The sequence below is a fragment of the Bradyrhizobium sp. USDA 3364 genome, from assembly GCF_054056355.1.
This window is the reverse complement of sequence record NZ_JBSRYG010000002.1, coordinates 277,468-334,040: the sequence shown is the minus strand read 5'-3', so window position 1 is coordinate 334,040 and position 56,573 is coordinate 277,468. Positions and strand designations below refer to the sequence as shown.

Below are 56,573 nucleotides of genomic sequence, written 5' to 3'. Positions count from 1 at the left end.
CGGCTTCGCGACCATCGTGACCCAGATCGCGCTGGCCTGGCAGAGCGTGACCGGCGGCGGCATCGGCATTACCGGTCCGGAATTTCCGGCGCCGTTCAACACGCCGTGGGGCTTCTACGGGCTCTGTGTCGCTTTCGCTGTCTTGACGACCTGGATGAGCGCCAATGTCGCGCGCAGTCGGTTCGGCCGCGCCCTGATCGCGGTGCGCGACGCCGAGGTCGCGGCCGAAGCCAGCGGCATCTCCAAGCCGAAAATGCTGATCGCGATCTTCCTGTTTGCCGGTGCGCTGGCGGCGATCGCCGGCGGATTGTTCGCGACCCTGCAGACCTACATCACGCCCGACGCCTTCACCTTCGATCTCTCGGTGCTGTTCTTCATCGCGATCCTGATCGGCGGTCGCGGCTCGATCCTCGGGCCGATGCTCGGCACCATCATCCTGACCATCCTGCCCGAGATCGCCGCACCGCTCGCTTCATGGTCGACCTTCCTCTACGCGGTGCTGCTGCTTCTGATCGTGCTGGTGATGCCCGGCGGCATCGCAGCGCTGCTCGATTTCCGCAACCGCCGTCCGCTTGCCAGCAACCGCGCCATCGTGCCCCGGCCGGCCGCGCTCGCCGACATCGTGCGCCGGCGCGACGGCGGCAAGACGCTGCAGTTGCGCGGCATCGCGCTGAGCTTCGGCAACGTGAAGGCGATCGACGGCCTCGACCTCGACGTCGCGCCCGGCCAGATCCACGGCCTGATCGGGCCGAACGGCAGCGGCAAGACCACGACGCTGAACGTGATCTCGGGCTATTACGCAGCGAAGGCCGGCACCATGACGCTCGGCGACGAGGTCCTGGCCGCGGGCCAGCCGGTGAAGCGCGCCACCTGCGGCATCGCGCGCACCTTCCAGACCCCGCGCGTGATCGGCGAGGCCTCGGTGCTGGAGAACGTCATGATCGGCGGCTCGATCGAGGGCAGGGCGAATTTCGTCGAGGCGATGCTCGCATTGCCGCGCAACGGCGCGGACGAGCGCATGCTCGCCGCCAAGGCACGGGCGCTGCTCGGCGTCGTCGGGCTGGAGGCGCTCGCCGACGTGCGCGCCGATCGCCTGCAGCACAGCGAGCTGCGCTTCATCGAGATCGCACGCGCCCTGATGCTCGATCCGGATTTCCTGCTGCTCGACGAGCCCGCGGCGGGCCTTTCGAATGACGAGATCGATCGGCTTGCGACCCTGATCAAGGCGGTCTGCGGCCGCGGCACCGGCGTGCTGCTGGTCGAGCATCATGCCGATCTGATCTTCGATATCTGCCACCAGGTCACCGTGCTCAATCTCGGCCGCACGCTGGCGGCGGGAACGCCCGCGGAGATCCGCGTCCACAAGGAGGTCGTCAGTGCTTACCTCGGTGGCTGAACCTCTGCTCAAAGTGAGTGCGCTGGAGTCCGGCTACGGCAAGATCCGCGTGCTGCACGGCATCGACATGGCGATTGCCGCCGGCGAGGTGGTGGCTCTGCTCGGTCCCAACGGTGCCGGCAAGACCACGCTGCTGCGCGCGATGTCGGGACTGCTGCCCGTCAATGCCGGACAGGTCCGGTTCGGTGGACGCGACATGACCAACGCCACGCCGCGCGATGCCGCGCGCGCCGGGCTCGTGCACGTGATCGAGGGGCATCGCGTGTTCACACAGATCTCCGTGACAGACAATCTGCTGCTCGCCGGCTACGACCTGCCGCGTGCCGAACGCGCCGTGCGCGTCGAGGAAGCCTTGTCGTTCTTTCCCGAGATCGCCGAGAAGCGCCATGAGCGCGGCGGTGCGCTGTCGGGCGGACAGCAGCAGATGCTGACGGTGGCCCAGGGTCTGGTCCGCCGGCCGCTTCTGTTGATGCTCGACGAGCCGTCCGCAGGACTGTCGCCGGTGCTGGTCGACCGCGTGCTCAACGTGATCGGCCGGCTGCGCGAGCAGGGCACCTCGGTGCTGCTGGTCGAGCAGCTGCTGGAGAAGGCGCTGGCATGTGCCGATCGCGTCTACGCACTGGTGCAGGGCGCGATCGCGCTGGAGGCTCCGACCGGAGAAAGCGACCTCGCACACCGGCTCGAGCGCGCCTATTTCGGCCACGAAAGCCACGCGCTGGCGTAGGGCGCAGCAACTCGATCGTGGCCATGGTCGCGAATGCCACGCGTTGGACAGGCTTGAAAATTTGGCCGCCGATACAACCGCTATGGCGCGTCCAGGTTACCTCCGCCGCGTTTACCAATTTCCGCCGGTGTACCGGGAATGTTGGTTGGCTGCGGGGGAGTCGCGTCGGCGATCTCCCGCGCAAATTGAGGCGCTGCAGCGCTGGTGCCCGTGAGTCTGAAAATCGAGCCGCTCCTGTTGCCTCCGCCACGCACGCCGGAGAGCGCGTATGAGTCATCGCAGGGAAGCACGAAATCCGGGCCGCGGCGAAGCGGGAGCGGTCCGCTGCGCGCCGGCCCGGCCGAGGAATAGGGCGCCTTGCGTCCATTGGAGAGAATATACCCGCCGGCCACGTGTATCCCCGCGTCTTCGGCAGTCGCAATTCCGTTGAGCGTGCCGTCGCGGCGGACCAGTGATCCGCTCCTGTCGAACTCTCCCTCGCCGCGGATACAATTGGCTTCGGCCGATCGAGTTCGTTCCCAACTTGGGTCGACAAAGCAAGAAAGCTTGGCGCCCGGCGCGACTCCCATATTGGGGTCAGTGCGCGCCACAAAGGCGTGAAGCTCCGCCGCAGCGCGGATACCGGTAACCTTGATAGTCCAGTCCCCATGCTCGGCTGGGTCGATGTTCGGCGCGACGACGGTTGATTCGACCTGCAGCCGCCACATCGTATCACCGCCCCAAACGATTGGGATGTCGACCCCGGCAGGCGGAATTGGGCCGGAGGGACCGGAGGAAAGCGGGGACGACGGCGCATAGACAATGCCGCTGGGCGAGGTGAGCGTAACGACGACTCCGCCGGCATCGGCTGTCTTCATCCACACTTCGGCGAAGCACAACACGGAATTGTCGGGCGGAAGCCGCCAGGTCCATTCGATATGATCAGGTTGCGTGTTGTCTCGCGTAAAGGCGACGTGGCCGTCAATCAGATAGGAATTGCCCGCCGCCAACACGATTTCGAGCTGTGGCTTACCGTTGGCTCCATTGAATTCCGCGACCAATGCGGTGAGCGCCGCCTCGAGTTCCGATGTGCCATCGTGCGGGCCGGTGGTCGGACCGTAGCTAAGGTTGACGATGACGCGCTCGGTCCTGTTCGGTTCGGCATGCGAGAGGATGTACCGGATGCCGTCAAGGACGTAAGCCTTGAGCCAGACACCAGTCGCGTCCTCGATGCAGGATTCGGGGAATTGCACGAACACCACGTCGACGCTCGACGCAGGATCCTTGGCGGTGTGCCAATTCGGCGGATCGCGGCGGTCGCTTGCCGGGCCGATCCGTGACGAGGTCGGGACGCGACCAGCCAGTACATCCATCACATGTGCACCGTGTGACGACCGGCCCTTCAGGCTGGTGAAGCCAGCATCCGCGTAGCAGCCGTCCTCGTCGACGCTGCCGGACGGCGTCAAGTGCAACTGGATCCATTCGTCGAGGCCGACTTGTCGCATAGGGGTGCCGGGCGCCTCCGAGGCGCGCTGGAATTCGAGGCCGTAGTTGAAACCCTGCAGCGGCTTTCCGAACAGGGACTGGTTGCCGCCGACATCCTTGATCTGGACCGGTTGCCGGCCCTGGTTCTGGTCCCAGATGGCACGAATCCGAGTGGTGAGGCCGCCATTCGCGGTGTGCCTGAGAAACTGTGCGGCAGCGAACGGGCAGCCATCGTCAAGCATGCCAATCAGGAGAGGCCGTGCCGATCGCTTGCCTGGCCACATGCGACTGATGATGCTCCGTTTGGTGAATGCCGCCGCCCGCGACGGCTTCACCGGAAGCGACAGCTCCACTCGGGAGACGTACTCATCCCAGATCGACTGCCCGATCGCATTGAGGACCGCCGCCTTGTCGGTGCGAAGCGTCGCATATCGCGTGCTGTCGAGGGTCGGGCCGACCTCGACGTGGAGTCCTGCTCTCCTCATCTTTCTTCGGAACGCAACTGCCATGTCGGTTTGCTTGAATTCCGCGAGGAAGAACAGCCTGTGTTGTTTCTTCTCGTCGAAGAACTCGAAATTCCTGAAGTTCACCGAGAGCGCGTACCGGAGATACGGGCCAAAACATTTCGGTAGGTTGTATTGGGCCATGGAACATCCTCCGCTTCGGATTGCAGGGCGCTGCTTCGTCTACGGGAATCTGCCTGCCCACTCGTGACGCGCTGCGTCCCAGAGATGCTCCATCAGGTTTGATTTCACGATATTCGGCCCCACGGCCTCGGAATAGAATGCGCTGCCGTGGATGTTTTGGCTTGCACTGAACGGATTGAAATCCGTCTTCGGGGCGTTGTCGATTCCGGCGGCGAGGAATTTACGGCGCCGGAATCTGTGGCCTGATTTGCAACGCCCGACAAAGTATTCGCCAAGCGCAATACCCAGCAGCCGTCCTGCCATGCTGTCGACCGGGGAAGTGGACGCCAGCGATCACGCGGTTGGTCGTGATGCGTGCCGCCTGGCGCTCGAGCTGGTCGATCACCGTCTTGTGCCGCGGCTGCGCTGGATTGAGCCTCAGCAGCGCTTTCAGAACGTGGACCACCGCATAGACCTGCGTTGCATGCCCCATCGGGAAGGTGCCGTGGCCCGGGGTCGTGATCATCGGCTGCACTTCGGCGTTATATTCAACGGGGCGGTAACAGCCCATCGCATGCTTGAATCGCATTTCCACGTAGACGCAGAATTGCAGCACGAGGTTGATGAGTTCGAACGTGCGCCGGGTTCGGTCGGGATGCAGGTAGACGATCGACGACCAGAATGCGTATTGCGGATCGATCTGTGCCATGATCTCGGTGGCGCGCTCGGAGCGTAGTTCGGCCCAGCTCAGCACCAGCGGGATCTGTTTCTCGAAGGTCGTCCGCTTCGGACGTCCGACCTCCGCGATCACGGATGCGGAAGACAGCACCTGGAAAGCGTGACCGGACGGCGCTTTTCGAAGCGTTATCCCGTGCAACATCTCTCCGATCGCAATGTAGGCGCGAATCCACGGCTCCCAGCGTTCCAATTGATGCCTGTCATCGATCACCGGCAGGGGCGGTGCGTAGCAATGATGCTCAGGGACGATCGTACCTTCGCGCCCCAGGATCAGCGCATCGACCATAATTGAATTGGCATAGGCGTCGGCCATCGTTCCAAGGAACGATCCTCCGGCTCCGCCGGCTCCTCCGGCGCCGCCGGCCCCTCCAGCGCCGCCCGCCCCACCAGCGCCGCCTGCACCTCCCGCACCGCCTAGCTGAGCCATTGCCGCCTCCTTATGGATAAAGTCTGCTTTGGTGAAAATCAGCTCGTCGTTGGTAAACCTGCCATTTCCAGACAGCGTGCCCACTGCCTGCCTGTCTCAAGTTGCGCATTCGGGATGCGCGCGATGTATCGTTCGACGGTCAATGCCGGTTCAAGCCTGCGCATGCTGGCCAATGCGGCGCGCGCGTCATCCGTCCGTCCTTGTAAGACAAGCGCGATCGTGAGCACCCGCCAGGTGGAGGGGTGCATGCGGTTGTGGATCAGGGATGAACGGGCAAGCCGCTCGGCTTCTTCGTAGTGATGTGCGGAAAGTTCGGCGGTGGCGCCGAGCGACTCGAAGTAGTAGCGCTGCGGATCAAGCGGGGAGAGCTCCAATGCACGTCGCGTGGCCGCGACGGCAGCTTCGCCTTCACCATTGAAAGCGTTGACAGTGCCGCGATACAGCCAGCCGAGCGCATGGCTCGGGTTTGCGTCGACGGCCTGATCGCATCGCTTGCGGGCAGTATCGAGATCGTTCAGGAGATGGCAGTGGACGAATCCCTCGGTCGCCAGCGCAAGCGCGTCCGACGGGTCGCGATCCAGTGCAGCGTGGCTGGCGTTCAGGGCTTCGGTCGCTTCGCGCTTGCGATCCTCCGACCATCCGCGGGTAACGCGGAGGATATACCAGTTGGCAAGCCAGGCGCGCGGCGCCGCGATCCGGCTGTGCCGATCGATCAGTTCGTCGAGAATCTTGCGGGTGTGAAGAAACTCTTCCTTGCTGGAACGATGCATCAATCGGATGCTGCCGAGCAACAGCGAATAGCTTTCCAATGTCGGCAGCGGTTGGGTCAGAACGTGCTCGACTTCGGCGTCAAAGACCGACAGATGCACCGCGCTTGCAATGCGTTGGGCCAGTTCGCTTTCGGGCTGCAACAGGTCCGCAATGTCTCCTGTCATCCGATCGGTCCAAACCACTTGGTTGGTACGCGCGGCGGAAAGCTCCGCTGTCACCAGGATCCGGCCGTTGTCCGCGACATAACCACCGCTCAAGATATACGTCGCACCGAGATGGGCCGAAACCTCAGCGATGTCGCTTATCCGACCGCGAAATACGTTCGTGGACAAGCGCGAGATGACCTTCAAATTCGGTGACTTCGACAATCGCCAGATCACGCTGTCGGCAATAAGGTTGCCGATGTCGAAATGGGCGGGAGCGTTGTTGCGCGCATTGAAGGGGATGACGGCAATGGTCGGTTCCATGGGTGTCCCGTAGTCACGCCGAGCAATCAGGCTGGGATGCGGACTTGCTGGGCCAACACGATACGCGCGCACCGGATTGTCGAAGTGCTTGAGAATGCATTCGCCCAAATCTTCGCACAGCGCATCCACCCCGTGCGTAAGCTCGTCGCGCGCCGCGGCGCTGCCAATGGTTTCGCCCGGCTTCGCAAGGCCTGCCAGCGCGGCCGCCAATTGTTCGTGCGCGGACGCGCTGGCGATCGTCTCACCCGGGCCAGCGAGCGTCGCCAGCCGGGCTGCCAGGTTCACGCCCGTCCCGTAGATGTCGATGCCATCACTCCAAGCGATGGCGGAATTGACCCCTGCACGCAGGTGAAACCGACGGTCCTCGGGGATACCGGCATTCTGCGTGGCGAGTGTGCGGTGCATTTCGGCTGCTGCGGCCACGGCGTCCGGCACCGCCTCGAAGCGCGCCATCAATCCGTCGCCAAGGCTTTTCACCAGGACGCCGCGATAGCGGGGTAGGATTTGGGTGGTTACGATCTGAACAAAGTCGGTCCAACGACGTACACTGTCCGTCTCATGTTGGCGCATGAGCCGCACCGACTCCACAAGATCGACAAGCAGCACAACGGCTTCTTGTCGCACGAGTCCGCCGCCTGCGGTCCGAAGATCCGATTGCTCGTTCCGGACGGCCTGGCCTTCGGTCTTGTTCGCTCCATCATCACTCATAGGCGACCTGACTTCGCGATCCTGGCAATCATATCCCAGTCGGTACACAACCTTGAGCCAAGATTCCGAGCGAGCAGTGAAGGAACGCAACGTGCTGCATCCCGCGCGGTATCGAATGTCGCAAGGAAGCCGTCGCCGGTATTCTTGACGATCCTTCCGTTCTGCGCCGTGACGCCCGGGTCGAGGACTTCCGAGCGTAATCGCATCAGCCGGGTATGGGTGTTTTCCTCGTGCGCCTCCATCAAGCGCGTATATCCAACCACGTCCGCCGCGAGGATTGCCGCAAGCCGTCGTCGAACTTCCGGCGTCGATGGGGACATCATCATATTATTGATACTTCTGCAAAATTTTACTGATACGCGACTAAAATCCGGCACAAGCAACAGGACACCAATGCCGAAAGAATATCGTCATCAAGATCATAAAGGAAGGCTTCATCCCGAGGCGTGCCAAGCGAGCAGGCTGGTACAGCATAGTGTTTGCAATCTTTGAGCGAGTATTCGTGGATGCGCAATCGCGATACTCCCAACCGGTGGGACGGTGCGGGCCAAGCAGGCGTTCGCGCCTTGCGCATGCAACGCAAATGCGTCCCCTGACTTCCATGGCGGGATCATCTCGCGGCGAAAACTCGTCACCATTGATCTGCGTCAATGCGGAAAACGATGTTCTCGTTTCTTCCCGCCAATCAGGGGCGAGCTTGGCCGGGAGCGCGGCGTTACCGCTGGAGCGATCATCATCGTCGTATCCGGCGCTGCCAGTCATTCGATGGAGGGGGATCGGAATTCCCGCGGGCAACCGAAGGTCAGCTGAGATGGCGAAGGTGTTCGACATTGCGCGCGAGTTTGCCGCGCTAGGCCTGACTGTCTATGAATTGCTTCACACTATACGGACCGTTGATCGGCGAATTGGCGCGGTCTGGTGGAATACCCGCCCCTGAAACCACCTTGTCGGTCCATGGGGCTTGACCATCGGCGGTCGCGGGCTGAAACAAGTATTCGTCCTCTGACCCCGGCAGCGAAGACTCCCATGCGACTCCCCTTCTTCTACGGCTGGATCATCGTTGTGGTGACGTTCGTCACCATGGCGATCGGCGTCAACGCACGAACGGCGTTCTCGTTGTTCTATCCGCCGATCATCTCCGAATTCGGCTGGGAGCGCGGCGTCACGGCGGGCGCATTCTCGTTCGGCTTTGTCGCCTCGGCGATCGCGAGCCCGCTGATCGGCCGGCTGATGGACCGCGGCGGGCCGCGCGCGGTGATGGAGCTTGGCGTCCTCCTGATGGCATCGGGACTGCTGCTGGCGCCGCTGACCACGCAACCCTGGCATCTCTACCTCACGATCGGCGTGCTGGTCGGCTCCGGCAGCGTCTGCCTCGGCTATTCCGGCCAATCGCTGTTCGTGCCGAACTGGTTCATCCGCCGCCGCGGACTGGCGATCGGCCTCGCTTTCGCCGGCGTCGGCATCGGCTCGGTGACGCTGCTGCCATGGGTGCAGCACATGATCGAGCAGACCGGCTGGCGCACCGCCTGCACCGCGATGGGGATCGTGGTGCTGGTCGTGCTCGCGCCGATCAACCTGTTGCTGCATAAGCGGCCGGAGGACATCGGCCTGCAGCCGGACGGCGACGCCGCGCCGACGGCGGCGTCAGCCAAGCCGCCATCGAACATCGTCGATCCGGAATGGGCCGGCACCGACTGGACGCTGCCGCGCGCGCTGCGCACCGCGCGGTTCTGGTGGATCGCGATCGGTTATTTCTGCGGCCTGTACATCTGGTACGCCGTCCAGGTGCACCAGACCAAGTTCCTGCTCGACATCGGCTTCAACTCCAACGTCGGCGTCTGGGCGCTCGGCGTCGTCAGCCTGCTTGGCATTCCCGGCCAGATCTGGCTCGGGCATCTTTCCGACCGCATCGGCCGGGAATGGGTGTGGGCGATCTCGTGCTTCGGCTTCATGATCTGCTTTGCCGCGCTCGCCGCGCTGAAATACTGGCCTAGCATGGCGCTGATCTATCTGATGGTCTTCACCCAGGGCGCGCTCGGCTACGGCCTGACATCGGTGATGGGGCCGGTGGTGCTCGAGATCTTCCAGGGCAGGCATTACGGCAGCATTTTCGGCACCGTGATGCTGGCCGCGCTCGCCGGCGGCGCCGCGGGCCCCTGGATCACCGGTCAGCTCTACGATCTCTCGGGCAGCTATACCGGCGCGTTCCTGCTCGGTATCGCGGTCAGCCTGCTGTCGGCGCTCGCGATCTGGCAGGCCTCGCCGCGCAAGGTCCGCGCCGTCGCCGGACAGATGCACAAGATCGCCAGCGCCGCCTGACACGTCAGGTGGATGAAACTCCGATCGCCCGCTGCAGGTCGGTGATCGCGCGCAGGCAACTGTCGGCGGGCGTGGTCTCCGGATCGATCAGGCGGTGCAGGCGGAAACCGTCTTCCAGCGCCAGCACGATCGCGCCGGTCCACTCCGGATTGAGTCTGCCGTTGCGGCCGCCGTTCTTCTGCGCGGTCGCGACGATGTCGGAGATCAGCTTGCGCCGTGCGCGCAGGCGCTTGGCGAGTTCGGGGCGGCGCTTCTCGGCGCGCGCCACGAACAGGATCATCTCCATATGCAGGAGAGGCGAGCGGCCGAGCGGATCCTGCCGGCTGCGGTCCATCGTGCGCAGTGCCTCCAGAAAGTCGGCGAGGTCGCTGTGCTTGGCGAGCAAATCGAGATTGCGCTTGATCGATTGCTCGACGTGATCCTCGAGCATCCCGAAGATCAGCTCGTCCTTGCTCTTGAAGTTCGAATAGAACGCGCCGCGGGAAAAGCCCGCAGCGGCCGCGATCGCCTCGATGCTGGCGCCGCCGATTCCCTGCTCCTCGAACACCCGCGCCGCCGCCTCGAACAGCTTCTCGCAGGTGTCGTCTCGTGTCGGTCTGGTTCGAACTCTTGACATCGGCGCATTTTAGGGCACAATGCAACTCGATACAATAGTGTATCGAGTTGCAGATACCAGAATAGCCGCACCCATGATGGTGCGGCCTTGAGGACGACACCAAGGCGCGCCACGGTGCAAGCACCGGCGCAGCGAGCGAACGAGGTCACCATGAACGAGCAAGTTCAGCCGGCGAGCGGCGAGCCGCTTTTCAATCCACTCGCGCCCGAATTCATTCGCAATCCCTATCCGTATTATGAGCGGCTGCGCCGCCTCGACCCGATGCATGTCAATGCGCATGGCGCGTTCGTCGCCAGCCGACACGCGGAGGCCAGCCTCGTGCTGCGCGACAAGCGGTTCGGCAAGGATTACGTCGAGCGCACGATCCGCCGCTATGGCCCCAAGATCATGGACGAGCCGGTCATCCGCAGCATGAGCCACTGGATGCTGCAGCAGGACCCGCCGGACCACACCCGGCTGCGCGGCCTCGTCGTCAAGGCCTTCACCGCGCGCCGGGTCGAGGACATGCGCCCGCGCATCCAGCACGTCGTCGACGAGGCGCTCGACCGCATCATTCCGCAAGGGCGGATGGACCTGATCGAGGACTTCGCCTTCCGCCTGCCGGTGACGATCATCTGCGACATGCTAGGCATCCCCGAGGAGCATCGCGACGCCTTCTACAACGGCTCGCGCGACGGCGGCCGTCTGCTCGAGCCGGTGCCGCTGTCGGCCGAGGAGATCAAGCAGGGCAACGCCGGCAACGCGATGGCGGCGATGTATTTCCACCAGCTGTTCGAGCTGCGCCGCAAGCAGCCGGGCGACGACCTCACCACCCAGCTGGTGCAGGCCGAGGAGAACGGCCAGAAGCTGACCAACGAGGAATTGACCGCCAACATCATCCTGCTGTTCGGCGCCGGCCACGAGACGACCGTCAACCTGATCGGCAACGGCCTGCTCGCGCTGTTCCGCAGCCCGGACCAGCTCGCGCTGCTGAAGGCCAATCCCGGGCTGATCACCAATGCGATCGAGGAGTTCCTGCGCTATGATTCCTCGGTACAGCTGACCGGCCGCGTCGCGCTGGAAGACATCGAGGATCTCGGCGGCAAGCGCATCCCGAAGGGCGAGAGCGTGCTGTGTCTGCTCGGCTCGGCCAATCACGATCCGGCCGTGTATCCCGACCACCCGGAGAAGCTCGACATCCAGCGGCCGAACGTGAAGCCTTTGTCGTTCGGCGGCGGCATCCATTTCTGCCTCGGCGCCCAGCTGGCGCGGATCGAGGCCGAGATCGCGATCTCGACGCTGCTGCGCCGGATCCCCGACCTGCGCCTCGATGACGCGGAAAATCCGGAGTGGCGGCCGACCTTCGTGCTGCGCGGCCTGAAGCGGCTCCCCGCGAGCTGGTGACGTCCCGGATGGGCGGCAGGGCAGCGACCCCGCCGCTGCGGCCGGCGCGCACGCACGCTTGAACGGAAATCCACGCTCCAGTAGACGTCGCAGCGGTAAAGCCGCTGTGACTTCGCCATACTTGTCTCTATATTTGGGCTGCTCCGGCCAAGGGTTGGCAAACGGGTTCAGCATGAGGAGGCTGCCGCGGAGCGGGCTCAAAGGGAGACACCGTGCAGACGACGCTGCTCGGCCTGGCAATCGCCTTCATTCTTGCACTGATCGCCGCGCTGGTCGGTCCGTATTTCGTCGACTGGAACCAGTTCAGGCCGCAGTTCGAGGCGGAGGCGTCCAAGATCATCGGTGCGCCGGTTCGTGTCGCCGGCAATCTCGACGCGCGTCTGCTGCCTGCACCCTCGCTGCGGCTGAAAACGGTCACTGTCGGCGGCGCCAACGACATGGGCAAGGTCCGGGCCGCCAATCTCGACGTCGAGTTCAGCCTGAGCTCGTTGATGCGCGGCGAGGTGCGCGCGAACGAGCTCACCATCAATGGCCTGTCGCTCGATCTTGGGCTCGATCCGAAGGGCCGGATCGACTGGTTCCCGTCGAGCGGGACCTCCAACCTGGCTTCGCTGGCGATCGACCGCCTCAATCTGACCGGCCGCGTCGCGCTGCATGATGCCGCAAGCCACAGCACGCTCGAGCTGAACGACATTGCCTTCAGCGGCGATGTCCGCTCGCTGGCCGGCGCGATCCGCGGCGACGGCAATTTCATGTTCGAGGGCAACCGCTACCCGTTCCGGATCTCGTCGGGGCAGAGCGCCGATGGCAGCGGCACCCGCCTGCACTTCAACATCGATCCCGGACAGCGGCCGGTGTCAGCGGATATCGACGGCGTCCTGACCTTCGAGGCCCGCGCGCCGCGGTTCGAGGGAGCCGTGACGCTGGCGGGCACACCGGGCCAGCGCGGCGGCGGCGACATGCCGCCCTGGCGGATCGCAGCCAGGATCAAATCGGATTATTCGGCCGCTCGTCTCGACCAGATCGAGGTGAGCTATGGCGCCGAGGACCGCGCGCTGAAGCTCGCGGGCAATGGCGATCTCCGGTTCGGTGCGTCGCCGCTGGTGCGCGCCTCGCTCACGGCGCGGCAGCTCGACGGCGACAAGTTCGCGGCCAAGGAAAGCACCAAGGAAGGCAACAACGGCAATGTCGAGCCGGTCCGCGTGTTGCCGGCCATGCGCGCGGTCCTCTCGGGCCTGCCGCAGAGCCCGATTCTGGCGCAGGTCGAGCTGGCATCCGAGCAGATCATGCTCGGCGGCCGTCCGCTGCAGGACGTTTCGGCCGAGCTGCAATCGGACGCGAAATCATGGACGGTGCGCCGGCTGGAGTTTCGCGCGCCCGGATCGACGCGGGTCTCGATGAGCGGCGCCAGCGCGCAACCAGGCGTCGCGAACAGCTTCAAGACCGCGCTCAACATCGAATCGTCCGATCCCGATGCGTTGATGACCTGGCTGCAGGGACGCGGCGACATCGCCTATCGCAGCCAGAAGCCGCTGCGGCTGCGCGGCGACGTCACGGTGTCGCCATCAGGCTTTTCGATCGAGGCGATGAAGGCGGAGATCGAGGGCGGCACGGTCGAGGGCCGCGTCGCGGTCGTGCATCGCGAGGCGGCGAACGGCTCGAAGGTCGAGGCGCAGTTGAAGTCGGAGCGGCTCGATCTCGATGCGACCGCGGCGGTCATCCGCTCGCTGGCCGGCCCGCAGGTCGAATGGCCCGACGAGGCGCAGCTGTCGCTCGACGTCGGACGCGCGGTCACCTCGGGGCAGGAATTGCGTCCGTTGCTGGCGAAGATGACCTACGGTCCCAAGAGCATCGTGCTCGAGCGCGTGAAGATCGGCCAGCCCGACAATGTCACGCTGGACGGCAGCGGCAATTTCGACCGCGCCAACTCGACCGGCAAGCTCGCGGTCGACGCGACCGCGGCGTCGCTTGGCCGGCTGACCGCCGTCCTTCAGCCGTTCGCGCCGGCGCTCGCCGCGCGGCTCGGCGTGCTCCGCGCCGAAGCCGGTCCGGTTCGGACCAGGCTTGCGCTCGACCTCGGCAAGGGCAAGGCCGCTGATCGCGTCAACGCACGCGCGACGCTCGATCTCGATACGCCGCAGCTCAAGGGCAACACGGTGATCTCGGCGATGCCGCAGGCGGCTGCGATCCGCGCGCTGGACTTCGACGCGCTTCGCCGCAGCGAGGTGACGGCAGAGGCGAAATTCTCCGCCGGCGAGGGCAATGCGCTGCTGGCGCTGCTCGGGCTTGACCGTGCGGTCGCAGCCGGCGCGGGCCAGACGCAATTCGAGGGCACGGTGATCGGCGCGTGGCAGGCGCCGTTGCGGGTGAAGGCGCGGCTCTGGGGCGCCGGGCTCGATGCGGATGCCGAAGGCACAGCGGAGCTCTGGACCAAGGATGGCGCCGGCGAGAGCAAATCGAGCGTCAGCCTCCGCGTCCGCAGCGCCGACATCAGTCCGCTGCTCAATCTGAAATCATCCGATCCGGCTGCAAACATCCGCCTGTCGTCGCGGGTCTCTCTGGCGGGCGACAGACTGACCTTCGACGATCTCGACAGCATCGTCGCCGGTTCGCGGCTGCGCGGCCGCCTCGTGGTGACGCTGGCCGATCAGAAGAGTGTCGAGGGTGAGGTCGGTCTCGACCAGATCGCGCTGGCGCCGATTTTCGCCGCCGCGATCGGCGCGGCCGGGCACGATACGGCTGAGCCGCTCGGCCAGGGGCTCACCAGCGCCTGGCGCGGCAAGGTCACGTTCGAGGCGCTGCACGGCCTGCTGCCTGGGGGCGCCGAGCTGCAGCCGGTCAGAGGCACCATCAGGTCGGACGGGCAGGCGCTGACCTTCGACGCCATCAAGGGCAAGATCGGCGGGCGGCGAGGCGACCGCTTCGATCGATGCGCGACAGGGCGTCAATGGGCTTGCGCTGAACGCCAATGTGCAGTTGTCGGGCGTCGACGGTTCAGCCTTGCGCTATCGCAGTCTCGCGATGCCCAAGGGTCGTGCCTCGATGCAGATGACGTTGCTGACGCAAGGCCGCAGCGCCTCGGCGCTATCAGGCGCATTGTCCGGCAGCGGCACCGTGACGCTGGAAGGGCTGAACCTTCCGGGTCTCGACCCGCGCGCGTTCGACGTCGCGATCCGCGCCAGCGATTCCGGGCAGGCGACCGACGATACGCGGCTGAGACAGATCGTCGAACCGGCGCTGGCGGCCGGCACGCTGTCGGTCGCTTCGGCGCAAATTCCGTTCAACATCCGCGACGGCCGCATCCGGGTCGGCGCTACCACGCTCGCGGCCAACGGTGCCAACGCCATCGTGTCCGGCGGCTACGACATTCCAGCCGACCAGGCCGACATCCGCGCTGCACTGGCATCGACGCAGATCGGCACGGGCAGCAGCCGCCCGGAAATCCAGTTGCTCGCGGTGGGCACGCCCGACGGGTTGACGCGCAGCATCGACATTGCGGCGTTGTCGTCGTGGCTCGCAGTGCGCGCGATCGACCGGGAGACCAGGCGGCTCGATGCGATCGAGCGCGGCGAACCTGTCCCGCCGCCGACTCCTGCGGCCCTGCCGCCTCCGGCCGAGCCGGCGCCGGACGCGTCCAACCCGAATGCGGCGGCGACGCCTCCGGCCGACGTGTCGGCGCCCGGCCGCGATCCGCGCCGCGTGCCTGCGAAGCCGAAGATCGTGGCGCCGCGGCCGCCGATGGTCCCGCCGGTTGCCACCGCGCCCGCCGTTGCGCCGCCTGCGCCGGTTGCAAGCCCGCCGCAGCTGGCGCCGCTGCCGCCGCCGATCGAGGTCAAGCCGGTGCCTGGCGCGGCCAGGTCGAGGCCGCTGCGCCCGCCACTATCGCTGACGCCGCAGGTTGCCAATCCGCCGCCGCGGCCGGCGATGCAGAACTAGGTGGTGTGGACACTTATCGTGTCCATAGGACGATTGCAGCGAGAGTGACGACGGCTCGGTAATTTCGGGCTGTCTTTTCGAAGCGCGTTGCGACGCGGCGGAACTGCTTGAGTTTGCTGAAGCAGCATTCGACGAGATGCCGCTGGGCATAGAGATGCTTGTCGAGCGGATGCTTGAGTGCACGTGACGGGTTGTTGGGGATGACGGCGAGCGCGCCCTTGGCCGCGATGGCTTGGCGCAAGTGATCGGCGTCATAGGCCGTATCGGCCATGACCACCTCGGCGGGCAATCCCTCAATCAAGGTGGCGGCTTGCGGTGCATCGCCCTTCTGGCCCGCGGTGAGCGTGAACCGCACGGGGCATCCCAAACCTCGGACGGCCATATGTATCTTGGTGCTCAAGCCGCCGCGCGAGCGGCCGATCGCCTGATCTTCAGACCCCCTTTTTTCGCCCCGGCGGCGTGCTGATGCGCCCGGACGATGGTGGAATCGACGATCAGATATTCGAAGTCCGGATCATCGGACATCGCCTCGAAGATCCGCAACCAGACACCCTTGGTGCTCCATCGACTGAAGCGCCGGAACACGCTGTTCCAATCCCCAAACGCCTCCGGAAGATCACGCCAGGGAGAGCCGGTGCGAACGATCCAGAGCACCCCTTCCACGAACATCCGGTTGTCGCGTCCGGTCGAACCCTTCTGGTCAGGCCGGCCGATGATGAGCGGCGCCATGCGCTCCCAAGCCGCGTCGCTCAACACCAAACGATCCATCACACCCAAGGCCGCCTCCCAAAACAAGCCTTGAATCTGATTTGCCCTCAAAAGGGAATCCTTAGAGTCCACACCGCCTAGAGCATGATCCGGAAAAGTGGAAACCGGTTTTCCGAAAAGATCATGCTCAAACAAGGAGATGAGATCGTGATGCGATTCCCTGTAAACGCATCATGATCTAGAACTTCATCACGATTGGTGCTGGAGGATATTGATCAGCCGGCCGAAGGGATCGCGGACGTAGAAGCGCCGCACGCCCCACGGCTCGTCCGCCGGTCCGTATTCGATCGCGATGTGCGCTGCGTTGATCCGGCGCAGGGCCTCGTCGAGGTCGTCGACCTCGATCGAGAGATCAGGCACCGGCGTGCCCGATCCGCCTTCGGAAGCGAAGCTGATTTGAACCTGCATCGTTTCGGATGAGCCGTAAGTCGCAACCCAACCGAAATCCATCAGCGGCTCGAGGCCGAGGATGTCGCAATAGAACGACCTCGCTGCCGCGATATCGGATGCGGCAACGTTGGCGACGATGCGGTTGACCTTCATGCTGAAGTCCGCGCGACGAACGACCGTCTGCTTGATCGCGACGGCCGGAGAGGCCGTCAGGCCTGCTGGCGCGTGTCGACCTGTTGCGGCCTGACATCCGTCGGCACGGCCGGCGCGGCGCGCGAGCGGAAGTAGTCGAGCACGAAAAGCCGGATCGCGGAGGACAGATTGCCCTGCTGACGATTGCTGTCGATCTCGCCGACCAATTCCGACAGCGTCATGTTCCGCAGACCGGAAATCTCCTTCATGCCGTTCCAGAAGGCCTCTTCGAGACTGACGCTGGTCTTGTGCCCGGCGACGACGATCGAACGCTTAACGACGGGAGACTTCATGATGCGTCTCCACTTTCGATACGCTGCTGATCGAGGATGTGCTGATTGAGTTGCCGAGCATTGCGCTCGCCGAGAAATTCGTCACGCGCTCGCTCGGCTTTGGTGCGACCGAATAGCGCACGGTTGGTTTCAGCCTGCTTGGCTGCTTGTTCGCGCTCAGTGCGCTTCTTGAATCGTTTCAGGTTGACCACGTCGCCCATGCTCGTCGTCCTTATCGTCCCCAAAGCGGAATTGGTGATGCATCGTGACGAAAGCAAGAGCGATCGCGCTGCGCGCCCGGCTCGATACCCATTCCGAATCCCCGTTTGACGCTTGTGATAGCATCAAAGAATCCGTTTCGCTCTGCGAAAACTAGACGTCTGTACCATGCGCCAGCGCAGAGCTGATAGGCAACTCGCCTTAGTCTTTAGGCGTTATGATCCATAATTATATCACGCGCGCTGACCGTAATTATCCGGACATTGCGCGCGCATTGCTCAGCCCGGGTGTGTCATTTTGTCCGGCTGTACGAGGCGATCAAATTCATCGGCAGTCACGAATCCAAGCCGCAAAGCCTCTTCCTTCAGCGTCGTTCCGTGCGCGTGTGCCGTCTTCGCGACCTTGGCTGCATTGTCGTAACCGATCTTCGGCGCGAGCGCCGTGACCAGCATCAGCGAGCGCTGCATCAGTTCGTTGATGCGCTTTTCGTCGGCGCGTATTCCGACAACGCAATGCTCAGTAAATGAGCGGACAACGTCAGACAGCAACTGAATGGAATTTATCATACAATATGCCAACACGGGCTTGTACACGTTCAGCTCGAAATGGCCCTGGCTGCCGGCGACGGTGATCGTGGTCTGATTGCCGAACACCTGGCAGCAGACCATGGTCATGGCTTCGCACTGGGTCGGGTTCACCTTGCCCGGCATGATCGACGAGCCCGGCTCGTTCTCGGGCAGGATCAACTCGCCGAGGCCCGAGCGCGGCCCCGAGCCGAGGAAGCGGATGTCGTTGGCGATCTTGAACAGGCCGGTCGCCACCGAATTGATCGCGCCATGCACCAGCACATAGGCATCGTTGGACGCCAGCGCCTCGAACTTGTTCGCCGCGCTGGTGAACGGCAGCTTGGTGATCTCGGCGACATGCCTGGCGAAGCTGTTGGCGAATTCCGGCTTCGAGTTGAGGCCGGTGCCGACGGCGGTGCCGCCCTGCGCCAGCGGAAACAGCTCCTTCACCGCGACGCGCAGCCGCGCGATGCCGCTCTCGACCTGCGCGGCGTAGCCTGAGAATTCCTGGCCGAGCGTCAGTGGTGTCGCGTCCTGGGTATGCGTGCGTCCGATCTTCACGATCTTGGCGAACGCGTCCTGTTTCTGGTGCAACGCCTGATGCAGCTCGGTGAGGGCAGGGATCAGGTCGGCGATAATGCGGCTTGCGGCTGCGATATGCATCGCGGTCGGAAACGAGTCGTTCGACGACTGGCTCATGTTGACCTGGTCGTTCGGATGGATCGGCTGCTTGGCGCCGAGCTCGCCGCCGAGCATCTGGTTGGCGCGGTTGGCGATCACCTCGTTCACGTTCATATTGGTCTGCGTGCCCGAGCCGGTCTGAAACACGACCAGCGGAAAGTGATCGTCGAGCTTGCCGTCGATCACTTCTTTGGCCGCGTTGATGATGGCATCGGCGCGGCGTGCATCGAGCTGGCCGAGCTTGCGATTGGTCTCGGCGGCCGCGAGCTTGACGATGGCGAGTGCGTGGATGATCGCGATCGGCATCCGGTCGTGGCCGATCTTGAAGTTCTGCCGCGAGCGTTCGGTCTGCGCGCCCCAGTAGCGGTCGGCGGGGACGTCGATCGGACCGAAGCTGTCGGTCTCGCTGCGGGTGGCGGCGTTGGATGGTGTCGTCGATTGAGCCATCGATGCTCTCCGTTGCGTCATCAGCACGTGATCCGGCATGGCGCCGGGCTTTCCGGTGCGACAGCGCGAAGGCGTCCACGCGCAGGCACGTTCATGCAGAAGATAGTCCGGGATGACGATCTGTCATCCCGGTCCCGCAAGCATCCTACAAGGTGGCGCAGTGATCCGCGTTTAGATTATTTCTTGCGGAAGCGATCCAGCCGCACGACCTCGGCGCCTTCGCTGGGCTTCGCAGGCTCCTGCTCGGTCTCGGCCGTCGCGGGCTCGACCGTCTCGCGGGTGGCCGGTGCGGGCAGGGGAGAGGCCGGCGCCGTGGCGGGAGGGACGTCCTCGGACAGCGCATCCGAGACATCGAACCTGAGATCGAACGGCGCGGACGGATCGAGGAAGCGTGTCACCGCGGCAAACGGCACGGTCAGCCGTTCGGGAATCCCGCCGAACGACAGGCCGACCTCGAACCGGTCTTCCGTCACCACCAGATCCCAGAACTGGTGCTGCAGGATGATGGTCATCTCCTCCGGATATTGCGCGAGCAATCGCGGCGACAGCTTCACGCCGTCGCCATGCGACAGGAAGGTGATGTAGAAATGGTGCTCACCCGGCAGGCCATGTTCGGCGGCGTCGGACAACACCCGGCGCAGCACCCCGCGCAGCGCATCGCGCGCCAGCACGTCATATCGGATGTGATCGGTCGCCATGGTGATCCTGTCGCTTCGAAAATAGCCGGCAAGGCGCCGTCGGACCATCCGACTCGCCCTTTTGGGGTCCATGCTACCCCGCCGGGAGCCGGAAATCAGCAGGGCTCGCCGCAGATAATGCGGGCGGACGCCCCGGCCGGAGAGTGAAAATGAAGTGGAGGCTTCTGTTGCCAGGTGCCTCCGAACCCCGCCTAGCGGAGCTTAACCCGCTAGGACTTTAAGATGGTCTTTCAAACTGCGTTACGCAGCCTGAGCAACCGGAGCAAAGTTGTCGTTGGCAACTATTGCATTGGCCCGATGTCGGCGGAACCATACCGAGAAAAAACACGCCCTTTACGCCCTCGTCGATCCTATTTCGCCCCCGCCAAAAGCCACCATCGGTGGACCAGGATGGGTTTTGGTGGAGGCGCCGGGTACCGCCCCCGGGTCCGAATGGTTTATTGCGACGGTCATTTATTTCCATAGCCGGCGAACCGGCACCCCCAATATAGCGGCAAAGTCATAGAAAAACAGAGCCGATTCAGGCCCTTTCGGCTGTGAAAACACACCAATTTGGGGTTGGCCTCCGTCCCGGGCCCGTCTTAGATTTTGCCATGCCCCCGGAATCCCCGCCGGTTGCCGTCCCGGCGCCGGATGCCTCCGCACCATCTCCGCCCCGCCAGCCCGGCCTGCTCGAGCTGTTCCTGGCCTTTGCCAAGATGTCGCTGGCCGGCTTTGGCGGGGTCCTGGTCTGGGCCCCGGCGGTCGATCGTCGAGCAGCACCGCTGGATGACGGCGGAGGAGTTCAACGAGACCTTCGCGCTGTGCCATTTCCTGCCAGGTCCGAACATCGTCAACCTGTCGGTCGTGTTCGGCTCGCGCTTTCGCGGCATCGCCGGCGGGCTCGCCGCCTTCGCGGGGCTGGTCGGGCCGCCGATGGTGATCGCGACCGTTCTTGCCGCGCTCTATGCCCGCTACGGCGATATCGATGTGCTGCGCCGGACGCTTGCCGGCGTCGCCTGTGCCGCGGTCGGGCTGCTGTTCGCCGTCGTCTTCAAGATGATGATGCCGCTCCTGAGGCGGCGTGATGTCACAGGCCTCGTCATTCTGGCTGCGGTTTTCGTCGCGATCGGGCTGATCCGATGGCCGCTTCAGGTCGTGCTGCTGGTGGCGATCCCGCTCAGCCTCGCAATCACGATCCTGGCGCGCCGCATGGTGAAGGCATGAGTTCGGAGTCCAACCCGATCGCGGCGCTGATCTGGACCTTCGGCCTGATGTCGCTGTTTGCGGTCGGCGGGGCCAATTCGGCGATCCCCGAAATGCACCGCGCCGCTGTCGATGTGCATCACTGGCTGACCGACAAGCAGTTCGCCGACGTGTTCGCGATCTCGCAGCTGTCGCCCGGGCCGAACGTGCTGATCGTGACGTTGGTAGGCTATTCTGTCGCAGGCGTCGCCGGGGCGCTGGCCGCAACGGTTGCGATGTGCGGACCGACCGCGCTGCTTGCCTATTATGTGAGCCGTTTCATCGATCGTTCGCGCGACGCGCGCTGGCCGGCACTCATTCAGGCCGCATTGGTTCCGCTGTCGATCGGCCTGATGGCCGCCAGCGGGCTGATCGTGGCCCAGACATCAGACCAAAGTTGGATCGCGGTTCTGATCACCATTGTCGCAGCCGCGCTTGCTTTTGCGACGCGGATCAATCCCTTGTGGATGTTGCTTGCCGGAGGTCTCTTGGGTTTCGCTGGCGTTATCTGACGAAAATCGCTAGCAAGGCTTTCGGTCAACGCACCACAAGCCAAACCATTCAATCAAAACGGGCGGGACGGCCTGACGGGGGAAGCGAAGTCATGAGCGATACGCCGAGCGAGGCGCCGGGCAAATCGATCTTGCCGAATTGGGTACGCGGTCCGCAGGACTTTGTCGGCGGGCTCGCCATGATGGCGGTTGCGCTGTTTGCCTTGTGGGCCTCGAGCGATCTGCAGGGCATGCACGGATTTTCGTTCGGTGCTGGAACCGCGCCGCGCATGTTCGCCGGGTTGCTGCTGTTGCTCGGGGCCGCCGTCGCGGCGATGGGAGTAATGCAGCAGGGCCCGCATATCGCGGCCTATTCCTGGCGCGGCCCGCTGTTCGTATCGGCGGCGATCGTGTTCTTCGCATTGGCGATCCGCCCGCTCGGGCTCGTCGTCTCGGCCTTTGCCGCCTTCCTGATCGCGGCGATGGGCTCGCATGAAACGAAGTGGGTCGAAGCCATCATTGTCGGCGCCTGCCTGACAGTCGGCTGCGCGCTGCTTTTCCCCTATGTGCTGGGACTTCCGATGCCGATGTTCCCGCGTTTCCTGATCCAGTGAGGGCGTGATGGATCTGTTTGCCAATCTCGCCCACGGTTTCGTGGTCGCCTTCTCGCCGATCAATCTCCTGATGTGCCTGATCGGCGCATTGGTCGGCACGCTGGTCGGCGTGCTGCCGGGCATCGGCACCATCGCCACCGTCGCGATGCTGCTGCCGATCACCTTCGGCCTGCCCCCGGTCGGCGCGCTGATCATGCTCGCCGGCATCTATTACGGCGCGCAATATGGCGGTTCGACCACCTCGATCCTGGTCAACATTCCGGGTGAGGCGACCTCCGTGGTCACCGCGCTCGACGGCCACCAGATGGCCAAGCAGGGCCGCGCCGGTCCGGCGCTGGCGATCGCCGCGATCGGCTCGTTCTTTGCCGGCTGCGTCGCAACCGTGCTGATCGCCGTGCTCGGCGCGCCGCTGACCAAGCTCGCGCTGGCGTTCGGCCCGGCCGAATATTTCTCGCTGATGGTGCTCGGCCTGATCTTTGCGGTGGTGCTCGCCAAGGGCTCGGTGCTGAAGGCGATCGCGATGATCGTGTTCGGCCTGCTGCTGTCGATGGTCGGCTCCGACATCGAGACCGGCGCCTCGCGCATGGCCTTCAACATCCCCGAGCTGGCCGACGGGCTTGGCTTCGCCACCGTGGCGATGGGCGTGTTCGGCTTCGCGGAGATCATCCGCAACCTCGACCACGGCGCGGAGATGAACCGCAATCTGGTGCAGCAGAAGATCACCGGCCTGATGCCGACGAGGAAGGATCTCGCGGATTCCACGCCCGCGATCCTGCGCGGCACCGTGCTCGGCTCGATCCTCGGCATTCTGCCGGGCGGCGGCGCCGTGATCGCGTCGTTCGCGGCCTATACGCTGGAGAAGAAGCTGGCGAAGGATCCGAAGCGGTTCGGCCGCGGTGCGATCGAAGGCGTCGCGGCGCCGGAAAGCGCCAACAACGCCGCGGCACAGACCTCGTTCATCCCGCTGCTCACGCTCGGCATCCCGCCGAATGCGGTGATGGCGCTGATGGTCGGCGCGATGACCATTCATGGCATCGTGCCGGGCCCGCAGGTGATGCAGAAGCAGCCCGACCTGGTCTGGGGCATGATCGCCTCGATGTGGATCGGCAATCTGATGCTGATCATCATCAACCTGCCGCTGGTCGGCATCTGGGTCCGCCTGCTGCGCGTGCCGTACCGGCTGATGTTCCCCTCGATCGTGGTGTTCTGCGCGATCGGCATCTACTCGGTGAACAACGCACCGGTCGACGTCGTGCTCGCTGGCGTGTTCGGCCTGGTCGGCTACTGGCTGATCAAGCACGATTTCGAGCCGGCGCCGCTGCTGCTCGGCATGGTGCTGGGCCCGCTGATGGAGGAGAACCTGCGCCGTGCACTCCTGATCTCGCGCGGCGACTGGAGCGTGTTCGTCTCGCGGCCGCTGTCGGCGGTGCTGCTGGCGATCGCGGCAGGTCTCCTGGTGCTTGCCGTGCTGCCGACCTTGCGTGCGAAGCGCGACGAAGTGTTCGTGGAGTCGGAAGGCTGAATACTCTGCAGGCCCTGCGTCGGCGCGCCGCAGGCGGAAGTCCAATCGACACTGGATGTCGTCCCGTGAAATGAAAATGCCGGCCCGATTTGGCCGGCATTTTTATTGGTCAAACGTTCCCGGGAGGAATTGAGATGATGTCCATACGCTCGCTTGCGGGCGCATGCCTTTCGGCATTTGCCACGCTCAGCGCATTCGCCGTGCCGGCGTCGGCGCAAAACTATCCGACCCGTACCATCACCATGATCGTGCCGTTCGCAGCCGGCGGTCCGACCGACGTGATCTCGCGCATCGTCACGGCGCACATGGCGCAGACCTTGGGGCAGAGCATCGTGATCGAGAACGTGGTCGGCGCCGGCGGCACCACGGCGACGACACGCGCCGCTCGCGCCGCCAATGACGGCTATACGCTGATTACAGGGCATATGGGCACGCACGCAGCCTCCGTGCCGCTCTATCCGAAGCTGGCCTATCATCCGGAAAAGGATTTCGAGCCCGTCGCGCTGCTCGCCGGCACGCCGATCCTGATCCTGGCCCGCAAGGATTTCCCGCCGAAGGATCTGAAGGAATTCGTCGCCTACGTGAAGGCCAATGCCGAGAAGGTCAACGCCGCGCATGCCGGCATCGGCTCGGTCTCGCACGCCTCCTGCGAACTGCTGAATTCGATCCTCGAAGTCAAGCCGGTCGGTGTGCCCTTCAACGGCACCGGCCCCGCGATGAATGCGCTGGTCGCGGGCCAGGTCGATTACATGTGCGACCAGATCGTCAACGCGGTGCCGCAGGTCAAGGCCGGCACCATCAAGGCCTATGCGGTCGCGACCCCCGAGCGCAATCCGTCGCTGCCCGAGGTGCCGACCACGGCGGAAGCCGGCCTGCCGGCCTTCCAGGCGCAGGCCTGGAACGCGATCTTCGCGCCGAAGGGAACTTCGCCCGCCATCATCGCCACGCTGAACGCCGCGGCGATCAAGGCGCTCGACGATGACAACGTCCGCAAGCGCCTGCTCGACCTCGGCAGCGTGATCCCGGCGCCCGCGAACCGGACGCCGGAGGCACTGGCGATGCTCGTCAAGAACGAGATCGCGAAGTGGACCCCGGTGCTCAAGCCGGCAACTTAATCCAGCGCGATCAAGCGGATAGGACAGGGGCGGCAAGGGCCGGAACGCGAGTTCCGCCCCTTGTCGTTTGGCACGAGGGTGGTCATTTTTCGGGGTATAATCGGTGCAATCAGCCGAATCGGCATGTCGGCCGGCTGCCGCGGCCGTTAAGTTCGCCGCTTCCCCCGAAGGGCCCGAAACCAACGCCATGAACCAGTATCACGACCTGCTTGAACGCATCCTCGCCGACGGCGCCGAGAAACACGACCGCACCGGCACCGGCACGCTGTCGATCTTCGGCCACCAGATGCGCTTCAACCTCTCGGCCGGCTTCCCGATGCTGACCACCAAGCGGCTGCCGCTGAAGGCGATCGTGCACGAGCTGTTGTGGTTCCTGGCCGGCGACACCAACATCAAATATCTCAACGACAACGGCGTCACGATCTGGGACGAATGGGCCGACGCCAACGGCGATCTCGGCCCGGTCTACGGCTCGCAATGGCGCTCCTGGCCCGCGCCCGATGGCCGCAGCATCGACCAGATCGCGAACGTGGTCGAAATGATCAAGCGCAATCCGGATTCGCGGCGGCTGATCGTCAGCGCCTGGAATCCGGCCGAGGTCGACAAGATGGCGCTGCCGCCGTGCCACTGCCTGTTCCAGTTCTATGTCGCCAACGGCAAACTGTCCTGCCAGCTCTATCAGCGCTCCGGCGACGTCTTCCTCGGCGTGCCCTTCAACATCGCCTCCTATGCGCTCCTGACCATGATGGTCGCGCAGGTGACCGGCCTGAAGCCCGGCGATTTCGTCCACTCGCTCGGCGACGCGCATCTCTACTCGAACCATCTCGAGCAGGCGCGCCTGCAATTGACGCGGCCAACGCGGCCGTTGCCGACGATGGCGATCAATCCCGACGTGAAGGACATCTTCGCGTTCCGCTACGAGGATTTCAAACTCGAGGGCTACGACCCGCACCCGCACATCAAGGCCGAAGTCGCGGTCTGATGTCGCTCACCATCCGCCGGGCGCGGCCCGATGAGGCCGGACTGGTCTTCTCGCTGGTCCGCGAGCTCGCCGACTACGAAAAGCTCCTCCACGAAGTCCAAGCCACCGAACCCGAGATCGCCGAGGCGCTGTTCGGCGCCAACCCGCGGCTGTTTTGCGACATTGCCGAATGGAATGGCGAGCCCGCCGGCTTCGCGGTCTGGTTCGTCAATTTCTCGACCTTCGCCGGCCGCCACGGCATCTATCTCGAGGATCTCTTCGTGCGCCCGGCGCTGCGCGGCAAGGGCATCGGCAAGGCGCTGCTGGTGCATCTGGCGAAGCACTGCCTCGCCAATGGCTGGGGGCGCCTGCAATGGGCGGTGCTCGACTGGAACGCGCCGTCGATCGCATTCTACAAGTCGCTCGGCGCCGAGATGATGGACGAATGGACGATTTGCCGCGTCTCCGGCGAGGCGTTGTCGACACTTGCGGAAGGGACGCGCTGATGGAGATCGTGCTCGTCGTTGCGGTCGCCGAGAACGGCGTGATCGGGAGCAACAACGCCATTCCGTGGCGGCTGAAATCCGACCAGCAGCGCTTGAAGGCGATCACACTGAACAAGCCTATCGTGATGGGGCGCAAGACCTTCGAGTCTCTGCGCAGGCCGCTGCCCGGGCGCACCAACATCGTGGTGACGCGCGATGCGAACTACCGCGCGCGCGGCGCTATCGTCACGACGTCGTTCGAAAACGCCCGCGCAATTGCGCTTGGTGACGCGCTGCGGCGTTTCGCCACTGAAATTGCCGTCATCGGTGGCGCGGAGATCTATGCGCAGTGGATGGGCATCGCCGATCGCCTCGAGATCACCGAGGTCCACGCCCGGCCGGACGGCGATACACGGTTCGACAAGATCGATGCGACGGAGTGGGAAGAGGTGGCGCGCGTGCGGAATCCGGCAGGTCCGGACGACAGCGTCGACTTCTCCTATGTGACATATCGTCGGCGCGGCCAACGTTAACCAATGTTTGCATTGACAATTATGCGCCGGCGCATAGCTCGTCCGCCCAGGAAGCTTGCGTTGTAAGGGCCCAAGCGGTCCCCTATAACCGGGCCGGACATTCGAGGCCGGGCGTCCCGTCCGGACTTGCCGAGGAGATCTTTGATGCCGTGGAAAAATCAAGGCGGGGGGCCGTGGGGCTCGGGTCCGAAAGGGCCATGGGGCACCGGTCCGCAGTCAGCCGGGCCGAGGCCGCCGGATCTTGAGGATCTGCTGCGGCGCGGCCAGGACCGGCTGCAGCAGTGGCTGCCCGGCGGGCATTTCAGCGGCATGGGCATCGCGCTGGTGCTGGCCGCCGCGCTGGCGATCTGGTTCGCGACCGGCATCTTCCGCGTCCAGTCCGAAGAGCTCGGCGTCGTGCTGCGCTTCGGCAAATATGTCCGCGATGCGCAGCCCGGCCTGCGCTACCACCTGCCGTATCCGATCGAGACGGTGCTGCTGCCGAAGGCGCTGCGCGTCAACACGATCTCGATCGGCATGACCCTGATCGACGATCCCGCCCGCCGCGGCCGCTCCATGCGCGACGTGCCGGAAGAGAGCCTGATGCTGACCGGCGACGAAAACATCGTCGACGTCGACTTCACCGTGCTGTGGCGGATCAAGCCGGGCGGCGCCGGTGCGTATCTGTTCAACATCCAGAATCCCGAAGGCACCGTGAAGGCGGTCGCTGAAAGCGCGATGCGCGAGGTGATCGGCCGCTCGCAGATCCAGCCGATCCTGACCGGGGCGCGCAACGTCACCGAGCAGAGCGTCCAGGAGCTGATGCAGAGGACGCTCGACACCTACAATGCGGGCATCCAGATCACCCAGGTGCAGATGCAGAAGGTCGATCCGCCGGCGCAGGTGATCGACGCGTTCCGCGACGTGCAGGCGGCGCGTGCCGACCTCGAGCGCAAGCAAAATGAGGCGCAAACCTACGCCAACCGGGTCGTGCCCGAAGCGCGTGGCCGTGCCGCGCAGATCCTGCAGGCGGCCGAGGGCTACAAGGAACAGGCGGTCGCCGACGCCAGGGGCCAGAGCGCGCGTTTCCTGAAAGTCTATGAAGAGTACAAGAAGGCACCCGACGTGACCCGCGAGCGCATCTATCTGGAGACCATGGAGCGCGTGCTCGGCGGCTCCGACAAGCTGGTCTATGACGGCGGTCAGGGCCAGAACATCGTGCCCTACCTGCCTCTGAGCGAGCTGACGACGCGGCGTCCGCCGGCAGCGCCGGCCACGACTGGCCAGCAGCAGGGAGTCACCCGATGAGGTCCCCTGTCACCGGCATTGTGTCCCTGATTATTCTCTTCATCGTTCTTGCCGTCGGCTACAGCTCGGTGTTCACCGTGCAGCAGACCGAGCAGACCATCGTCCTGCGGTTCGGCGAGCCGGTCGACATCGTCACCGAGCCCGGCCTGCACTTCAAGGCGCCGTGGAATTCGGTGATCAACGTCGACAAGCGCATTCTCGACCTGGAGAACCCGTCGCAGGAGGTGATCGCCTCCGACCAGAAGCGACTCGTGGTCGACGCCTTCGCGCGCTATCGCATCAAGAATGCGCTGCGCTACTACACCAGCGTCGGCTCGATCCAGGCCGCCAATCTGCAGCTGACCACGCTGCTCAACGCAGCGCTGCGCCGCGTGCTCGGTGAGGTCAACTTCATCACGGTGGTCCGCGACGAACGCGAGAAGCTGATGTCGCGAATTCGCGAGCAGCTCGACAGGGAGGCCGACGGCTACGGCATCGAGGTCGTGGACGTCAGGATCCGCCGCGCCCGACCTGCCGGAGCAGAACAGCCAGGCCGTCTACAACCGGATGAAGACCGAGCGCGAACGCGAGGCGGCCGAGTTCCGTGCGCAAGGCGACCAGAGGGCACTGGAGATCCGCTCAAAGGCCGATCGCGAAGTCACCGTGATCGTCGCCGAGGCCAACTCGACGGGGGATCAGACCCGCGGCGCGGGCGATGCCGAGCGCAACCGCCTGTTCGCGGAGGCCTATAGCAAGGACAAGGACTTCTTTGCGTTCTATCGCTCGATGACGGCCTATGAGAACGGCCTCAAGTCCGGCGACACGCGTTTCCTGTTGCGGCCGGACTCGGAATTCTTCAGATACTTCGGCAGCGCCAGCGGCAAGCCGCCTGAGGCGGCCGCCGCGGCGAAACAGTAGCACCACGACACGGCGGCGACGCGGACAAAGCGTCGCCGCCGCTCAAGAACAACAAGCATCGAGCGGGAGGTTGCCATCCGATGAGGTCAATAGCGTTCGGCGACTTCCTCATCGGTCTGGGAATCCTGTTCGTGCTCGAAGGCATCCTGTTCGCGGCTAGCCCCGCCTGGATGCGCCGGGCGATGAAGAGCGCGCTGGCGACGCCCGACAACATTCTGCGCATCGTCGGCATCGGTTCGGCGGTCGCCGGCCTCATCCTGATCTGGGTGGTGCGGCGTTAAAAAAAAATCGTCGTTCCGGGGCGATGCACAGCATCGAACCTCAGGTGCGCAATCGCGCACCGGGGAACCTCGAGATTCCCCAGGGCGCAATTGCGCCCCCGAGGCCCAGCCCCCGTCGGGCCGCCCGGAATGACAAACAAGAATGAACACAATCGTGAGCCTTGCGCCGCCGGTTTTTCGCCGAAATGCCCGGCTGAGATGCTTGCGCCATATGCCCGTTCGGGCGCACTCTGCCGCCAGCTAGTTTGAACCCGTTTGCCTGGAGATACTCCGACATGACCGCTGCCAGACCAGCCCTGAGCCGCCGCCTCCGCATGATGGGGGCCGCGATCTCGATCGGTGCTGCGAGCATGCTGAGCTCCGTGCCGGCGTTCGCACGTGGTCCCGAAGGTATCGCCGACATCGCCGAGAAGGTGATCGACGCCGTCGTCAACATTTCGACGTCGCAGACGATCGAGGCCAAGGACCGGACGATGCCGCAGCTGCCGCCGGGCTCGCCGTTCGAGGAGTTCTTCGACGACTTCTTCAAGAACCGCCGCGGGCCGCCTGGCAAGGGCGGTGAGAAGGGCGGCGAGTTCCAGCCGCGCAAGACCAATTCGCTGGGCTCGGGCTTCATCGTCGACTCCGCGGGCATCGTCGTCACCAACAACCACGTCATCGCCGACGCCGACGAGATCAACGTCATTCTCAACGACGGCACCAAGATCAAGGCCGAGCTGGTCGGCGTCGACAAGAAGACCGACCTCGCGGTGTTGAAGTTCAAGCCGCCGAAGCCGCTCACCGCGGTCAAGTTCGGCGACAGCGACAAGATCCGCCTCGGCGACTGGGTGGTCGCGATCGGCAACCCGTTCAGCCTCGGCGGCACCGTGACCGCAGGCATCGTCTCGGCCAAGAACCGCGACATCAGCCAGGGTCCGTATGACAGCTACATCCAGACCGACGCCGCCATCAACCGCGGCAATTCCGGCGGCCCGCTGTTCAACCTCGATGGCGAGGTGATCGGCGTCAACACGCTGATCATCTCCCCCACCGGCGGTTCGATCGGCCTCGGCTTCGCGGTGCCGTCGAAGACGGTCGCCGGCGTCGTCGACCAGTTGCAGAAATTCGGCGAGCTGCGCCGCGGCTGGCTCGGCGTACGCATCCAGCAGGTCACCGACGAGATCGCCGACAGCCTCAACATCAAGCCGGCGCGCGGCGCGCTGGTTGCCGGCGTCGACGACAAGGGCCCGGCCAAGCCGGCCGGCATCGAACCCGGCGACGTCGTCGTCAAGTTCGACGGCAAGGACGTCAAGGACCCGAAGGACCTGTCGCGCATCGTCGCCGACACCGCGGTCGGCAAGGAAGTCGACGTCGTCGTCATCCGCAAGGGCAACGAGGAGACCCGCAAGGTCACGCTCGGCCGGCTCGAGGACAACGAGAAGGTTCAGCAGGCCAACGTCAAGTCGAAGGACGAACCTGCCGAGAAACCGGTGACCCAGAAGGCGCTCGGTCTCGACCTGGCGGCGCTGAGCAAGGACCTGCGCACCAAGTACAAGATCAAGGACAGCGTGAAGGGCGTCGTCGTCACCGGCGTCGATGGTGCCTCCGACGCCGCCGAGAAGCGGCTGTCGGCCGGCGATGTCATCGTCGAGGTGGCGCAGGAGGCGGTGTCGAGCGCCGCCGACATCAAGAAGCGCGTCGACCAGCTGAAGAAGGACGGCAAGAAGTCCGTGCTGCTGCTGGTCTCGAACGGCGACGGCGAGCTGCGGTTCGTGGCGCTGGGCGTGCAGTAATATTCTCTGGCGTCATTCCGGGGCGGTCCGCAGGACCGAACCCGGAATCTCGAGATTCCGGGTTCGATGCTTCGCATCGCCCCGGAATGACGGTTTGTGGTTACGCGACGAACTCATCCCGCCGATAGCCCTGCGCATACAGCAGCGCACTGAGATCGCCGTGGTCGATCCGGACCGCCGCTGCGGCCGCGACCGCCGGCTTGGCGTGATAGGCGACGCCGAGGCCCGCGGCCTGGATCATGCCGAGATCGTTGGCGCCGTCGCCCACCACCAGCGTGTCGATCTCGTCGAGGTCGAAGGACTCGGTCAGCTCGATCAGCGTGGCGAGCTTGGTGGCGCGGCCGAGGATCGGCTCGACCACTTCGCCGGTCAGCTTGCCGTTCTCGACCTGCAGTTGGTTGGCGCGGTTCTCCTGGAAGCCGACCTTCTCCGCGACCACCTTGGTGAACAGGGTGAAGCCGCCCGAGATCAGGCAGGTGTAGGCGCCGTGCGCGCGCATGGTCATGACCAGCTCGCGGCCGCCCGGCGTCAGCGTGATGCGCTTGTCGAGCACCTCGTCGACCACGCTGACCGGCAGGCCCTTGAGCAGCGCCACGCGCTCGCGCAGCGCGGACTCGAACTCGATCTCGCCACGCATCGCGCGTTCGGTGATGGCGGCGACATGGGCCTTCAGCCCGGCGAAATCGGCGAGCTCGTCGATGCACTCCTGGCCGATCATGGTCGAATCCATGTCGGCCAGAAAAAGCTTCTTGCGCCGGGCGATCCGAGGCTGCACGACAATGTCGATCGGCAGGTCGCCGTTGGCCTGGCGCAGGCGCTCCTCGATCGCCTTGATCGCGTCCTTGCCGGTGTCTCCGCCAGGAATTTGGCTCTCGAAGGGAATGTCGACGGCGACTTCGTTGAACAGCCACTGCGCCGGGCCGGGTGAGGGCAGCACGGCCCGTGCGCCGTCGACGATGGTGGAATCGAGCGCGGGGCTTGCGGGATTGCAGATCAGCGTGGCAACGAGGGACATGCAGGCGCATTCGGGATTGTTGGACAAGGCAGTGCTTATCGCAGGGCCGACCGCCAGCGGCAAGTCGGCCCTGGCGCTCGAGCTCGCGCAGCGGACCGGCGGGGTCGTGATCAACACCGACTCGATGCAGGTCTATCGCGACCTCCGGATCATCACCGCGCGGCCGACGGCCGCCGAGGAGGCGCTGGTTCCGCATCGGCTCTACGGCCATGTCGATGCCGGCGTGAATTTCTCCGCCGGCGCCTGGGTGGCTGACGCGGCGAAGGTGCTCGGCGAGGCGCGTGCGCAGCGGCGGCTGCCGATCTTCATCGGCGGCTCGGGCCTGTATTTCAAGGCGCTGACCCGCGGCCTGTCCGCGGTGCCGCAGGTCCCCCCTGAGGTGCGCGACGGCGTGCGTGCGAGGCTGGAGCAGCATGGCGTCGAGGCATTGCATGCCGAGCTTGCGGTGCGCGATCCGGTGTCCGCGGAACGGCTGAAGCCGCGCGACCGCACCCGCATCGCGCGCGCGCTCGAGGTCGTGGAGGCCACCGGCCGTCCGCTGCCGGACTGGCATCGCGACGGCCTGCCGCCGCTGCTGCCATCAGGCGAATTCCACGCGCTGTTTCTCGCGCCTGATCGGGAGCAGCTCTATGCGCGGATCGATGCACGGTTTGGCGTGATGCTCGATGCCGGCGCGCTCGACGAGGTCGCTGCATTGGCGGCGCGCGGGCTCGATCCGCTATTGCCGGCCATGAAGGCCCATGGTGTGCCGGCGTTGATCAGGCACCTGAACGGGGAGATCAGCCGGGAGGAGGCGGCCGAGATCGGCCGGGCCGACACCCGCCATTACGCCAAGCGTCAGTTCACCTGGTTTCGCCACCAGCTTCCGGAATTCGAATGGGTGGCGCCGGAGGCGGCAAGGGGATGGCTGGAGAGCCTCATCCCGTAGCCCGGATGGAGCGCAGCGCAATCCGGGGCCTTTCCCCGGAGGGCACCGGCCCCGGATTGCGCTGCGCTCCATCCGGGCTACGGCTTACCGGCCGCACGCCCGTCTGCCATGCGCGTTTCGCCACGCAAAAACACTCGCCGTACGAGCGGAACCCCGGTAGAGTACGGAAATCGCGAAAGTGCTTGCCTTGCCTTGACATTCAGGCTTTGGCCGCTATGTTCGCGCAACCTTTGGGAAGACTGGGTCGTCTCGTGCGCAACATTATTACCAAACTCCTTATCGTCGTCGTACCCAGGCACACCGCCGGGGATGGCTAGCTGCCATCCAAATTCGGGCGGTGTGCATGGGGCCTCTGGGGCCCCTTTTTATTGCCCGAAGCAGAACTGACGAGAACTGACAAAAGCCGCGCAAAAACAAGCGCATCCGGAGCGAACCATGACCGACAAGAGCCACGATCCCAATCAGATGACCGGCGCCGCAATGATCGTGCGCGCGCTCATCGATCACGGCGTGCAGCATGTCTTCGGCTATCCCGGCGGCGCGGTGCTTCCGATTTACGACGAGATTTTCCAGCAGAGCGAGGTCGAGCACATCCTGGTCCGCCATGAGCAGGGCGCCGGCCATGCCGCCGAAGGCTATGCGCGCTCGACCGGCAAGCCCGGCGTGGTGCTGGTGACCTCGGGGCCCGGCGCCACCAACATGGTGACGCCGCTGACCGACGCGCTGATGGATTCGATCCCGCTGGTCTGCATCACCGGCCAGGTGCCGACCCACCTGATCGGCAACGACGCCTTCCAGGAATGCGACACCGTCGGCATCACGCGGCCCGCCACCAAGCACAACTGGCTGGTGCGCGACGTCAACGACCTCGCCAGGGTGCTGCACGAAGCCTTCTATGTCGCCACCACCGGCCGCCCCGGTCCGGTGCTGGTCGACGTGCCGAAGGACGTGCAATTCGCGACCGGCACCTATCACCCGCCGCGCAAGTCGGACGTTCACATCTCCTACACGCCGCGCGTCAAGGGCGATGCGACCCAGATCCGCAAGGCGGTGGCGATGCTCGCCAATGCGAAACGTCCGGTGATCTATTCCGGCGGCGGCGTGATCAATTCGGGTCCGGAGGCCTCCAAGCTGCTGCGTCAGCTGGTGGAGGCGACCGGCTTCCCGATCACCTCGACCCTGATGGGACTGGGCGCGTATCCGGCGTCGGGGCCGAACTGGCTCGGCATGCTCGGCATGCACGGCACCTACGAAGCCAACATGACCATGCATGATTGCGACGTCATGCTGTGCGTCGGCGCGCGTTTCGACGACCGCATCACCGGCCGCGTCGATGCGTTCTCGCCGGGCTCGAAGAAGATCCACATCGACATCGACCCGTCCTCGATCAACAAGAACATCCGCGTCGACGTGCCGATCATCGGCGACGCCGGCAACGTGCTCGGCGACCTGCTGCAGGTGTTCAAGGCGGAGGCCAGGAAGCCCGACATCAAGGCGTGGTGGCAGCAGATCGCGCAATGGCGCGCGCGCAACTCGCTGTCCTACCGCAAGAACAACGATATCATCCTGCCGCAATACGCGATCCAGCGCCTGTTCGAGCTGACCCGCGGCAAGGACACCTACATCACGACCGAAGTCGGTCAGCACCAGATGTGGGCCGCGCAGTTCTTCGGCTTCGAGGAGCCGCACCGCTGGATGACCTCCGGCGGTCTCGGCACCATGGGCTACGGCCTGCCGGCCGCGGTCGGCGTGCAGGTGGCGCATCCGGACAGCCTGGTGATCGATATCGCCGGCGACGCCTCGGTGCAGATGACGATTCAGGAGATGTCGACGGCGGTTCAGTTCGAGCTGCCGATCAAGATCTTCATCCTGAACAACCAGTACATGGGCATGGTGCGGCAGTGGCAGCAACTGCTGCACGGCAACCGCCTGTCGCATTCGTACTCCGAGGCGCTGCCGGACTTCGTCAAGCTCGCCGACGCCTATGGCTGCGTCGGCCTGCAGGCGACCAAGCCGTCCGATCTCGACGGCGCGATCAAGGAGATGATCTCGATCAAGCGCCCGGTGCTGTTCGACTGCCGCGTCGCCGCGCTGGAAAACTGCTTCCCGATGATCCCGTCGGGCAAGGCGCATAACGAGATGCTGCTGCCGGAAGAGGCGACCGATGAGGCCACCGCGAAGGCGTTCTCGGGCGGCAAGGCGCTGGTGTGAGGTGAGGGTGGATCATGTTTGATCTCGACGAGCTCGAGCGCGCACACAGGATCGTCGGCACCGCGGTGCCGACGACGCCGGCGCATGCCTGGCCGCTGCTGGCCGAGCGGCTCGGCACCGAGGTCGTGGTCAAGCATGAGAACCACACGCCGACCGGCGCCTTCAAGGTGCGCGGCGGCCTGGTCTATCTCGAGCGGCTGAAGCGCGAGCGGCCAGACGTGCCCGGCATCATCTCGGCGACGCGCGGCAATCACGGCCAGAGCCTGGCGTTTGCCGCGAGCCGCCACGGCGTGCCGGCCACAATCTACGTGCCGCGCGGCAACTCGGTCGAGAAGAACCGCGCGATGCACGCGTTCGGCGCCGAACTCGTCGAGCATGGCGAGGACTTTCAGGCGGCGCGGGAAGAGGCCGAGCGCCGTGCCCAGTTCGCCGGCCTGCACATGGTGCCGTCGTTCCACCCGGACCTGGTGCTGGGCGTTGCGACCTACGCGCTCGAACTGTTTCGGTCGGCGCCCAAGCTCGACATTCTCTATGTGCCGATCGGACAGGGCTCCGGCATCTCCGGCTGCATCATGGCGCGCGACCTGCTCGGGCTGAAGACCGAGATCGTCGGCGTGCAGTCGACCGAGGCGCCGTCCTACGCGCTGTCGCTTGCGGCCGGAAAGATCGTGACCACCGACACCAGCAACACGCTGGCCGACGGCATGGCGACGCGGATTCCGGATGCGGACGCGTTCGCGCTGATCCGCAAGGGCGCATCCCGCATCGTGCAGGTCACCGACGACGAGGTCGGGCAGGCGATCCGCGCCTACTGGACCGACACCCACAATCTCGCCGAGGGCGCGGGCGCCGCGGCGCTTGCGGCCGCGCTGCAGGAAAAGAGCAAGCTCGCCGGCAAGCGGGTCGGCCTGATCCTGAGCGGCGGCAATATCGATTTCGATCTGTTCCGGACCTGGATCGGGACGGATGCTGCGCCGGCCGCCTCGCGGGCGGTGGCGTGACAAGAATGTAAGGGGACGACCATGAACCAGCCCGCATCCGCTTATTTCCTCGAAGAGCGTCACGATCCCAACGAGACGCACACGCTCTCCGTGCTCGTGCAGAACGAGCCCGGCGTGCTCGCCCGTGTGATCGGCCTGTTCTCCGGCCGCGGCTACAACATCGAAAGTCTCACCGTCTCGGAGACCGAGAACCAGAAACATCTCTCGCGGATCACGATCGTCACCACGGGCACGCCGATGGTGATCCAGCAGATCAAGCATCAGCTCGACCGCATGATCCCGGTCTACCGCGTCGTCGACATGACGCTGACCGGCAGCTCGATCGAGCGCGAGCTCGCGATGGTCAAGGTGCGGGGCGGTGGCGATCACCGCGTCGAGGCGCTGCGGCTGGCGGATGCGTTCCGCGCCCGGGTGATCGACGCCACCACCGAGAGCTTTGTGTTCGAGATCACGGGCAATTCGTCCAAGATCAGTCAGTTCATCGACCTGATGCGCCCGCTGGGGCTGGTCGAGGTGTCACGAACCGGGGTGGCCGCGATCACGCGTGGGCCGGAAGGGATGTGAGTCATGTTGGCGCGCGACTGGTACTACACCCAACGGCGGCAGGTCGGTCTCGATACCGCGGTTGCCTCGATCTATGACGTCAGCGAGGACAGCGATGTCCGCGCCCGTCAGGCGCTGACCATGCTCGGCGTCAAGCCGGGCTGGCGGATCGCCGATATTGGCTGCGGCAACGGCGTGCTGGCGACCGAGGCGGCGCTGATGGGTGCCGAGGTCGACGCCATCGACATCTCGCCGGCGATGATCGGGCTCGCCGAAATCTACGCGCGCGACCGCAAGGCACGGATCCGGACCCAGCCGGCGGGGCTGCTCTCGTTTGCCTATCAGCCGAATTCCTACGATCTGATCGTCAGCGAGTTCACGCTGCACCATCTGCCGGACTTCTGGAAGGCGGTGGCGCTGTCGCGCATCTTCAACGCGCTGAAGCCCGGCGCGAACTTCTATCTGCGCGACATGGTGTTCGTTAGCATGCCCGACGGCGTCGATCGCGACGTCGAGGGCTGGGCCGACTTCTCGATCAAGAATCACGATTTCGAGCGCGAAAGCGTGATGACCCATATGCGCGACGAATATTCGACCTTCGGCTGGGTGATGGAGCGCATGCTGACCGAGACCGGCTTCACGATGGTCTCGGCCGACTACCACGCGCCGCTGCACGGCACCTATCTGCTGCGCAAACCCAAGCCGGACGAACAGACCTAGACCCCGACCGAAACGGAAGCAAAAGAAGAACAACAATGAAGCCGGCTGATGTTGGCATCGCCGTCATGGTCGCGGTGATCTGGGGGCTTGCGTTCGTCGCAAGCCGGATCGCGCTCAATGAGTTCTCGCCCGAACTCATGACGACGCTGCGCTTCGCCATCGCCGCGCTGCCGTGCCTGTTCCTGCGCAAGCCTGATATCTCCTGGCCGCTGCTGATTGCGATCAGCTCGACGCTGTTCCTCGGTCAGTTCCTCGCGCAGGCCTTTGCGATCGCGCATGGCGTCCCGGTCGGCCTCTCCAGCGTGATCGTGCAGAGCCAGGCGCTGTTCACCATCGCCTTCGCCGCCGTGATCTTCGGCGAGATACCGACACGCACCCAGGCTATCGGGATCGCGATCGCGGCCCTCGGCCTGCTGATGATCTGCGGGACGGTCGGTTACGACTTCAGCGTCGCGGCGTTCGCGATCATCATGATCTGCCCGATCAGCTTCGCGATCGGCAATCTCCTGCTGCGGCAGGCGAACGGCGTGCCGATGTTCGACCTGTTCGCCTGGTTGTGCCTGGCCGCCGCGGTGCCGCTCGCGGTGCTGACCCTGATCAGCAACGGGCTGCAGCCGGCCTGGCTCGCGCTGAGCCACATGTCGCTGACCGGGCTCGTTTGCATGCTCTGCCTCGGCGGCCTCTCGACCAGTATCGCCTATTGGCTGTGGGGGCGGCTGCTCAGGGATTATCCGGCGGCACAGGTGGTGCCGTTCGCACTGCTTGTGCCGTTCGTCGGCTCCGCCGCCTCCAGCATCGTGTTCGGCGAGACGTTCGGCCCGCTGCGGCTGGCCGGCATGGTCACGGTCATCGCCGGCATCGCCGTGATGCTGCTGTCGAAGCGTCCAAAAGCTCTGCCGAAAGTCGCGTGAGGGCACCGTGTCGAACTCGCTGCTGTTTGCCTTCGTCGTGTTTGCCGTCGTGATGTTCTTCACACCCGGCCCCAACAACATCATGCTGCTGTCGTCGGGGCTGACCTACGGCTTCCGCCGCACGGTGCCCCACATCGCCGGCATCACGGTCGGCTTCGCCTTCATGGTGGGCGCGGTCGGCGTTGGGCTCGGGGCCGTCTTCATCGCCTATCCGGTGCTGCAGACGATCCTGAAATATGGCGGCGTCGCCTACCTGGTCTATCTCGCCGCGGTCATCGCCATGGCCGAGCCGCCCTCGGCGGACAAGGACGACCGGCCCGGCCGCGGCCCGATGACCTTCTGGGGCGCGGCCATGTTCCAGTGGATCAATGCCAAGGGCTGGGTGATGGTGATCGGCACCATCACGGCCTATGCCGCGATCGCCGCCTTTCCCTGGAACATCGCGATCCAGGTCGGCCTGAGCCTGATCCTGGGGACGGCGTCCTGCATCGTCTGGGCGCTGTTTGGGACCGCCTTGCGGCCGGTCCTGACCTCGCCCCGGGCGATCCGCGCCTTCAATGTGGTGATGGCCATCCTGCTGTTGGCCTCGCTCTACCCGGTCTTCATGGACGCATGATGCCGCACCGCGCCATGCGAGATGAGGGTTTCCCCTGAGCGGGAAAATGCTCTAGACAACGCCGGAAATTCGCGGGCGTCCGGCGGTTCTGACCTTCCGAAAGCCTGATTCATCGGCCGATTTTGGCCCCCTTCAAACGAGGAAACCACGATGCGAGTTTACTACGATCGCGATGCCGACCTGAACCTGATCAAGGGCAAGAAGGTCGCCATCGTCGGCTACGGCAGCCAGGGCCACGCCCACGCGCTGAACCTGAAGGATTCCGGCGTCAAGGAAGTGGCGATCGCGCTGCGCAAGGGTTCGGCCTCGGCCAAGAAGGCGGAAGCCGCCGGCTTCAAGGTGCTTGAGGTCGCCGAGGCCGCCAAGTGGGCCGACCTGGTCATGATGCTGACCCCGGACGAGCTGCAGGGCGACATCTATCGCGAGCACCTGCACGACAACATGAAGAAGGGCGCGGCGCTCGTGTTCGCCCACGGCCTCAACGTGCACTTCAACCTGCTCGATCCGCGCGCCGACCTCGACGTGCTGATGATCGCGCCGAAGGGCCCCGGCCACACCGTGCGCTCGGAATATCAGCGCGGCGGCGGCGTGCCCTGCCTGATCGCGATCGCCAAGGATTCGTCGGGCAACGCCCATGACCTCGGCCTCAGCTACGCCTCGGCGATTGGCGGCGGCCGCGCTGGCATCATCGAGACCACCTTCAAGGAAGAGTGCGAGACCGACCTGTTCGGCGAGCAGGTGGTGCTCTGCGGCGGCCTGGTCGAGCTGATCAAGGGCGGCTACGAGACGCTGGTCGAGGCCGGCTACGCGCCCGAGATGGCCTATTTCGAGTGCCTGCACGAAGTGAAGCTGATCGTCGACCTGATCTATGAAGGCGGCATCGCCAACATGAACTACTCGATCTCCAACACCGCCGAATACGGCGAGTACGTCACCGGTCCGCGCATCGTCACGGCCGAGACCAAGGCGGAGATGAAGCGCGTGCTGGCCGACATCCAGGGTGGCAAGTTCGCCCGCGACTGGATGCTGGAGAACAAGGTCAACCAGACCTCGTTCAAGGCGACCCGCGCCAAGCTCGCCGCCCACCCGATCGAGGAAGTCGGCGCCAAGCTGCGCGACATGATGCCCTGGATCAAGAAGGGCGCGCTGGTCGACAAGAGCAAGAACTAAAGCTGAATTTGCGGGGCGAGCATTGTGCGCTTGCCCCGCATGCCAAAGCAAAAAGGGTGGGCAATCACGTTGCCCACCCTTTTTCTTTGCCGGGAAAGCGCCGGCGGCGGTTAACCCGCCGCCAGCGGCTGCTTCTCGATCCGCTTGTGGAGCTGCCAGAACCGCACCGTGCGCTGGGCGGTCTCCAGCGACAGCCGCCGGTAGTCGCGCTGCGCGATCTCGAGCGTTGCGTTGTCGAGCGGCAGCGGCAGCGGCCGCTTGCGCAGGATGATCTCGACCGTCGGCCAGTTCAGCCGCGCCGAGCGGCACGGAATCAGCAGCAGGTCGGAGCGCAGCCCGAGCATCAGGCGTTCGATCATCGCGATCGGCATGTCGTTGAGCACCGCGAGCGCGACCGTGACCTCGTCGAACTTGCCGTCCTCGGCGAATTTGTAGACCGCCGCATCGTCGAGCTCGTTCAGCTGCTTCATCAGCTTGACCAGCTCTTCGGCGATACCGTAGTTGCGGCGCGGAGCCGCGGCCTCTTCCTGCGCGATGTCGTTCAGCACCTGGCTGATCTCCTCGCGGGCACGGGGCGACGCGATCGCGAGCAGGCGGGCGCGTACCGTATCCTTGGCGCGCTGCAAGAGGTCGCGCAGCAGCTTGGCCGGAATGTCGATGCGCAGCCCGAGGATCTCGACCAGCTCGTCGTCGCCTTCGGCACGCGCGACGATGCTGGAATAGCCGTTCTCGGAGAACTCGGCGCCGGCGTTCTTGGCGAGACGCCGGATCACCTTGTCTTCGCCGCGATCGATGATCACGTCGGTGACCGAGGCGGGCAGGTTTTCCCGTGCCGAGATCGCGAACAGATGGTCCTGTCCCTTGCTGCTGGCGATCTCGCGCAGTGCGGCGTTTGAGAGGCGGCTGGAGTGGGTCAGCACTTCGCCTGCGACGCCGATATCGTCGTCCCAGGCGAGGTGCTGAATCACCTCAAACGGCGCATAGTCGAGCGGCGCGAGCCGCTTGCTGAGCTCGGCACGCGCCCGCGTCTCGACGCGCGCGACGAGCAGGCAGAGCACGTCGTCGAACACCTTGACCTGTTCATCGTTGAGGCGGTCGCCGTCGTTCAGGAACAGATCGGTGACCTGCCGCAGCGTCTGCACGCGCTTGGCCGATGTCCCGTCCCGGACCGCATCCTCGAGTTCGGCAATAATCGATTGTGACGCCTGTTGCGCCATCGATGGGCAACCTTGTTTTTGTTGAATGACACCTGTCCGGGCACCATGCGGCGCGCGGTCTTACGCCTGCGTTAAGGTGGAACCCGGTGCAAATACGGTGTGCGTCGCATCCTTAACAGGCTGCGACCGAACTAGATTCAATGCGCGCTTTTGGCCTCGCGGAAGCCGATGCCGGTGCATTTTAAGAGATCGTTTAGGACGATGCGCGCCGGGCGACGGAGAAGATGTCGATCGACGCGGCGCGTCCGCGCAACTGGGTCGAGCCGAGCGGCTCGATGGCAATGTCCCGGTCCGGCGGCAGCAGGCGCAGCAGCTCGCCCGATACCAGCAGCGGACGGCCGGCCTCCTTGCAATGCGCCTGCAGCCGCGCCGTAACGTTCACGGTGTCGCCGAAATAGGCGATCTGCCGCCGCGAATCCCCGCATTCGGCGATGACGACCGGACCGGCATGGATCCCGGCTCGAAATTCGGGCACCACGCCGAACTCTTTCCGATAGTGATCGGAGCGCTTGGCGAGACGGTCTTCGATCGCGAACACACAATCGAGATACCGCCGCGATCGCCCGTCGGCGTTGGCCGGCCAGGTCACGATCACCTCGTCGCCGACGTAGGCGTGCACCTCGCCGCCGTGCGACACGATCGGCTCGTCGATGTCGAAGAAGAAGCGCGTCAACAGCTCCTGCACGCGCAGCTCGCCCATGGACTCCGCCAGCGTCGTCGAGCCGACCAGGTCGAGAAACAACAGCACGCGCTCCTCGCGCACCGGCTGGCGGTAGCGTCCGAGCACGACATTGAGCAGCGCATGTCCGCCGATCATCCGGATCAGCTCGTAGATCGTCGTGATCGGGATCGAGAGCAGCAGCGCGACACCGATGATCTTCAGGAAGGTGTCACCAACCCACTTCGCCTCGGGCCCGTGCCCGTACAGGATGATCTCGAGCACTATCGCCGCGACTGCGACGACGACGGCCAGGATGACGGAGCGCGCGATCAGCTCGGCGATCAGCGGCAGGCGCCGCAACCAGCCGCCGCGCGCCGCCAGGTAGAGATGCATGCCCCAGACGATCAGGCTGATGGCGGCGCCGTCGAGGGCGCTGCGCACATAGTTCGCGACCGAGGCCTCGTTGGTCTCATCGAAGGCATAGCGAAACAGCCCGCCGACGAGCAGGCCGACCACGGCCAGAACGATCACAGGCGTCACGGCGCGCCGCATGGTCCCTCCAAGCCCATGAAATATCCTGCGCTGATCGCGAAGGCCAGCCGCAGTGCGGCCGGAGGGAACGGGTGCATTGCGGCCGCACTCATGTATGGTCCGACTGCAATTGATGGAACGGGAAGGCGGCATGAGATCGGCTCTGACGACAGGCGCGTGCGGGCTCGGGCCGCTGGTTGCGGCCGCTTTCATCATCGCCGCTTCCTCGGCCTTCGCCCGCGATCAGAGCGTTGGCGAGCCGTCCTGTGACGGCAGCACGTACCAGATGGTCGAGTGCCTCAAGGCAAGACCGCGCAATGGGACAAGCGGATGAACGTCGCCTATCAGCAGGCGTTGAAGGATGCAGCCGGCGACAAGCAGCGCGACCAGCTGCGCACCGCGCAGCGCCTGTGGATCCAGTACCGCGATGCCAACTGCCTGTATTACGACCTCGGCGAGGGCACCATCGCCCGGCTCGATGCCGGCGAATGCATGCGCAGCATGACCGAAACCCGTGCCAAGGAACTGGAGAATCTCGGCCATCAGTGAGCCATCTTCCGGAGTCAGGACCGCGGTCATGACTGATGGAAAGAACCAGGACGAATTGACCCAGCTTGCCGAGGAAGCGCTGCGCGCCCAGCCCGGCTGCGAGACCGCGCGCGTGCCGGCGGTCGCCGCGCTGCCCGAAACGCAGATCGGGCGCAACTGGGAGATTCCGAACGTCGTGCTCGGCGACAGCCTGATCAGCGATGTCGATCGCGCGGTGCTGTCGGTTCACCGCCAGCTCGGCCGCAAGTTTCACCTGCTGTGAAGCGGCCTGATCTCAGCTCGCCTGGGCGTGCCGCGGCGCGGGCCGCGCGGCCATGCTGATCATCCTGAGCGCGAAAACGGCGGCGAGCGGCACGAGGAACAGCGCGTAGAGCGGCATCTCCGGAATCCGCTTGCCGAACGAGACCATGAACTGCAGCAGCAGGTAGTAACCGCCGAAGAGATGCAGCCTGCGCCAGGCGTGCGGGCCCAGCACCGCCGCCGTGCGGTCGAACGAGGTCGCGGTCAGCGCGATGATGACGAGATAGCCGATGCCGCCGAAGATATAGGAGACGACAGAGGTCGCGGCCGCGAAGCCTGCCGGATCCTGGACCGCAAATGCGGCAATCGCGACCGCATGGATGGCGTGCGAGGCGGCGAAGGTGACGCCGAGATAGCGGCGGTTGCGGCGCTGCCAGTGCGTCCAGCCGTTCGGCCAGAGCCGCGCCAGTGCCGCGGCGGAGAAGGCGAGGCAGAACAACAGCAGCGAGGTCCGCGCCGTGAAGCGGATCACCATCCGCACGCCCTCGACCTCGAGCTGCCGCATCGCGGCGATCCAGATCGACAGCCCGATCAGGGTCAGCGTGAGCAGGCCGAACAGCCGCCAGCCCTCGAACCAGTTTCGACGCACCGCCATGTTCGCCTCCCGCCGTTGATGTAATCACCAGTTACATTTCGCGACCGCGCGCCGTCAATCCGTGTAATCGGTGCTTACATTCACAAGCGGGTGATGCTAGAGCATGATCCGGAAAAGTGCGAAGCGGTTTTCCGAGAAGGTCATGCTCAAACAAAGAGCTGAAGCGTCATGCGCCGCCCCGCCAAAAGCCCGCCTGCCGGTCGCCGGCCCGCCAAGCCGCGTCCAGCGCGGGCGCCGGCGGCCAAGCCGTACCATCATGGTGACCTCCGCCGGGTTCTGATCGACGCGGCCATGCAACTGGTCGGTGAGGGCGGGCCGGAGGCCGTAAGCGTGCGCGAAGCTGCCCGCCGCGCCGGGGTCTCGCCAGGCGCGCCGTTCCGGCATTTCCCGAGCCGGGACGCGCTGATCAATGCGGTGGCGGAGGAGGCGCAGCGCCGCTTCCGCGCCGAGATCGAGGCGGCGCTCGCCGATGCACCATCAGGCGATCCGCTCGGCCGCTTCCGCTGCCTCGGGATCGCCTATTTGCGCTGGGCGATGAAGAACCCGACCCATTTCGAGATCATCTCCAGCCGCCGCTTCTTCGATCATGACCGCTCGGCCGGCGTCTCCAGCGACAATGCCGAGTTGATTGGCCTGACCGAGCGTACGCTGGCGGAGGCGTTTGCGGCCGGTCAGCTCGGGCGGCGCGATCTGAAGCAGGTCCAGATCGCCGGCCGCGCGCTGGTCTATGGCTTCGCGCGGATGCACATCGACGGCCACTTGCCGCGGTGGGGCGTCGCCGAAGCGGAGACCGAACGGATGGCCGCCGATATCGTCGACCTCTTCATTGCGGGCATCGCGGGACCTGCGGCCAAAGCCTAGGCGCGCCGCGCCGGTCGTGGTGAACCGGGCGGGCAAATTCATTGCGCGTTCATGACGATTCAATTACGGTTTTGTGACGCGGTCCAGATACCGGCTGTGCCGTGCGCCTCCTGGCCCTTGCCAGTCAAGGCCGTGGCATTGCGCCGGGTTGTATTGCGTCCCGCCCATGGCGCCCGCGCCTCAGCAAAACTCTTCGGTTGCCGCACTGGCCGGCGGTCTTGCCGCGCTTGGCATCTGGCGGTTGATGGCGGTCGCCGCACCCCATCTCGGCGCGATGATCCTGATGCTGCGGACCGAGACCGATTTCGGTTCGCGGCTCTGCTTTCTGCTGACCTGGGGAATCCTCAACTTCCTGTTCATCACGCTGCTGCGCCGGCCGGCGCTGTCGGGCGCGCTGTCGCTGACCTTGGTCGTGGTGCTGGTGCTGCTGTCGCGGTTCAAGCACGACGTGGTGCAGATGACCGCGAACTTCGTCGACCTGATGGTGATCGATCGCGACACCGCGGCGTTCCTGCTGACGATCTTTCCAAACCTGCGCTGGTCGATCATCGGCGCCGGCCTAGTCACGCTGCCCTTGATGTACGCGCTGTGGTGGCTCGATCCGTTCCGCATTCGCCGCCTGCCGGCCGCGGCCGCCTGTCTCGCCTGCACCGCGGCGCTCTCCGGCTACGCCTTCGCCTGGCCGGACGAGGCCTGGCGCGGTTATTACGACGACGGCTATCTCTCGAAGTTCGCGCGCTCCGGCGTGACGGCGGTATCCGATTTCGTTGCCTACGGTTTCATGGAGTCGGATCCCGCCGCGAGCGACCAGCTCAAGGTCCCGCTGGTCGACGCCTGCCATCCCGCCGGCCGGCGACCCAACATCATCATGATCCATGATGAATCGAGCTTCGACATCCGCGCCGCCTCCGGCGTCAAGGTGCCGCCGGGCTATGGCAGCCAGTTCAAGTCCTATGACGGCGTCGAGCGCAAATTCCTCGCCGAGAGCAATGGCGGGCCGAGCTGGTTCACCGAGTACAACGTGCTTGCGGGATTGTCGTCACGCTCGTTCGGCCGCTTCTCCTATTTCGTCACCCGCATCGCCTCGGGCCGGGTCGAGCGCGGCCTGCCGCTGGCGCTGCGCCGCTGCGGCTATGACACGCTGTCGCTGTATCCCGCGTTCGGCGCCTTTATGAGCGCGCGCAACTTCCAGACCACGACCGGTATCCAGCAATTCTACGACGCGCATGATCTGCATGCGAAGGACGTCGAGCCCGACAGCTTCTTCTACGACAAGGCGCTGAAGCTGATGGCCGAGCAGAAGACGCTTGGCACGCCGCTGTTCACCTTCGTCTATCTCGCCGCCAATCATTTCCCGTGGGAGACGAAGTTCCGTCCCGACCTGCTGCCGGCATGGAAGCGGCCCGGCAACACGCCATCGATCGACGAATATCTGCGCCGGCAGGCGATGAGCGCCGGCGACTATGCCGGCTTCGTCGCGGCGCTGAAGAAGAAGTTTCCGGCGCAGCCGTTCCTGATCGTGCGTTACGGCGACCATCAGCCGGAGTTTTCGCCGCAGCTGCTCGACCCCGAGCTCGACGAGGCCGGCATCGGCAAGAAGCTGATGGATTACGATCCGCGCTATTACGCCACCTATTACGCGATCGACGCCGTCAATTTCGAGCCGGTGAAGAGCCCGGCGGTGATGGACACGATCGACGCCGCCTATCTGCCGCTGGTGATTCAGGAAGCCGCAGGCATTCCGCTCGATCCGTCATTCGAGGAGCAGAAGGCGATCATGCTCCGCTGCAACGGCGCGTTCTATTCCTGCAAGGACGGCGCAGAGGCGCGCCGCTTCAACCGCATGTTGATCGACGCGGGGATCATCAAGGGACTCTGAGCGTGCTCCGCCGGAACGCTCGGGCAACCGCATGAGCAGTCGCAACGTCCAATCTGCACATCAGGGCGATCGCATCTCGAACTAGACTAACGTCGGTAGACGAAGGTCGCCTGCGCGAAACCGCGAGCATTACTCATTTGTAATTACCTCGCCGAGATTTCGTCACGATTGGCTCGATGATCTGTCGCGTCGCTGCCACGATGTTCATGCGCGCAGCGTCAACTCAGCCAATCCCGCCCTTCTTGCAGGAGTGTTTGCCCATGCGAGCGCTCGATGTCGCACGCCTTGTCGTCGCCTTCGGACTTGCTGTTCCCCTCGCCATTCCCTCAGCCTACGCCGCCGAGCCGCCCGCACGACATCAAGGGGCTCTACATGATGACGGACTATCCGGCCGTCACCGTCAGGCCCGGGACGACCTCCAACATCTCGCTGCGTCTGCAGAACTACGATCTCGGTCCGCAGCGCTACAAGCTTTCGGTCGAGGGCGTGCCGAGCGGCTGGACCGCGACGCTGCTCGGCGGTGGCCAACCCGTCGCGGCGGCGATGCCGGCGCCCGATTCCAGCGTGCCGCTGCAGCTTCGGCTCGACGTGCCCGCCAACGCGTCGCTCGCCGAGCAGACCTTGACGGTGAAGGCCGAAGGGCAGGGCAGCACGGCGACCTTGCCGATCGTGGTCGCGCTCGCCAAGGAACTGCCGGCAAAGCTGACGGTGTCGTCGAAGCTTCCTGAGTTGCGCGGCAGTCCGAAATCGAACTTCGAATACACGCTGACCATCAAGAACGACAGCGGCCGCAACCTGGTCGCAAGCTTCGCCGCGGCGGCGCCGCAGAACTTCGAGACCTCGTTCACCGAGGCCTATGGCACGCAGGAACTGTCCTCGATCCCGATCGATGCCGGGCAGTCCAAGGACATCAAGCTCAAGGTGCGGCCGCCGAGCGCGATCGATGCCGGGCATTTCCCGGTCAAGGTCACCGTCAATGCCGAGGATGCGAGCGCGCAGACCGAGGTGGCGCTCGACGTCGCCGGCCAGCCGCAGCTTCAGCTCTCCGGACGTGACGGGCTGCTGAGCGCGCGCGCGGTCGCGGCCGAGCAGAGCACCATCCCGGTCGTCGTCACCAACAGCGGCACCGCGCCGGCCGACAATATCGAGCTCTCGGCGACGGCGCCGAGCGGCTGGAAGGTCACGTTCCAGCCGGCCAGGATCGAGCGGCTGGTGCCCGGCAAGGATACCGAGGTGCAGGCATTGGTGACGCCGAGCGACAAGTCGCTCGCCGGCGATTACCAGGTCGCGATGCGCGCCAGTTCGCGGGGCGAGACCGCATCGAGCCAGTTCCGCGTCACCGTGAGCACGTCCACCGTCTGGGGCATGGCCGGCGCCGGCGTGATCGGCGTCGCGCTGCTGCTGATGCTCGGTGCTGTCGCGAGGTTCGGACGGCGATGAGCGAGCAGCAGCAGACCAGCCCCCCGACACGGCCGGACGTCGTCATCGCAGCGCGCGATCTCACCAAGCGCTACGGCAAGACCAGCGTCGTCGACGCCATCAACTTCGACATCGCCAAGGGCGAGGTGTTCGGGCTGCTCGGCCCGAACGGCGCCGGCAAGACCACGACCATCCTGATGATGCTCGGGCTGACCGAGATCTCGGCCGGCCGGGTCAGCGTGCTCGGCTTCGATCCGGCGCGGCAGCCGTTGCAGGTCAAGCGGCGCGTCGGCTATCTGCCCGACGCCGTCGGCTTCTACGACCACCTGAGCGCGGTGGAGAACCTCGCCTACGCCGCCAAGCTGATGGGGCTCTCGATGGCCGAGCGGTCGCGGCGGATCGCGGCGGCGCTGACCCGGGTGCGTCTCGTCGACGTCGCCGACAAGCGGGTCGCGACCTTCTCGCGCGGCATGCGGCAGCGGCTCGGACTTGCCGAGATCATCGTCAAGCGCGCCGAGATCGCGATCCTCGACGAGCCGACCTCGGGTCTGGATCCGCAGGCGACGATCGAATTCCTCGACCTGATCAGGGAATTGAAGGCCGAGGGCGTCACGGTGCTGCTGTCGTCGCACATGCTCGACCAGGTCCAGCGTGTCTGCGACCGCGTCGCGCTGTTCCGGGCCGGGAAGATCGCGATGATGGGGTCGGTGGCCGAGCTCTCGGTCCAGGTGCTGGGCGCGGGCTTTGTCGTCGAGGTCGAGGCCGACGGTGCCGGGATTGCCCGGCGGCTTGCGGCGATCCCGGGCGTCGGCAATGTCGAGACGCTCGCCGACGACCGCTTCCGCATGACCGCCGACCGCGACGTGCGGGCCGATGCGGCGCGCGCGGTGGTCGCCGCCAACGGTGCGCTGCGGCGGCTCTCGGTCGACGAGCCGAGCCTCGAGGCGATCTACGCCCGTTACTTCCAGGCCACCCCATCAGGAGGCGTGCGCGATGCGGCGTGAAGGTTCAGCATTCCAGGGCGTCGGCGCGGTCTTCGTCAAGGAGCTGTCGGACAACATCTCGAGCGTCCGCATGCTGATGCTCGAGCTTCTGATTGTGGTGACCGCGATGGCGGCGCTCTACGAGGCGATCAATGCGCTGCGCCAGAACACGGCGGAGGATCCGTTCCTGCTGCTGCGGCTGTTCACCGTGAGCCAGGCGCCGCTGCCGTCCTTCGTCGCCATCCTCGGCTTCCTGATCCCGCTGATGGCGATCGGGCTCGGCTTCGACCTGATCAACAGCGAGCACAACCGGCGCACGCTGTCGCGGATTCTGGCGCAGCCGATCTATCGCGACGCGCTGCTGCTCGGCAAATATCTCGCCGGGCTCGCGACCATCGCGATCAGCCTGACCGCGCTGTGGCTATTGGTGATCGGGCTCGGCCTGATCTTCCTCGGCGTGCCGCCGGGCGGCGAGGAGATCGCCCGTTCGCTCGCCTTCCTGGTGATCGCGATCTTCTATGCCGGCGTCTGGCTGTCGCTCGCGATGCTGCTCTCGATCGTGTTCCGCTCACCGGCGACCGCGGCGCTGGTGTCGCTCGGGATCTGGCTGTTCCTGACCGTGCTGTGGCCGATGCTGGCGCCGGCGATCGCGCAGGCCATCGTGCCGCCAGATCCGCGCTTTGCCGCGCTCGGCCTCGATACACCGGGGACCGCGATCTGGACCCAGCTGCTGCAACGCTTCTCGCCGAACGATCTGTTCGGCGAGGCGATGCTGGCGGTGCTGTCGCCGACCACGCGTACGCTCGGCCCGGTGTTTCTCGACCAGATCCGCGGCGCGGTGATGGGCGCGCCGCTGCCGTTCGGCCAGAGCGTGATGATCGCGTGGCCGCAGACGGTCGGCCTGATCGCCTGCACGATCGTGCTGTTCGTGGCAGGTTACGTCCTGTTCCAGCGCCAGGAGGTCAGGGCCTGAGGCGGGGAAGGGCCGCTCAGTGCGGTCCGATCTTCTCCCACAGCCAGCGGGCCACGGCGTCGGGCGATGATGACGCATCATTGTCCGACGCGCGCAAATTGGCCTCCCGCATCGCGGCGATGTCGATCTTGCCGAGCAGCGGCCACAGCGCCGCCTTGAAAGCCTCGTCATCGCGTCGCTTCGGCGACAGCAGCACGATCGCGTCATAGGGCGGGATCGCGTGCCTGTTATCCTCGAGCGTGACGAGGTCGTATTTCGCGATCAGCCCGTCGCTGGTGTAGCCCGCGATGACGTCGACCTCGCCGGAGGCGACCGCCGCATACATGAAATCCGGCTGCATCGTGCGCTGGGCGCGGAAGGTCAGCCCATAGGCCTTCTGGATGCCGGCCCATTCCGGCCGCGAGAAGAACTCATAGTCGCCGGCGATCGACATCGTCGCGGCGTGCGAGGCGAGGTCGGCGATCGAATGGATGCCGAGCTCGTTCGCGCGCTTCTTCGGCATCACCAGCGTATAGGCATTCTCGAAGCCGAGCTCGCCGAACAGCGTGATGTCCTGCTTGCCCAGCGTCGTCTTCAGCTCACCCAACAGCTCGGCGCGCGGCCGGATGCCGGTCTGGTGGAACTGGTTGGCCCACAGCGTGCCGGAATAATCGACATAGACATCGATGTCGCCGGCTGCGAGCGCGTCGAAGATCACGTTGGAGCCGAGGCCGGCGCGGGTGGTGGTCGGCAGTCCAGCCGATTGCAGGCGCTGCGCGATCAGCGCCGACAGCACATATTGCTCGGTGAAGGTCTTGGCGCCGACGACATAGCGCGCGTGCGGACGTGCGATCGCGGGCACCAGCGTCGCCGCTATCAGGGCCACGATGCCGAGCCCGCCAAGGGCCGTGCGTACCCGGCTGCGGTTGCGCAAGCCATTCTCGATCAGCGCCAGCAACTGGTCGACGACCAGCGCGAGCACCGCGGCGGCGAAGCAGCCGAACAGCACGAACACCCAGTTCTGGGTCTGCAGCCCCGCGAAGATGTAGTTGCCGAGGCTGGTCTGGCCGATCGGCGTCGACAGCGTCGCGGTGCCGATCACCCACACCGCGGCGGTGCGGATGCCTGCCATCATCACCGGCAGCGCGAGCGGCAGTTCGACCATGGTGAGCGATTGCCGCGGCGTCATGCCGACGCCTTGCGCCGCTTCCAGCACGGCCGGATCGACGCCCGACAGGCCGGTGATGGTGTTGCGCAACACCGGCAGCATCGAATAGAGCGCGAGCGCCAGCACCGCGGGTAGGAAGCCGAAGGCGGAAAAGCTGAAGCCGAGCCACGAAGCCGTCACCGCGGCGAGCGCCAGCAGCAACGGATAGAACAACGCGAGCAGAGCGAGCCCGGGCACCGTCTGCACGATGCTGGCAAGTCCGAGCAGGGTCGTGCGCAGCACCGGCCGGTTGCGGGCGACGATCGCGAGCGGCAGGCTGATCAAAAGCCCGAGCGCCAGCGCGGCGACGCTGACGCGCACATGGCTGCCGAGATAATCAGGCAGATGTGCAAGCGCCTCGCTCCAGCGTGGATCGGTGGACAGGCTCATGCCGTGCCGTCCCGCGGCAGCAATGCGCCGAGGCGCTCCGCCTGCCGCCGCGGCGTGCGCAGCAATTCGCGGACATAGGCGTCGGTGCTGGCGGTGAGTTCCGCGGGCGCGCCCTGGGCGAGCAACCTGCCGCCATGCATGACAGCGACCCGGTCGGCCAGCAGCAACGCCTCGGTCATGTCGTGGGTGATCATGACCGTGGTGAGGCCGAGCTCGCGATGCAGTGTCCGGTAATCGTCGCCGAGTGCGTCGCGGGTGATCGGATCGAGCGCGCCGAACGGCTCGTCCATCAGCACGATGCGCGGCTTCGCGGCCAGCGCACGCGCGACGCCGACGCGTTGGCGCTGCCCGCCGGAGAGCTCGTGCGGCAGGCGGTCGCGATATTGTGAGCGGTCGAGCCGCACGAGGTCGAGCAGTTCGTCGACCCGTGCCGAGATCTCGGCCTGCGGCCAGCCGAGCAGTTTCGGTGTGATGCCGATATTGCCGGCGACGGAAAGATGCGGAAACAGGCCGCCGCTCTGGAAGACATAGCCGATGCGGCGGCGCAGCAGGATCGGGTCGATGCGGCCGACATCTTCGCCCTCGACCGCGACCTGGCCGCGGTCGGCTTCGATCAGGCGGTTGGCCAGCCTGAGCAGCGTCGTCTTGCCGGAGCCGGAGTCGCCGACGACCGCCAGGAATTCCCCCTCGGCTACGTCAAGCGAGACGTCGTTGACCGCCACCACCCGACCATCGTCAAAACTCTTGCCGACATGCGCGTAGGCAATCAGCGGCGTTATGGGCATTCGGTCTTGTCCCTCCCAAGGGGTCGCCCCATCACCGGATCGGTTGTGGCAGGCGCATCTGATCTATTATGCTGTTGGCAGCGTTGACGGAAGGGCGGCGAAGGGCGGCAATGAGCGCCGATCAGTGCAGTTACGACTACTGGCTCGGCGCCAGGGAACTCAAGTACAGTGCCGCGGGCGTGGAGCGTTCCGTCAAGCCGGGCGCAACGATCCGGCGTGCGCGGGCCGTCCTCGATATCATCGGCGTCACCAAGGTTGCCGACGTGACCGACCTGGACCGGATCGGCATTCCGAATTTCACGGCTGTGCGGCCGCACGATGCCGGGCCCGGTATCTCCTATTACAGCGGCAAGGGCACGACGCGCGACCAGGCTCATGCGGGTGCGCTGATGGAGGCGATCGAGCGGCATGCGGCCGAATGGTACGATGGTCCAATAACCGCTGCATCCCACGCCAATTTGCGCCAACAAGATGCTTGCGTGGACCCGCTGCACATTCATGTGCCGATGGTCCGCGACTATAGCGAGAATCTGCGCCTGGAGTGGGCACAGGGGTTCGACCTGATCGGTCGCTGTCCTACATACGTGCCGGTCAACTGCCTGCTGGCGCCTTACCGTCCCTATTTGGGGGCGCTGCTCTTCTATTCGAGCACCAACGGTCTCGCCTCCGGCAACACCAGGATCGATGCGCTTTGCCACGCACTGTGCGAGGTGATCGAGCGCGACACGACCGCGCTAGCGATGGCGGAAGCGTTGGTTGGGCCGGCAGTGGCCGTAACCCTCTCCGAGATCGGATTTGACGTCCGCCAATCGCCGGAGCCGGTCGTGGATGCGCCACTGATCTCGCTTCGAAGCCTACCCCGTCAGGCGGCGGTGCTGGTCCGCAAGATGCAGCGCGCCGGCATCGAGGTCGAGCTGCGGAATTTGACGACCGCGATCGGGGTTCCGACAATCGACTGCATCATCACCGAACGGGATGGTCCGGCGGGTGTCGCGGTCGCCTATGGTGGGGCCGGCACCCATCCCGATGCCCGTATCGCGCTGACCCGCGCCCTCACCGAAGCTGCGCAATCGCGGGTGACCGGAATTCATGGCGGCCGGGAGGACATCCCGGATTTCGCATCTGCCGTTCCGCGCCCTCCGCCGGAGCCCGATCATCATGCAATGATCAGCTTCGGCGAGATCCCGTCACGCGAGCATGCGTCCGTGAATGAGGACGTCGAGTTCATCGTTGACCGGATGCGTAACGTTGGGTTCGATCAGGCCGTCGTATTCGATCTCACGCGGGCGGAGGTCGGAATTCCGGTAGTACGGGTTGTCGTGCCGCACGCCGAATCGTGGACGCTCTTCATTGAGCATGGCGGCCGTGCGAGTCTGGGGCCTCGAGCGTTGCGGCAGATCACATGAATGAAACGACTGTGCCGATGGTCGATCCGCGGGCCTCGCTGAAGATGATCGTGTTTGCCGGTCCATCGATCACCGAGACCGAGTTGCGCAGGCATGCCGTTGCCGCCCATGCGCCTCCAGTGCGGCGTGGTGATCTCGCAATGGCCGATGACTACGACATCATCGTGATCCTCGATGGAGAGTTCGGCCAGAGCATGTCGGTGTCGCCCAAGGAGATACTCGGTCTTCTCGCGCGCGGAAAAACTGTGATCGGCGCGTCCAGCATGGGAGCGCTCCGCGCATCTGAGCTCGACCGCTGCGGCATGATCGGGGTCGGTTGGGTGTACGACTATTTCCGGCGGAGCGCGGTTCGCCGCGACGCCGATGTCGCCCTGGTCTACTCGCCGTTCGACATGAAGGCGATGACGGTGCCGATGGTCGATCTCGAATTCTGGATGGAAGGTGCGGCGCGGGCCGGCCTGGCTCCGCGCAAGGATAGGGTTCGCCTGCTCAAGGCGGCGAGGAGCATCTTCTATGCCGATCGAACGCCGGACCGGTTGGTGGACGCGCTGCACCGCGCCGCCGATGCTGAGATGCTTGAAGCGCTGCTGGGGTTCTCGGGCGGGGCCGTTCCAAGTGTCAAGTCGCTCGACGCGGTCGAGGCAGTTTGTTTCGGTGCGTTGCTGGCAGCGCGCGGCCGACAGGGCGGTTAGCGGCGCCGCGGACGGGAAGGGGACAGCAATTGGACGTCGACACACCTCCAACGCCGAGCCGGCAATTGAAGGAGCTGCTTGGCAGGGCGCTGCTGGACGACGAATTGCGCGCGCGGCTGCTCGCCGATCCCGCGGCAATTGCGCGGGAGCTCAATCTTGCTCCCGCCGAGGCCCGAGCCCTCGCGCGGCTCGACCGTGCAGCATTCGAGCAGCGGGCTGCCCGACTGCGGCAGGTCTGAGGCCGCGCCAGCCGCGGCAAGATCAGGATGGCCTTTAATCAGGACGTCTTCATCAGGACGTCTTGGGCGGGCAACACATCGTGAACCGGAGCAGGGTCGGACGGGTGCTGTCGGCCGCGTACTCCCATTCCAGCTTGACCTCATGCACCTTGCTGCCCGCCGGCAGGTCTTCGACGTCGACAATGATGCAGATCGGGTCCGGTTCCGAGTTGAAGCACTTGCGAAGGCAGGCGTCCAGCAATGCACATCGTGTCAGCGGGATGACGTCGGGCTCGTCCTTCGATAGCGGCGTCGTATTGGGCTGGTTGGTGAGATCGAGACGGGCTTGCCCCATCTCCTTGGTCCAGTACTGGCCGGCCCCGAACGGCCAGTCTCTCAGCGGTGACAATACCGGCTGATACTGCCCGTACTCCATTGTCGCCATGTGGATCTGGTCCGAGGCCTTGAGCTTGGCCACACTCGCCCTCATGGCGTCAATCGGATGGTAGAGTTTGTTCATATGATCTTTGAACTGCTGATTGTTGTAGATCGCGCCGCCGAATTTGGTGGGCATAATCGGGGGTCCTTTCGAAACTAAACGGTGATGGCACTACCCCCGGAAGTCTACGCAAGGTTGCGCGCTTGGCAATACCGCGGGAGCGCCGAACGACGGGTATCCGGTCGACATGACACGTCCCGCGGGGGGCTTGTCCGACCGGTTCGGCTACGTCACAATTGATTGACATCCCTGTCAGAAGGGCCGCCGAGCATCCGCTCGGAATGCGTCTGCCGACGTAACCGCAATAGCAGGCTGGATCGTGGACCCCGATAGCGAACGGAAGTTCGTGACAATTCTCCGCGCGGATGTGGTTCAGTCGACGGGTCTCATTGCCGAGCTCGAGCCTGAGCAGGCGGTGTCGCGCCTCGAACCTGCGCTGGTCGCGATGCGCGCTTCCGTGCGTCAGTTCGGCGGTATTGTCAGCAAGGAACTAGGCGATGGCCTGGCAGCCGTCTTTGGTGCGCCGATCGCCGACGACAACCATGCACCCTTGGCCTGCCATGCGGCCATTGAGCTTGTCCGACGGGTAGAGAGCCTCGGCGATCCGAGCCTGCAGGTCCGCGTCGGGCTCCATTCGGGTCTCGTCGTGACCTATGTGGTCGCCAGTGAATTCTCCAAGGTCTACGAGATCGGCGGTGCGGCGCAGCATCTCGCCGCCCGACTGGAGTCGATCGCGGAAGCCGGTCAGATCTATGCGTCGGAGGCCTGCCAGAAGCTTTGCGAAGGTCACGTGCGCTTCGAGTTCCTGGGAACGCGGGCCCTGCGGGGCTTCGCGGACCCGACCCCGGTCTATCGGGTTGTCGGAGCAAGCGATCTGTCGAGTTGGCGCGTGCGCAAGGCACGTAGTGTTTCCCGGTTCGTGGGGCGCTTGGGAGAGACCGAACAACTTAGGGACTTCGCCGAGGCCGCGAGGAGCAACGGCCGAACCGTTTGTCTGAGCGGCGATCCCGGCATCGGAAAATCGCGTCTGGTCCACGAGCTTGTTCAGGAGCTCGAGGGCGAAGGTTGGAAGATTGTCGAAGCCGAATGCAGTCCCAACTTGCAGAGTTCGCCATTTGCGGCGCTCAAAAGATTGTTGCTGTCCGTCCTCGGCCCCGCGAAGGGGAGTTACGAGCACGGCAGCAGAGAGGATTTGCGGTCGGGATTGCCCGCGGTCATGCGAACGGCGATCGATGCCGTCCTCGACCTGCCGATAGCGGACGCACACTGGGAGCGGTTGGAGCCTCAGTTGCGTGGTCGAGCGATCTGCGATGCCACCTGCGCG

The 56,573-nt window shown here is 65.1% G+C and carries 50 protein-coding genes, 1 other RNA gene and 4 pseudogenes (2 of these 55 only partly in view); 36 read left to right on the top strand and 19 right to left on the bottom strand.

Annotated elements, in window-relative coordinates:
• Together ACVILL_RS01875 and ACVILL_RS01870 are read left to right on the top strand one after the other, a co-directional pair.
• Positions 1-1,396, top strand: partial view of a branched-chain amino acid ABC transporter ATP-binding protein/permease gene (locus ACVILL_RS01875; RefSeq protein WP_456727581.1) — the 3' portion only. Its footprint begins 404 nt before the window's first position; the window shows 1,396 of its 1,800 coding nt (coding positions 405-1,800); its start codon lies beyond the left edge, outside the window; its stop codon occupies positions 1,394-1,396.
• On the top strand, positions 1,377-2,120 hold the full coding sequence (locus ACVILL_RS01870; RefSeq protein WP_456727580.1) for an ABC transporter ATP-binding protein: 744 nt from the start codon (positions 1,377-1,379) through the stop codon (positions 2,118-2,120). Before ACVILL_RS01875 ends, ACVILL_RS01870 begins: the two co-directional genes overlap by 20 nt.
• 80 nt (positions 2,121-2,200) lie before the next feature.
• Here the strand turns inward: ACVILL_RS01870 and ACVILL_RS01865 are convergent, their stop codons facing one another.
• From ACVILL_RS01865 to ACVILL_RS01850, 4 genes are all read right to left on the bottom strand, one after another.
• Positions 2,201-4,231 (bottom strand): hypothetical protein, encoded by a 2,031-nt coding sequence (locus tag ACVILL_RS01865; protein WP_456727579.1) that lies wholly within the window; start codon positions 4,229-4,231, stop codon positions 2,201-2,203.
• A 220-nt stretch (positions 4,232-4,451) separates the two neighbouring features.
• On the bottom strand, positions 4,452-5,459 hold the full coding sequence (locus tag ACVILL_RS01860) for a hypothetical protein (RefSeq protein WP_456727578.1): 1,008 nt from the start codon (positions 5,457-5,459) through the stop codon (positions 4,452-4,454).
• Positions 5,414-7,321: an adenylate/guanylate cyclase domain-containing protein gene (locus ACVILL_RS01855; protein WP_456727577.1), complete on the bottom strand. Its 1,908-nt coding sequence runs from the start codon at positions 7,319-7,321 to the stop codon at positions 5,414-5,416. The genes ACVILL_RS01860 and ACVILL_RS01855 overlap by 46 nt, the downstream gene beginning before the upstream one ends.
• A complete protein-coding gene (locus ACVILL_RS01850; protein ID WP_456727576.1) occupies positions 7,318-7,647 on the bottom strand; it encodes a hypothetical protein in 330 nt (109 codons plus the stop codon). The genes ACVILL_RS01855 and ACVILL_RS01850 overlap by 4 nt, the downstream gene beginning before the upstream one ends.
• Positions 7,648-8,347: 700 nt before the next feature.
• On the opposite strand from ACVILL_RS01850, the gene ACVILL_RS01845 reads away from it, so the two are divergent.
• A complete protein-coding gene (locus ACVILL_RS01845; RefSeq protein WP_456727575.1) occupies positions 8,348-9,640 on the top strand; it encodes an MFS transporter in 1,293 nt (430 codons plus the stop codon).
• A gap of 4 nt (positions 9,641-9,644) precedes the next feature.
• Here the strand turns inward: ACVILL_RS01845 and ACVILL_RS01840 are convergent, their stop codons facing one another.
• Complete coding sequence (locus tag ACVILL_RS01840; protein ID WP_456727574.1) at positions 9,645-10,256, bottom strand: TetR/AcrR family transcriptional regulator; 612 nt, start codon at positions 10,254-10,256, stop codon at positions 9,645-9,647.
• Positions 10,257-10,406: 150 nt separating this feature from the next.
• On the opposite strand from ACVILL_RS01840, the gene ACVILL_RS01835 reads away from it, so the two are divergent.
• Together ACVILL_RS01835 and ACVILL_RS01830 are read left to right on the top strand one after the other, a co-directional pair.
• Positions 10,407-11,639 (top strand): cytochrome P450, encoded by a 1,233-nt coding sequence (locus ACVILL_RS01835; protein ID WP_456727573.1) that lies wholly within the window; start codon positions 10,407-10,409, stop codon positions 11,637-11,639.
• 212 nt (positions 11,640-11,851) lie between these two features.
• Positions 11,852-15,575, top strand: a pseudogene (locus ACVILL_RS01830) (AsmA family protein).
• Positions 15,576-15,588: 13 nt separating this feature from the next.
• Here ACVILL_RS01830 and ACVILL_RS01825 read toward each other — a convergent pair.
• The 7 genes and pseudogenes from ACVILL_RS01825 to ssrA all read right to left on the bottom strand — a co-directional run bounded on the left by ACVILL_RS01825 (position 15,589) and on the right by ssrA (position 20,324).
• Positions 15,589-16,304: pseudogene (locus ACVILL_RS01825) on the bottom strand (IS5 family transposase).
• Positions 16,305-16,532: 228 nt separating this feature from the next.
• Entirely contained in the window at positions 16,533-16,886 is a 354-nt protein-coding gene (locus ACVILL_RS01820) for a VOC family protein (protein ID WP_456727572.1), read from the bottom strand.
• A gap of 56 nt (positions 16,887-16,942) precedes the next feature.
• Positions 16,943-17,218, bottom strand: coding sequence for a ribbon-helix-helix domain-containing protein (locus ACVILL_RS01815; RefSeq protein ID WP_456727571.1), 276 nt, complete (start codon positions 17,216-17,218; stop codon positions 16,943-16,945).
• On the bottom strand, positions 17,215-17,418 hold the full coding sequence (locus ACVILL_RS01810) for a DUF4169 family protein (RefSeq protein WP_456727570.1): 204 nt from the start codon (positions 17,416-17,418) through the stop codon (positions 17,215-17,217). The genes ACVILL_RS01815 and ACVILL_RS01810 overlap by 4 nt, the downstream gene beginning before the upstream one ends.
• 276 nt (positions 17,419-17,694) lie before the next feature.
• Positions 17,695-19,110 (bottom strand): class II fumarate hydratase, encoded by a 1,416-nt coding sequence (gene fumC, locus ACVILL_RS01805; protein WP_456727569.1) that lies wholly within the window; start codon positions 19,108-19,110, stop codon positions 17,695-17,697.
• 176 nt (positions 19,111-19,286) lie between these two features.
• Complete coding sequence (locus ACVILL_RS01800; protein WP_456734143.1) at positions 19,287-19,808, bottom strand: SspB family protein; 522 nt, start codon at positions 19,806-19,808, stop codon at positions 19,287-19,289.
• Positions 19,809-19,961: 153 nt separating this feature from the next.
• Positions 19,962-20,324: a transfer-messenger RNA gene (gene ssrA, locus ACVILL_RS01795) on the bottom strand.
• A gap of 77 nt (positions 20,325-20,401) precedes the next feature.
• On the opposite strand from ssrA, the pseudogene ACVILL_RS01790 reads away from it, so the two are divergent.
• The 12 genes and pseudogenes from ACVILL_RS01790 to ACVILL_RS01735 all read left to right on the top strand — a co-directional run bounded on the left by ACVILL_RS01790 (position 20,402) and on the right by ACVILL_RS01735 (position 30,990).
• A pseudogene (locus ACVILL_RS01790) lies at positions 20,402-21,014 on the top strand (chromate transporter).
• A complete protein-coding gene (locus ACVILL_RS01785) occupies positions 21,011-21,544 on the top strand; it encodes a chromate transporter (RefSeq protein ID WP_456727568.1) in 534 nt (177 codons plus the stop codon). Before ACVILL_RS01790 ends, ACVILL_RS01785 begins: the two are co-directional and overlap by 4 nt.
• Before the next feature lie 92 nt (positions 21,545-21,636).
• Positions 21,637-22,137, top strand: a complete 501-nt coding sequence (locus ACVILL_RS01780; RefSeq protein WP_456727567.1) for a tripartite tricarboxylate transporter TctB family protein — start codon at positions 21,637-21,639, stop codon at positions 22,135-22,137.
• Positions 22,138-22,144: 7 nt separating this feature from the next.
• Positions 22,145-23,659: a tripartite tricarboxylate transporter permease gene (locus ACVILL_RS01775; RefSeq protein ID WP_456727566.1), complete on the top strand. Its 1,515-nt coding sequence runs from the start codon at positions 22,145-22,147 to the stop codon at positions 23,657-23,659.
• A 134-nt stretch (positions 23,660-23,793) separates the two neighbouring features.
• A complete protein-coding gene (locus tag ACVILL_RS01770) occupies positions 23,794-24,774 on the top strand; it encodes a tripartite tricarboxylate transporter substrate-binding protein (RefSeq protein ID WP_456727565.1) in 981 nt (326 codons plus the stop codon).
• Between the two features lie 187 nt (positions 24,775-24,961).
• Positions 24,962-25,756, top strand: coding sequence for a thymidylate synthase (locus ACVILL_RS01765; RefSeq protein ID WP_456727564.1), 795 nt, complete (start codon positions 24,962-24,964; stop codon positions 25,754-25,756).
• Entirely contained in the window at positions 25,756-26,241 is a 486-nt protein-coding gene (locus ACVILL_RS01760; RefSeq protein ID WP_456727563.1) for an N-acetyltransferase family protein, read from the top strand. Before ACVILL_RS01765 ends, ACVILL_RS01760 begins: the two co-directional genes overlap by 1 nt.
• Positions 26,241-26,753 (top strand): dihydrofolate reductase, encoded by a 513-nt coding sequence (locus ACVILL_RS01755; RefSeq protein ID WP_456727562.1) that lies wholly within the window; start codon positions 26,241-26,243, stop codon positions 26,751-26,753. Before ACVILL_RS01760 ends, ACVILL_RS01755 begins: the two co-directional genes overlap by 1 nt.
• Positions 26,754-26,897: 144 nt before the next feature.
• Complete coding sequence (gene hflK, locus ACVILL_RS01750; RefSeq protein WP_456727561.1) at positions 26,898-28,040, top strand: FtsH protease activity modulator HflK; 1,143 nt, start codon at positions 26,898-26,900, stop codon at positions 28,038-28,040.
• Positions 28,037-28,937 (top strand): annotated as a pseudogene (gene hflC, locus ACVILL_RS01745) (protease modulator HflC). The gene hflK and the pseudogene hflC overlap by 4 nt, the downstream one beginning before the upstream one ends.
• Positions 28,938-29,017: 80 nt before the next feature.
• Positions 29,018-29,218: a DUF2065 domain-containing protein gene (locus ACVILL_RS01740; protein WP_050628416.1), complete on the top strand. Its 201-nt coding sequence runs from the start codon at positions 29,018-29,020 to the stop codon at positions 29,216-29,218.
• 275 nt (positions 29,219-29,493) lie between these two features.
• Entirely contained in the window at positions 29,494-30,990 is a 1,497-nt protein-coding gene (locus ACVILL_RS01735; RefSeq protein WP_456727560.1) for a Do family serine endopeptidase, read from the top strand.
• Between the two features lie 100 nt (positions 30,991-31,090).
• On the opposite strand, the gene serB is transcribed toward ACVILL_RS01735, so the two are convergent.
• The gene (gene serB / locus ACVILL_RS01730; RefSeq protein ID WP_456727559.1) at positions 31,091-32,005 is read right to left on the bottom strand and encodes a phosphoserine phosphatase SerB; all 915 of its coding nucleotides are present in this window, start codon (positions 32,003-32,005) and stop codon (positions 31,091-31,093) included.
• Between serB and miaA the strand changes: the two genes are divergently transcribed.
• The 8 genes from miaA (at position 32,004) to ilvC (ending at position 40,105) form a co-directional block, all read left to right on the top strand.
• On the top strand, positions 32,004-32,933 hold the full coding sequence (miaA, locus tag ACVILL_RS01725) for a tRNA (adenosine(37)-N6)-dimethylallyltransferase MiaA (protein ID WP_456734142.1): 930 nt from the start codon (positions 32,004-32,006) through the stop codon (positions 32,931-32,933). The genes serB and miaA overlap by 2 nt on opposite strands.
• A gap of 435 nt (positions 32,934-33,368) precedes the next feature.
• Positions 33,369-35,144 carry an acetolactate synthase 3 large subunit gene (locus ACVILL_RS01720; protein WP_456727558.1) on the top strand — a complete coding sequence of 592 codons (1,776 nt, stop codon included), beginning with the start codon at positions 33,369-33,371 and terminating at the stop codon, positions 35,142-35,144.
• A gap of 14 nt (positions 35,145-35,158) precedes the next feature.
• A complete protein-coding gene (locus ACVILL_RS01715; protein WP_456727557.1) occupies positions 35,159-36,145 on the top strand; it encodes a threonine dehydratase in 987 nt (328 codons plus the stop codon).
• Positions 36,146-36,166: 21 nt separating this feature from the next.
• The gene (gene ilvN / locus ACVILL_RS01710; protein ID WP_024580134.1) at positions 36,167-36,709 is read left to right on the top strand and encodes an acetolactate synthase small subunit; all 543 of its coding nucleotides are present in this window, start codon (positions 36,167-36,169) and stop codon (positions 36,707-36,709) included.
• A gap of 3 nt (positions 36,710-36,712) precedes the next feature.
• Positions 36,713-37,408, top strand: coding sequence for a class I SAM-dependent methyltransferase (locus tag ACVILL_RS01705; protein WP_456727556.1), 696 nt, complete (start codon positions 36,713-36,715; stop codon positions 37,406-37,408).
• 35 nt (positions 37,409-37,443) lie between these two features.
• Entirely contained in the window at positions 37,444-38,319 is an 876-nt protein-coding gene (locus ACVILL_RS01700; protein ID WP_456727555.1) for an EamA family transporter, read from the top strand.
• 7 nt (positions 38,320-38,326) lie between these two features.
• Positions 38,327-38,935, top strand: coding sequence for a LysE family translocator (locus ACVILL_RS01695; RefSeq protein WP_456727554.1), 609 nt, complete (start codon positions 38,327-38,329; stop codon positions 38,933-38,935).
• A gap of 150 nt (positions 38,936-39,085) precedes the next feature.
• Positions 39,086-40,105, top strand: coding sequence for a ketol-acid reductoisomerase (ilvC, locus tag ACVILL_RS01690; protein WP_456727553.1), 1,020 nt, complete (start codon positions 39,086-39,088; stop codon positions 40,103-40,105).
• Between the two features lie 110 nt (positions 40,106-40,215).
• Here the strand turns inward: ilvC and ACVILL_RS01685 are convergent, their stop codons facing one another.
• Positions 40,216-41,322: a DUF2336 domain-containing protein gene (locus ACVILL_RS01685; RefSeq protein ID WP_456727552.1), complete on the bottom strand. Its 1,107-nt coding sequence runs from the start codon at positions 41,320-41,322 to the stop codon at positions 40,216-40,218.
• A gap of 193 nt (positions 41,323-41,515) precedes the next feature.
• On the bottom strand, positions 41,516-42,535 hold the full coding sequence (locus ACVILL_RS01680) for an adenylate/guanylate cyclase domain-containing protein (protein ID WP_456727551.1): 1,020 nt from the start codon (positions 42,533-42,535) through the stop codon (positions 41,516-41,518).
• A gap of 273 nt (positions 42,536-42,808) precedes the next feature.
• Here ACVILL_RS01680 and ACVILL_RS01675 point away from each other — a divergent pair, with 273 nt between their 5' ends.
• On the top strand, positions 42,809-43,063 hold the full coding sequence (locus ACVILL_RS01675; protein ID WP_456727550.1) for a lysozyme inhibitor LprI family protein: 255 nt from the start codon (positions 42,809-42,811) through the stop codon (positions 43,061-43,063).
• A 28-nt stretch (positions 43,064-43,091) separates the two neighbouring features.
• Positions 43,092-43,325 (top strand): hypothetical protein, encoded by a 234-nt coding sequence (locus ACVILL_RS01670; RefSeq protein WP_456727549.1) that lies wholly within the window; start codon positions 43,092-43,094, stop codon positions 43,323-43,325.
• Positions 43,326-43,337: 12 nt separating this feature from the next.
• Here ACVILL_RS01670 and ACVILL_RS01665 read toward each other — a convergent pair whose 3' ends face one another.
• Positions 43,338-43,958 carry a hypothetical protein gene (locus ACVILL_RS01665; protein ID WP_456727548.1) on the bottom strand — a complete coding sequence of 207 codons (621 nt, stop codon included), beginning with the start codon at positions 43,956-43,958 and terminating at the stop codon, positions 43,338-43,340.
• A gap of 168 nt (positions 43,959-44,126) precedes the next feature.
• Between ACVILL_RS01665 and ACVILL_RS01660 the strand changes: the two genes are divergently transcribed.
• The 5 genes from ACVILL_RS01660 (at position 44,127) to ACVILL_RS01640 (ending at position 50,073) form a co-directional block, all read left to right on the top strand.
• Complete coding sequence (locus ACVILL_RS01660) at positions 44,127-44,819, top strand: TetR/AcrR family transcriptional regulator (protein WP_456727547.1); 693 nt, start codon at positions 44,127-44,129, stop codon at positions 44,817-44,819.
• Between the two features lie 166 nt (positions 44,820-44,985).
• Positions 44,986-46,698, top strand: a complete 1,713-nt coding sequence (locus ACVILL_RS01655) for a sulfatase-like hydrolase/transferase (protein WP_456727546.1) — start codon at positions 44,986-44,988, stop codon at positions 46,696-46,698.
• Between the two features lie 273 nt (positions 46,699-46,971).
• The gene (locus ACVILL_RS01650) at positions 46,972-48,138 is read left to right on the top strand and encodes a COG1470 family protein (RefSeq protein WP_456727545.1); all 1,167 of its coding nucleotides are present in this window, start codon (positions 46,972-46,974) and stop codon (positions 48,136-48,138) included.
• A complete protein-coding gene (locus tag ACVILL_RS01645) occupies positions 48,135-49,121 on the top strand; it encodes an ABC transporter ATP-binding protein (protein WP_456727544.1) in 987 nt (328 codons plus the stop codon). Before ACVILL_RS01650 ends, ACVILL_RS01645 begins: the two co-directional genes overlap by 4 nt.
• Positions 49,111-50,073, top strand: coding sequence for an ABC transporter permease (locus ACVILL_RS01640; RefSeq protein WP_456727543.1), 963 nt, complete (start codon positions 49,111-49,113; stop codon positions 50,071-50,073). Before ACVILL_RS01645 ends, ACVILL_RS01640 begins: the two co-directional genes overlap by 11 nt.
• Positions 50,074-50,089: 16 nt before the next feature.
• Here the strand turns inward: ACVILL_RS01640 and ACVILL_RS01635 are convergent, their stop codons facing one another.
• Positions 50,090-51,649 carry an ABC transporter permease/substrate-binding protein gene (locus ACVILL_RS01635; RefSeq protein WP_456727542.1) on the bottom strand — a complete coding sequence of 520 codons (1,560 nt, stop codon included), beginning with the start codon at positions 51,647-51,649 and terminating at the stop codon, positions 50,090-50,092.
• Complete coding sequence (locus tag ACVILL_RS01630; protein WP_456727541.1) at positions 51,646-52,434, bottom strand: ATP-binding cassette domain-containing protein; 789 nt, start codon at positions 52,432-52,434, stop codon at positions 51,646-51,648. Before ACVILL_RS01630 ends, ACVILL_RS01635 begins: the two co-directional genes overlap by 4 nt.
• A gap of 110 nt (positions 52,435-52,544) precedes the next feature.
• On the opposite strand from ACVILL_RS01630, the gene ACVILL_RS01625 reads away from it, so the two are divergent.
• From ACVILL_RS01625 to ACVILL_RS01615, 3 genes are all read left to right on the top strand, one after another.
• A complete protein-coding gene (locus tag ACVILL_RS01625) occupies positions 52,545-53,840 on the top strand; it encodes a YcaO-like family protein (RefSeq protein WP_456727540.1) in 1,296 nt (431 codons plus the stop codon).
• A gap of 140 nt (positions 53,841-53,980) precedes the next feature.
• Positions 53,981-54,532 carry a TfuA-like protein gene (locus tag ACVILL_RS01620; RefSeq protein WP_456727539.1) on the top strand — a complete coding sequence of 184 codons (552 nt, stop codon included), beginning with the start codon at positions 53,981-53,983 and terminating at the stop codon, positions 54,530-54,532.
• Between the two features lie 29 nt (positions 54,533-54,561).
• On the top strand, positions 54,562-54,771 hold the full coding sequence (locus ACVILL_RS01615) for an Os1348 family NHLP clan protein (RefSeq protein ID WP_456727538.1): 210 nt from the start codon (positions 54,562-54,564) through the stop codon (positions 54,769-54,771).
• Between the two features lie 52 nt (positions 54,772-54,823).
• On the opposite strand, the gene ACVILL_RS01610 is transcribed toward ACVILL_RS01615, so the two are convergent.
• Positions 54,824-55,324 (bottom strand): hypothetical protein, encoded by a 501-nt coding sequence (locus ACVILL_RS01610; protein WP_456727537.1) that lies wholly within the window; start codon positions 55,322-55,324, stop codon positions 54,824-54,826.
• Between the two features lie 244 nt (positions 55,325-55,568).
• Here ACVILL_RS01610 and ACVILL_RS01605 point away from each other — a divergent pair, with 244 nt between their 5' ends.
• A protein-coding gene (locus ACVILL_RS01605; RefSeq protein WP_456727536.1) for an ATP-binding protein crosses the window boundary here: on the top strand, positions 55,569-56,573 show its 5' portion. 1,971 nt of this gene lie beyond the right edge of the window; only the first 1,005 of its 2,976 coding nucleotides appear in the window; its start codon is at positions 55,569-55,571; the stop codon falls past the right edge of the window.

What these genes read in the sequence shown, in the direction of transcription:
- ACVILL_RS01650 (WP_456727545.1), top strand. Translation starts at nt 46,972, where the DNA reads ATGTCGCACGCCTTGTCGTCGCCTTCGGACTTGCTGTTCCCCTCGCCA.
- ACVILL_RS01785 (WP_456727568.1), top strand. Translation starts at nt 21,011, where the DNA reads ATGAGTTCGGAGTCCAACCCGATCGCGGCGCTGATCTGGACCTTCGGC.
- ACVILL_RS01800 (WP_456734143.1), bottom strand. Translation starts at nt 19,808, where the DNA reads ATGGCGACCGATCACATCCGATATGACGTGCTGGCGCGCGATGCGCTG.
- miaA (WP_456734142.1), top strand. Translation starts at nt 32,004, where the DNA reads ATGCAGGCGCATTCGGGATTGTTGGACAAGGCAGTGCTTATCGCAGGG.
- ilvN (WP_024580134.1), top strand. Translation starts at nt 36,167, where the DNA reads ATGAACCAGCCCGCATCCGCTTATTTCCTCGAAGAGCGTCACGATCCC.
- ACVILL_RS01665 (WP_456727548.1), bottom strand. Translation starts at nt 43,958, where the DNA reads ATGGCGGTGCGTCGAAACTGGTTCGAGGGCTGGCGGCTGTTCGGCCTG.
- ACVILL_RS01660 (WP_456727547.1), top strand. Translation starts at nt 44,127, where the DNA reads ATGCGCCGCCCCGCCAAAAGCCCGCCTGCCGGTCGCCGGCCCGCCAAG.
- ACVILL_RS01815 (WP_456727571.1), bottom strand. Translation starts at nt 17,218, where the DNA reads ATGAAGTCTCCCGTCGTTAAGCGTTCGATCGTCGTCGCCGGGCACAAG.
- ACVILL_RS01720 (WP_456727558.1), top strand. Translation starts at nt 33,369, where the DNA reads ATGACCGACAAGAGCCACGATCCCAATCAGATGACCGGCGCCGCAATG.
- ACVILL_RS01715 (WP_456727557.1), top strand. Translation starts at nt 35,159, where the DNA reads ATGTTTGATCTCGACGAGCTCGAGCGCGCACACAGGATCGTCGGCACC.
- ACVILL_RS01765 (WP_456727564.1), top strand. Translation starts at nt 24,962, where the DNA reads ATGAACCAGTATCACGACCTGCTTGAACGCATCCTCGCCGACGGCGCC.
- ACVILL_RS01700 (WP_456727555.1), top strand. Translation starts at nt 37,444, where the DNA reads ATGAAGCCGGCTGATGTTGGCATCGCCGTCATGGTCGCGGTGATCTGG.
- ACVILL_RS01685 (WP_456727552.1), bottom strand. Translation starts at nt 41,322, where the DNA reads ATGGCGCAACAGGCGTCACAATCGATTATTGCCGAACTCGAGGATGCG.
- ACVILL_RS01645 (WP_456727544.1), top strand. Translation starts at nt 48,135, where the DNA reads ATGAGCGAGCAGCAGCAGACCAGCCCCCCGACACGGCCGGACGTCGTC.
- ACVILL_RS01850 (WP_456727576.1), bottom strand. Translation starts at nt 7,647, where the DNA reads ATGATGATGTCCCCATCGACGCCGGAAGTTCGACGACGGCTTGCGGCA.
- ilvC (WP_456727553.1), top strand. Translation starts at nt 39,086, where the DNA reads ATGCGAGTTTACTACGATCGCGATGCCGACCTGAACCTGATCAAGGGC.
- ACVILL_RS01770 (WP_456727565.1), top strand. Translation starts at nt 23,794, where the DNA reads ATGATGTCCATACGCTCGCTTGCGGGCGCATGCCTTTCGGCATTTGCC.
- ACVILL_RS01780 (WP_456727567.1), top strand. Translation starts at nt 21,637, where the DNA reads ATGAGCGATACGCCGAGCGAGGCGCCGGGCAAATCGATCTTGCCGAAT.
- ACVILL_RS01625 (WP_456727540.1), top strand. Translation starts at nt 52,545, where the DNA reads ATGAGCGCCGATCAGTGCAGTTACGACTACTGGCTCGGCGCCAGGGAA.
- hflK (WP_456727561.1), top strand. Translation starts at nt 26,898, where the DNA reads ATGCCGTGGAAAAATCAAGGCGGGGGGCCGTGGGGCTCGGGTCCGAAA.
- ACVILL_RS01855 (WP_456727577.1), bottom strand. Translation starts at nt 7,321, where the DNA reads ATGAGTGATGATGGAGCGAACAAGACCGAAGGCCAGGCCGTCCGGAAC.
- ACVILL_RS01735 (WP_456727560.1), top strand. Translation starts at nt 29,494, where the DNA reads ATGACCGCTGCCAGACCAGCCCTGAGCCGCCGCCTCCGCATGATGGGG.
- fumC (WP_456727569.1), bottom strand. Translation starts at nt 19,110, where the DNA reads ATGGCTCAATCGACGACACCATCCAACGCCGCCACCCGCAGCGAGACC.
- serB (WP_456727559.1), bottom strand. Translation starts at nt 32,005, where the DNA reads ATGTCCCTCGTTGCCACGCTGATCTGCAATCCCGCAAGCCCCGCGCTC.
- ACVILL_RS01610 (WP_456727537.1), bottom strand. Translation starts at nt 55,324, where the DNA reads ATGCCCACCAAATTCGGCGGCGCGATCTACAACAATCAGCAGTTCAAA.
- ACVILL_RS01845 (WP_456727575.1), top strand. Translation starts at nt 8,348, where the DNA reads ATGCGACTCCCCTTCTTCTACGGCTGGATCATCGTTGTGGTGACGTTC.
- ACVILL_RS01670 (WP_456727549.1), top strand. Translation starts at nt 43,092, where the DNA reads ATGACTGATGGAAAGAACCAGGACGAATTGACCCAGCTTGCCGAGGAA.
- ACVILL_RS01680 (WP_456727551.1), bottom strand. Translation starts at nt 42,535, where the DNA reads ATGCGGCGCGCCGTGACGCCTGTGATCGTTCTGGCCGTGGTCGGCCTG.
- ACVILL_RS01640 (WP_456727543.1), top strand. Translation starts at nt 49,111, where the DNA reads ATGCGGCGTGAAGGTTCAGCATTCCAGGGCGTCGGCGCGGTCTTCGTC.
- ACVILL_RS01630 (WP_456727541.1), bottom strand. Translation starts at nt 52,434, where the DNA reads ATGCCCATAACGCCGCTGATTGCCTACGCGCATGTCGGCAAGAGTTTT.
- ACVILL_RS01635 (WP_456727542.1), bottom strand. Translation starts at nt 51,649, where the DNA reads ATGAGCCTGTCCACCGATCCACGCTGGAGCGAGGCGCTTGCACATCTG.
- ACVILL_RS01810 (WP_456727570.1), bottom strand. Translation starts at nt 17,418, where the DNA reads ATGGGCGACGTGGTCAACCTGAAACGATTCAAGAAGCGCACTGAGCGC.
- ACVILL_RS01740 (WP_050628416.1), top strand. Translation starts at nt 29,018, where the DNA reads ATGAGGTCAATAGCGTTCGGCGACTTCCTCATCGGTCTGGGAATCCTG.
- ACVILL_RS01775 (WP_456727566.1), top strand. Translation starts at nt 22,145, where the DNA reads ATGGATCTGTTTGCCAATCTCGCCCACGGTTTCGTGGTCGCCTTCTCG.
- ACVILL_RS01820 (WP_456727572.1), bottom strand. Translation starts at nt 16,886, where the DNA reads ATGAAGGTCAACCGCATCGTCGCCAACGTTGCCGCATCCGATATCGCG.
- ACVILL_RS01865 (WP_456727579.1), bottom strand. Translation starts at nt 4,231, where the DNA reads ATGGCCCAATACAACCTACCGAAATGTTTTGGCCCGTATCTCCGGTAC.
- ACVILL_RS01620 (WP_456727539.1), top strand. Translation starts at nt 53,981, where the DNA reads ATGGCCGATGACTACGACATCATCGTGATCCTCGATGGAGAGTTCGGC.
- ACVILL_RS01760 (WP_456727563.1), top strand. Translation starts at nt 25,756, where the DNA reads ATGTCGCTCACCATCCGCCGGGCGCGGCCCGATGAGGCCGGACTGGTC.
- ACVILL_RS01705 (WP_456727556.1), top strand. Translation starts at nt 36,713, where the DNA reads ATGTTGGCGCGCGACTGGTACTACACCCAACGGCGGCAGGTCGGTCTC.
- ACVILL_RS01755 (WP_456727562.1), top strand. Translation starts at nt 26,241, where the DNA reads ATGGAGATCGTGCTCGTCGTTGCGGTCGCCGAGAACGGCGTGATCGGG.
- ACVILL_RS01840 (WP_456727574.1), bottom strand. Translation starts at nt 10,256, where the DNA reads ATGTCAAGAGTTCGAACCAGACCGACACGAGACGACACCTGCGAGAAG.
- ACVILL_RS01655 (WP_456727546.1), top strand. Translation starts at nt 44,986, where the DNA reads ATGGCGCCCGCGCCTCAGCAAAACTCTTCGGTTGCCGCACTGGCCGGC.
- ACVILL_RS01835 (WP_456727573.1), top strand. Translation starts at nt 10,407, where the DNA reads ATGAACGAGCAAGTTCAGCCGGCGAGCGGCGAGCCGCTTTTCAATCCA.